We start from the raw sequence: 56552 nt of genomic DNA on the forward strand, positions 1-56552 counted from the left end.
GGCCCGCCCGCGCCCTGACCCGGCGCGGGCGGGCCGCTCGTTCTCCCCTGCCGGTGCTTGTCACCGTGCTGGCAATCCTGGGGGGGTGCGCCATCATCCTGCCCCTGGTGGGTATGGGGACCCGCGTCTCCTGGGGGCAGCTGCCTCAGCTGCTGGCGACGCCGTCGGCGCAGGCGGCCCTGTGGCTGTCGATACGCACATGCCTGGTCTCCACGGCGATCTGCGTGGTGCTGGGCGTGCCACTGGCGCTGCTGCTGGCCCGCAGCTGGCCGGGCGTGAGGCTCGCACGGATCCTCGCGGTGCTGCCGATGACGATGCCGCCGGTGGTGGCCGGCATCGCGCTGCTGTCTACGCTGGGAAACCGTGGCCTGCTGGGGGCCCACCTGCGGCAGTGGGGCCTTCCCATCGCCTTCTCCACCACTGCGGTGGTCATCGCCCAGGTGTTCGTCTCCATGCCGTTCCTGGTGGTGACCCTGGAGGCGGCACTGCGCAGCCGCGACACTCATGCCGAGACCACTGCTCGAACGTTAGGGGCGGGGCCCTGGCGAGTCCTGACCCAGATCACACTGCCGCTGGCGGCGCCCGCTCTGGCTCGCGGCACGGCCCTGGCCCTGGGCCGCAGCCTGGGCGAGTTCGGGGCCACCATCGCCTTCGCGGGCTCCAAGGAGGGAGTCACCCGCACGATGCCGTTGGCCATCTACCTGGAGCGGGAGAAGGACACGGCCACGTCACTGGCCCTGGCCGCGGTGCTCATCGGGCTGTCCTTCGTCATTGTCGGGGCGACCAACGTCGACTGGTCCCGTCTGGCGGCACTGGTGCACCGAGTCCCCGAGGGAGGGGCCGATGAGGTTCCCCCTCCCACGCCCACCAGTGAACGCTCCCCCTCAGCTGGGCCCGACGGCGTCATCTCGGCCCCCACCGGCACGCACCCCACCCCACCGGCCGGGGACTCCCCGCACGGCCAGGACCTGCGAGTCACCTTCGAGCTGGCCGAGCGCGACGTCGTCGTCGACCTGGAGGTGGAGGCCGGGCGCACGGTGGCGCTCGTCGGTCCCAACGGCTCGGGCAAGTCGACGGTCTGCTCCGTCGTGGCCGGTCTGCTGGATGCCGAGGACGGCCGGGTGGTCCTGGGCGGGCGGGTCCTGGACGGCGCAGGGAGGTTCGTCCGCGCCGGGCACCGTCAGGTGGCACTGCTCAGCCAGGAGCCGGGCGTCTTCACCCATATGTCGGTCCTGGGCAACGTGGTCTTCGCGCTGCGCTGCCAAGGGGCGAGTCGGGGCGAAGCGGTGAGGCGGGCACGCGTCGAGCTGACCGCCGTCGGTGCCGCGCACCTGGCCTCCCGCTCAGGGGGTGCGCTCTCGGGCGGGCAGGCGGCCCGCGTGGCCCTGGCCCGAGCGCTGGCAACGGGACCACGTCTGCTCGTCCTCGACGAACCGATGTCGGCCCTGGACGTCACCGCCCGTCAGGAGATGCGCCGCCTGGTGTCGCGCCGATGCGCCGAGGAGGGGCTGACGCTGCTGCTGGTGACCCATGACGTCCTGGACCTGACGGCGCTGGCCGAGGACGTCGTCGTCCTGGAGCGGGGGCGCGTGGTGGAGCAGGGGCCGACGGCGCGGGTCCTGTCCGCGCCGCGCTCGGACTTCGTCGCCCGTCTGACGGGGACGGCCGCGCTCACGGGCGTCGTCGACGGCGAGGCCGAGGCTCCGGGGTTGCGGCTGCCGTCGGGGCGGGTCATTCACGGCCGCCCCTATGAGGGGCCGACCGAGGACGGGACCCCTGCACGGAGCGGCCAGGGCCGACAGGAGGACCAGAGCGAGGTTCTCCGCCCCGGAGCGCCGGGGATTGCGCTGGTGCCGCCCGACGCCGTCGCCCTCTACCGCGAGGCACCGCACGGCAGCCCCCGCAACGTCCTGACCGGCCGGGTGACGGGGCTGGAGCGCTCGGGGGCGCTGGTGAGTGTGCGCCTGGAGCTGGAGGAGGGACAGCGGCTGTCGGCGGCGGTCACCGCCGGGGCCGTGGCCGAGCTCGGCATCACCGAGGGTCGGGAGATCTGCTGCGTCATCAAGGCGGTTCAGGTACGTATCGTGGCCCGCCGGGGCTGAACGCCCGCCACGTGTCCGAGGAGAGAATGAGGAGGAGGACATGAGTGCAGTGAACGGGAACGACGGAGACTCGATCATTGCCGAGGAGCGTCTGCGGCCGCTGAGCCGGGATGAGCTGGAGCGTTACCACCGCAATGCCCTGGTTCCGCAGGTGGGGGTCGTGGGGCAGCAGCGCATCCGCGCGTCCCGGGTCCTGCTCGTCGGTGCCGGCGGCCTCGGAGCCCCGGCGGCCCTGTACCTGGCGGCCGCCGGGGTGGGCACGATCGGGCTCATCGACGACGACGACGTCGATGTCACCAACCTCCAGCGCCAGGTCATCCATATCACAGCCGCCGTGGGGCGTCCCAAGGTGGATTCGGCGGCCGAGGCGATCAGGGCGCTCAACCCCGACGTCGAGGTCGTCACCCACCGGACTCGTCTGACGGCCGACAACGCTCTGGGTCTGCTGCGCGGCTGGGACGTGGTCATCGACGGGACGGACAACTTCCCCACGCGGTATCTCGTCAACGACGCCGCCGTCCTGCTGGGGCTGCCGCTCGTGCACGGGGCGGTGCTCGGGTTCAACGGGCAGGTGGGGGTCTTCGACGCCCGTCGGGGTCCGTGCTACCGGTGCCTGCACCCCACTCCACCGCCCGCGGGCTCGGTGCCCTCCTGCGCCGAGGCCGGAGTGCTGGGAGTGCTGCCGGGAATTATCGGAACGATGCAGGCGGCCGAGGCGCTCAAGCTCATCATCGGTGGTGCCGAGCCGCTGCTGGGGAGGCTGGCACTGCTGGACGTCTGGGGTGGGAGGCTGCGAGAGATCCCCGTGGCGAAGAACCCGGCCTGCCCGGTGTGCGGGGAGAACCCGACTATCACTGCGCTGGTGACGGAGGCCGATTCCTGCACGATCCCCCAAACTCCTGGCGCCGACGCGCAGCCGCATGCGCGAACCGCAGAGGACGACTCCCACCGGCAATCTGAAGGGTCCAGGCCTGATTCCAGTGCGTCCCCACGGATTCAAGGGACCGGAGAGGCCCCAACAGCAGAGTCGGCAGCGGATACCGTCTCTGCTGCCGAGCTGAGACAGCTCCTGGCAGGCGCCGAGCCCCCGGCACTGCTGGACGTGCGCGAGGAGATCGAGGTGACGCTCGAGCCGATGGAAGGGGCGCTGCACATTCCGCTGCGTGAGGTAGTGGCGCGCATGGACGAGCTGGACGTCGCGCGCACGACCGTGGTCGTGTGCGCCGCCGGGATCCGCTCAGCCCGGGCCATCGAGGCACTGCGGGCGGCCGGCTACACCGGCCGACTCGTCAATCTCGACGGCGGCGTGAAGGCGTGGGCGGCCGGCTGACGGGGGCCGTGGCGCGGGGCATCGCGACTGGGATGCGGGAATGGTGTTTCGGTTAAGTGAGGTTTGCTCGCATCTTGCTAGGTGGGCTGGTGTGGATTGAGGTGTGGTGGACGGCCTCGGGTGGTGGGCGGAGGGGGACGGCTCAGGACGTGGTGGGTCGGGTAGTTGGGGCGTGTCGCGGTGGTGGAGGCGATTCCAGGGGACGGCCAAGTGCCTGGTTCGCCATGGACGACCACTGGGGTGCATGACTGCGGAGGTCGCTGGTGCGGTCCGCGAGCCCTTGGGTGCGTCTGCGAGCCTCCGGGTGCCCCGGGGCTGGCGGGTTCTAGTGGCCTTGGGCTTCCTCGGCGTCGTCAGTGAGGTAGGAGACGAGGCGGACGAGGTCGTAGGGGGTGGAGGTCTCGGTGGTGGTGATGGTGCCGTCGATGGTGCGCCACTGGGTCTCGCCGGCGGGGCGGAATCGGGTGGTCCAGGTGGTGGTCAGGGTGGTGGTGACGTCTTTTGCGGTGTGCTTGTAGTGGTGGGTGACGGTCTGGTGGGGGTAGGGGGCTCCGGGGTCGGTAGTGGTTGTGGTGGTGCCGTCGCCCCAGTTCCAGGTGTAGGAGGTGGGGGTGAACTCGACGTCGATGGTGGTGCCCAGGATGGTGGTCGTCTGGTAGCGGGTGGCGGGGTTGGTGTAGACGATGAAGGCCTTGGAGATGATGACCTTGGGGCCGGGTGGTTGGCGGGTGATGCCTGAGCCGGAGGCGATGAGGGTGGCGGCCTGGCGGGTGGTGATCGTGATCACCCGCGGGCCACCGCCGCCGGCGGCGGGTGCATCTTCCTGGGGCCGGGAGGGGTGAAGGATCTTGTCGGCTATGCAGTCCATGTCCGGGATCTGGCCACCATTACTGACGCAGTCCTGGTGGGGCTGCTCATCCCACATCGACGGATCCGACGCCGACACAGCCGGACGAGGTGGTGAGGCAGGCGAACCAGAGCCTGAATCAGGCAATTCTATCGTCTCGCTGGCTTCTCCGGTTATCTCCGACCGACCTCCAGAGTTTTTTCCATCGATACCCGGAGTCGATGAGCGAGGTTCACTTCTAGCCGAGACAGAAGGAATTGACACAAAAAAGGCAATCGCCATAGCCGCAAGAAGGCGCTTCATCTCGGAATTACCTCTCCTTCACCAATCATCCAACGACCATTCACGTACCGAACCCCGAGCTTAAGTTCTCGATCTTCATCAGGACCAGAGACAGAAGGGTCACTACCTGGATAACACCAGATCATTTGCCCATAGTTAATATGAACATGAATGAGATTGTAGTTATACCCTTCGAGCTTGTCGTAGTAGCGGATATTTGTGATGTCTTGCTCCCACTTGTTGGCCCAACCGCCACCCGCGTGAAGTTCTGCCGCCTGGTCGATGACTGATTTGCAGAAGACGCAGCCGTCTTCGCTCATAGCGGCGAGCTCGGTGGTGTTGCCGGTCATGAAGGCGTAGCGGTAGAGGTCGAGGAAGTAGTAGACGCTGCCGGTGGCACCTCGTGCGGACTCCTCGTCCATGTGCGCAGGTTTGGCGGGTGCGGGTTCGGCCAGGGCGGCGTCGCGCTGGGCCCGCAGCTCGGGTGTCAGGGCGGCTTCTCGGGAGGCGGTCGCCGAGGCGTTGGCGTCGGCGATGCCCTGCTCGGCCCGGGCGACGGCCGCTGAGGCGCTGGCACTGGTGCTTGCGCCGGCCTCGGCCCTGACATCCTTCAGCGAGCAGGCAGCCACCCCCAGGGCCAGCACGCACGCCATCGCCAACCCCGCCGCCCACTGGCGTCCGAGGCGCGGCCCGGGGCAAGTGACACGTAACGCCTGTGCTGGTCTGCTCGGGCGTTCCGGTCCTCCTGTCGGGGCGGTCCGCTCCTTGGACTCGTCGACACGGCTGCGGCTCGGTCGGGCCTGAGGGCCTTGCGGTGCCAGACGCCACTGCGCCGACATGGGTCCCCGGTTGCGACCGGGTGCTGAGCCTTGCGCGCCCGCGAGCGCAGGGGATTCTGGATGAGCTCGCGCAGTGTCAGATGGTGCGGTGGCATCTCAGGGTGCTGGTGCGAGGCTGTGCGGCGAGTGAGCGAGCTCCAGCTCGTCTGCAATCCATGAGTACAAGGGGCTGGTGTCGTAGAAGGATGTGGACCCCCAGTGGTGCACCTCGTCGTCGACGAGCTCGTCGGGCGCACGAAGAATGTGCACATCGGTCTCTCGGCGGACAAGATCGACATAGCGGGCTAAGGTCCAATTGGCCTCCATGGCCGCCTGTCTCCGGCTCAGGACGGCTGACGTGCTCGGGGTGGTCTTCGTTACCCATGGCACATGGAGCAGTACTGTCCTACTCGTGAGGTCGAGGCGTTCCAGAAGACTGCGAAAACGCAGCAGGGCCGGTCGCCACAGGTGCAGGTGCTCTGCCGTCCCCAGCTCAAGGAGCCTGGCTGGAAGCTCTTTGTATAGGCCAGCCGTCAGAGCTTCCGGCGAACGCGTCAGAAACGTCCCGGGGGCTGTTTCCAGGATGCCGAGACGTTCGTCGCTCAGGTCCCACAGCAGAAGATCAGTGTGTGCGGCGGCGGTCAGCTGCGCCTCCAGATTGCCCACCATGTCAGACAGGAAGGAGCGGCGGGCGAATGACGATCTCAGCAAGGACAGATCGAGGTCACCGACGTTTGCGGAACGTCCTGCGCTGATGAGTGACTGACGGGCGATATGGCTTTCTACTTTCCAGCCCCGGTTCTCCAGCTCGTTCGCCGCGTTCCTGGCCACGCAGGAACCGTAGACCGTGATTTGTCCTGTCGAGGTTCGGTCAGGGGTGACTGTGGCCACGGGCTGCCTCCAAGCTGCTGTCATGGGCGAGGCCTGGGAAGGAGGCCGTCTTTACTCGTTTTCTCATAACGGTAGTTGCGCAGGTGAACCGGACAAACGACAGTCGTCATGATCGCGGTGCATGCAATCAGACTGTGATGTTCCAGGCCTGCTGTGACGAGGTTGAAATCCCTTGTAATCGTTGCGATACCAGGGAATATCTGGGCTCGGTCACATGATGGCCTCAGCTGCCGCTGGCGTCCGCTCAGGGTTGATGCGCAGTTCGGCGCATTCATTGGGTTAAGTGATAAAGGGTGATCGTCGCCATACCTGAAGGCCTGCTGCGGAGGGGTAACAAGGGGAAATTGAGGGGTGGGAACTGCCTAGACTTAACGGCAAGCGCGCTCAACCGCCATACGCGCAACCAACGACAATGCCATTGGTTCTTGTGTCATTCATACAAAAGCTGACGGCTCCGATCCCGAGGACGATCCAGATGAAACGCGTAATCACCTACGGCTCCTTCGACCTGCTCCACTACGGGCATATCGAGTTGCTGCGCCGAGCCAAGGCGATGGGTGACTATCTCATTGTTGCTCTATCCACTGATGAGTTCAGTGCCTCCAAGGGGAAGCAGGCCTACTTCTCCTATGAGCAGCGCAAGGTGATGCTTGAGGCTGTTCGGTACGTGGACCTGGTGGTCCCCGAGCGGACATGGGGGCAGAAGAGTCAGGACATCGACGAGTACGGCATTGATGTCTTCGTCATCGGTGACGACTGGGTCGACACCTTCGATGAGCAGCTCGAAGGGCGCTGTGAGATCGTCTATCTGCCGCGAACCCCGGAGATCGACGCCTCTCGGATGAAGGAGTGCTGTGACACCGAGGAGGCTCGGGTGCTGTGAGTCTGAGCCGCCTCAGATGCGACGATTGTGCCCTGGGCCGAAGTAGACGTCGTCGAGCGTGGCGGTCATCAGGGATCGCTCACGCAGGATGTCGATGATCTGGCCGTAGAGGTGGGTAACGGTGGGGAAGTTCGCGTGACCGATGACGATGTGTTGCGCGAGCAGCCACTTCTGCGCCTCGCCGAGAAGAACGTCCTCTGTCAGTAACCCCGAGTCGCCGAACGAGCCGTACCACATCGTGGAGGTTGTGTACCCCATTTTCGCACAGGCCGAGTCGGTGAACGAGTTGCGGTTGCCGTAGGGGGGCCGGATGAAGGGCGCCCCGGTGATGCCGTAGGTGTTGCGCAGCAGGTTCTCGCACTGAGTGAGCTCATCGATGATTGCTCCCTCTGACAGTGTCGTCAGATCCGGGTGCGTCCAGGTGTGGTTGGCCAGCTGAACCTGCCCGGATTCCACCAGGGGCGCCAACTTGGCCTGGTTGTCCGTCCAGCTCGGGTAGGTGCCGGTGACGAAGAAGGTCAGTCGGACTCCCGAGTCCTTGGCGAAGTCCAGGTAGGCGTCCACGACTGAGGAGTCGACGCCGTCATCGACCGTGATGGCCACGACGTTGCCGACGCTCTCCGGTAGAGCGGTGATGACTGGCTCCGCCGGAGTGGGGGCGGGCAACGAGGGCGGCCCATCCTGCAGGTGGAGCGGGCTGAGCGACGGCGTGGGAGAAGGGGTCTGTGAGGAGGGTGCGGATGCCGAAGGCGAGGCCTGCGTCGAAGGCGGCGCTGATGGGCTGGGGCCGGATGCTGAGCTCGCTGCGGTGCAGGCACTGAGGCATCCGGTCGTTCCGGCGGCAAGGGCAAGCAGGAAATCGCGTCGTTGCATGGGAAGGACTTTCTTGAGCACGAGAGAGCGTCAAGCAACCTGTGTACAGAACATCATGTAGGGAAGAGGGAGGTAGCTCCGAGTGGGGTGGCTGACGGGGTTTGAACCCGCGACCTCCTGGACCACAACCAGGCGCTCTGCCGACTGAGCTACAGCCACCATGTACGGCGAAGCCGCAACGAATCGGTACTGTATCCGTTCATCTCCTCGCGCACCAAACTGAACTCGGTGCACTGCGTCACGTCACAGAAGCCCCGGGTCTTGTCATCTGGTCGGTTCGGCCATGACGCGTTCGGCTGCTTCCTTGCACTCCTGGGAGCTCGGTCCCTCGCCGCTGGGAAACAGGACGGCACGGTAGTAGCGCAGCTCGTCGATCGACTCCAGGATGTCTGCCAGCGCACGGTGCCCACCGGCCTTCTTCGGAGCCTGGAAGAAAGTCCTGGGATACCAGCGCTTCGCCAGCTCCTTGAGTGAGGAGACGTCCACGATCCGGTAGTGAAGATGCTCGATGAGCTCCGGCATGTCGCGAGCCAGGAACGCCTTGTCCGTGCCTACCGAGTTCCCGGCGAGCTGGGCGGTGCGGGGCTCGGGCACAAGGGAGGTCACATAGTCCAGGACCGTCCTGCGAGCCGCTTCCATGGTCAGGCCATCCTTCAGGTCGGTGAGAAGACCTGAGGAGGTGTGCATGGTGCGTACATAGTCGTCCATCTGCTCCAGCGCAGCGGATGGAGGCTTGATGAGCACATCGATTCCTTCGGCCAGGGGCGCGAGCTCGTAGTCGGTGACGACGACGGCGACCTCGATCAGCGCGTCAGCGCTCAGGTCCAAGCCCGTCATCTCACAGTCGATCCACACCAGCGGGTCTGAGGTTGTCATCTGCTTGCTCACGGGCCCCACTCTAGTCGCCTCTGAGGTCCTTCAGGTCATGAGCCCTGTCCTGAAGGCGGCGCGATTCACGGTGAACTCCTGGCAGAGCTACCCGGTTGGCGTCAATATCGCGATAAGGTCTCTTTGAAGCCTGACAGCCCTTGAGCGACTCGGAGACCTCATGTCCCAAAGCCCCGCCCCCCGCCACCTCGGAAGCTCCTACATCATGGAGTCCCGGATCGGCGCCGGCGCCCAGGGCGAGGTCTGGCGCGGCCGGCGGGCTGACGCTCGTGAGGTACTGGCCTTCAAGGTGCTGCGTGCCGATCTGGTGGAGAATCCCGACGTCGTCGAGCGCTTCATCAAGGAGCGCTCGACGCTGATGCGAGTGCGCAGCCCCTACGTCGTCGCCATTCGTGACGTGGTCATCGAGGGCTCCACCTTCGCGATCGTCATGGACTACGTCAATGGCGGGGACCTGCGTGATCTCCTGCGGGCTCGCGGGTCGCTGCCCCCTGCACAGGTGGCGTCCCTGGGCACACGTATCGCGCAGGGACTATCCACGGTTCACCGGGCCGGGGTCATTCACCGGGACATCAAGCCCGCCAATGTCCTGCTCAGCTCACGTCCGAGCAGAGGCGGCGATCCGGCTGAGACGGTTGCTACCGGTGTCGCTCCAGGAGGGAGCGTGCCGGAGGCTGTCGTCCCTCGACTGGCGGACTTCGGTGTGGCGCGCATCTGTGACACCTTCTCCGCCTCCCACCTCACCGGGGCGATCGGTACCCCGCTGTACATGGCTCCGGAGATTCTGTCGATGCAGGCTCCGACCTCTGCCGCGGACATCTACTCACTGGGCATCATGCTCTACGAGATGAGCTGCGGGACGACGCCGTTCGTGGGGGAACCCGCCCAGCTGCTCAGCCAGCACGCCCGACGTGACGCAGGCCGACCGGGTGGTATACCTGACGCGCTGTGGGAGCTCATCGCCTCGATGACGTCCAAGCAGCCCGACATGCGTCCCTCCATCGATTTCGTCGCACAGCGCCTGGACGTTATGCAGTCTGCGCTCGCGGGGCTGCCTGCGGCTCCAAGACTTGTGGCGCCGCCCCAGTCAACGGCCTCAATGGTCCCTTACGACTGGGACGCGCCGTCGTCGACGGATCCGGCGACAGCGCCGACGATGCTTTCTGGCTCGAACTCCTCCACGGTTCCAGGGCCCGCGGCACCGAGTATGCAGGCCGGGCAGTACGTCAGTGCTCCGAGCCACATTTCGGCCGCTGGGGGCGCTTCGGGGGATGGCGGCGTCGTTGCTCCCGCGACAGTGAACGCTCCTGCCATGCCCGGAGGCAACGGGGTCTCGCCGGCGGCCTTCTATCCTCAGCCGGGTTTTCAAAGCGCGGACCGTGTGTCGGACGGAGCTGCTGCTGGTACGCCTAGGCGATGGTGGCGTCGTCATGGGGTGGTGGCGGTCGTGGTCGTCACCGTTCTTGCGGTAGTTGGAGCCACTTGGTGGTACTTCTTCTCCGGGCCACACGTTGACAGCACCTGGCCAGCGGCGCTGCCCGACGGCGACCGCGTTCAAGAGGACCAGCGCTACACCGATGTTGACGACCCCTACCTCTCCGCGGACAGAAGCATGCTCCTGTACACCGATGCGGGTAAGGTGCACCTGTTCGACCTGACGCGCAAGGGCACCAGTAAGGTGTGGAGCGGGGAGTGTGACGAGGCTCGGTTCTGGGCGGGCCCATCCTTGCTCTGCATCAGCACGACCGGTCAATCCACTCTGGTCAACGACAGCGGTAAGACCTCCAACGCTCCATTCTCTGAGGGCTCCACCTTCCTGGGGGCGACAACCGACATAGCGGTGGTTTCCTCCGGCAAGGGAACGCTCACTGGAGGCCCCCTGATCGCCTATGACGCCTCGGGCAAGGAGAAGTGGCGCGTGGGCGGGCACTATGAGAAAGGGCGAGTTCGTAACGGATTCGTCCTCGCCTATGAGAGCAAGTCCAAGCAGGTCCAGGTGCTGTCCGCGAAGGATGGAGCGGTCCTGATGTCTGAAACTGGCAAGGAACCGGACTTCGCCAGTGACTCTCTCTTCCCTGGTGGGGTCAATATCGAGTCCGGACCGGAGGCGTTCTCCCGTGTCACCTCCTCAGGAGCCACGATCTACAAGGCGGATGGCAGTGAAGCAGGCACCGTCACAGGACACTTCTCTGAGAAGCGCCGGTGGGCCGCATCCATTCCCTTGGACTCCTCGGCGTTGAAGGAGGCCTACACCTCGTTGGCAAAGACATCGTCCTCGACCACCCCGGTCATCGGCCCCAACGGCACAACCAATGTCGCGATCGACACAAGTGCGTGCACGGCCAAGGTCGAGGGCAGGAAGCTCTCGCTTCCAGAGTCTGCGAAGGGTGAGGATTGTGTCATCAGGCCCATCGGCGGTTTGAGGGATGGGCAGCTCCTCATACAGGTCGGTAAACCGGGCTACCTGGCTGATGAGACCGTTGCCTTGGTTGTCGCAGTCTCCCCGGAGTCCGGCAAGGTCGGATGGAAGACTCAAGGAGTCTACGTCGCAACAGTGGCACCGTTGGACGGGGACAGCGGCGCCCGCTTGATGCTCGGGCAGGGAACCACTTATCAGTACGACCTCGTGGTCTCGAGTATAACCAGCAGATAAGAGATCGCGTCAGTAGATTCCGGGCGGTGAGTAGCGGTGCTACTGCTGGTTGGGGACGTACTTCTCCGGTGGGGACTACGTCTTCCTACAGGCCACGAGGGCCTGACCGTCATCGTCCGCAGGAGAGGTACGTCCTGGGGGCGTGCGGCCCAGCCGTCATAGCACTGGCATGGCGCAGGGGTGTTCGACGCCGTCGGGGGCGGTCTGCGCGTTCGGGAGCGGGAATCCGGTACCCGAACACGTGGAGCGCCCCCGGCCGAGCCCGACGAGATGCAGCGTGCGCGTCAGTGTGGCTGAAGGAGGTCAGCGCCGTCCTCGACGGGCCAGGGCGATGTAGCAGGCCACCATGCAGGCCAGGCCGATGGCCGAGAGCAGACCGTAGTTCGTCAGCCACTGCGTGGTCTCGTGCTTCCACAGTGCGTCATCTCGGTTGGGCATGATGGCGAGCATCTCCAAGGTGGAGGCAGCCATCGCGTACCCCCACCGGGATGGCATGAACCACGCCAGCTGCTCGAAGACTGCGCGTCCCGAGATCGGAATGATGCCGCCGGACAGGACGAGCTGAGCCATGATTGAGACGACTAGGACCGGCATGACCTGCTCCGAGGAGGACACCATCGCCGAGACCGCCAGTCCCAGGAGGCCGGAGACGAAGGCAACTGCCCAGCAGCAGAAGGCCAGCTCCAGTCCAGGCCACCCACTCAGGATGACCGCATCGTCAGGGCCCTTGTTGAGCATCAGGGCGATTCCCATCATCAGTGCGGTCTGAACGGTGGTGATGAGAGCCAGGATGGTCGCCTTTGAGACGAGGTAGGCACCGGATCTCAGACCGACTGCCTTCTCACGCAGGAAGACGTCCCGTTCCCCGATGAGGTCGCGAATGGTGGCCGACATTCCGGAGAAGGCCGCTCCAGTGATAAGGATGACCAGCAGCTGCATGGCCTGACTGGAGTACTTGACGATGGTGGGACCGGGATTACCCGGTGTTGGCTCTGGGTAGCTGGGTACCGCGAAGCCGTCACTTCCCTCAATCGCCTTGGTGAGCAGTCCCATGATGATGGGGAGCAGCAGCATGAATGCGAGGTAGGAGGGGTCTGCCGCGACGATCCTGAGCTGGCGTCGGACCAGGGTCGAGACCTGCCGGAGTACCGACTGCTGCTTAGGCGGCTTCTCCTGCGTCGCCGGTCCGGCGGCCGCTGCTGGAGCGCCGCCGCGGCGAGTGGAGGGCACCGTGGACTCCATGTACTGACGCAGCTCCGCGGTGTGGTTGCGGATGAGGGCGTAGACATCGGCGTAGCCGTCCACAGCGGGCGGATCCGGCAGTGTGCCCTTAGGGGTATTGAGCAGGAGTCGCCCCTGGGAGGCGATCTCATTGAGCCTCTGGCGGAAGTAGGGAAGTACCTCGCGAGGTGAGCCGTAGTAGACGGGCTTTCCCCCAGCGGCGAGGATGAGGACCTTGTCCGCTCGGTCGATATGGTTCTCATTGTGGGTGACGACGACGACGGTGCGGCCACTGTCCCCGGGACGAGTCCCATGGGCCAAGGATGCCAGCAGGTCCATGACGTCACGGTCCAGCTGAGGGTCCAGTCCGGAGGTGGGCTCGTCGAGGAACAGCAGGCTGGGGCGGGTGAGCAGCTCGATGGCGGTGGAGACCCGCTTGCGCTGACCACCGGAGAGCTTCTTGATGCGCTTGTCTACGTGCGCACTCAGGTCCAGGTCCTCCAGGACCTCGGCAATACGCTGTTGCCGTTCGGCCTTGGTCACGTCCTTGGCGAAACGCAGCTCAGCGGCGTACTCCAGGGTCTTGCGGACGGTCAGCGCGGAGTGGATGACGTCGCTCTGAGGGACGACTCCGATCTTGTTGCGCATCACCGGGTAGTGCTCATACACATCCAGCCCGTTGAAGAGTACCTGCCCCTCCTGTGCCTTCTGCTCACCGGTGAGAGCCTTGAGCAGCGTCGACTTGCCGGCTCCTGAGGGGCCGACGACGGCCAGCAGCTCGTTGCCCGGAAGCGAGAAGGAGATGCCGTCGAGCAGAGTCATGCTGCCATTGTTGACGCGGAAGGTCAGGTCCTTGCCGACCAGCTCGCCACCGGCGCCACCAGCGACCTGGACCTCGCACAGTCCGTCGGGCCTGAGGGAGATGAAGGTCGAGCCCAGTCCCAGGAGCACGGGCTGAGTCACCTGCACCTGCGAGACCCGCTGACCGTCGACGTACACACCATTGGTGGATCCCAGGTCGGTGACGACCATGCCGTTGCCCGAGAGGTCGATGCGGGCATGGTGCTTGGAGATGAGCGGGTCATCCAGGACCAGGGCGTTGTCGGGGGCTCGCCCGATCGTGCCCGAGGAGGTGATGCGGAAGGACTTGAGCGTATGCCGTGAGGCGGGGAAGGCATCCGAGTTCGCCGAGCTCGATGACGGTGATCCCTGAGGACTTCCGGAAGCAACGTAGGTGGCGGCTGACGATGCTGATCCCATGGCCGGCGGCATGGGACGGGCCTGTGATGGCACGGCTGTGGTCGGAGGCAGACCGGAGGGAGGCTGGGGGAGGGGACCGGACTGTGGCGCTGAGGCCGCGCTCGGTTGGGACGCGGTGAAAGGAGCGCTCGGTGCCGACCGGACAGGGGGGCGCATCGGCTGCGGCTGAGCTGGGGCCCCGGTGTATGAGGCGGCACCGGAGACGACCGGGGTGAGTCCCAGCGCCGGTCCCGAGGCGTCGCCCAGCTGAATCCGTGTGCCCTGGGTGACGAGTGCCTCACGGGTGACGGATCCGTTGACGAGCATGCCGTTGCGCCCCTGACAGCTCACCGTCCACCCGGCTGGAGTCGGGGTTATCAGCAGATGTGTCCGAGACACGAGAGGGTGGACGATCTGTACATCGCTGTCTGGTGCCCGCCCCACGGTGAAAGGAGCCGTGAATGTATGAGGCTCGAGTGAGGCCTGGGCGGAAAGGGAACGCACGATGAGTGCGGGAGTGGGCAAGGCGCAGTCCTTCCGGGTGTTGCGGTGGAGCTTCGGTCACGATACTGGTGTTTCGTCGCCATCGCTAAGAGTAAGCACTCCCCGGTGTGATGTTCCGTACATGTGTGGATGGGTAAGTGCAGGGGGGCAGAACCGCCTCGGCGTGTCTCCCCGGCCGGTCACAGGATGGTTGCAGTGCGGTTACGTTCACGTTGCCGCCTTGGCGGCAATCGCTTCAGGAGTCGGCTTCAGTCGCCTTGCGCAATCATCCGCGCGCCCGGTTCGATGCGGCGTCGTAATCGTGGTGTGACTGCCTCGTGATTGACCATCGGTGTCGAAGATGACGGTGAGCCGGCCCTCCTCGGGGCCTGGAGCCGCCGGGCTGATGGCGTAGTCTGGTCAAGCGCTTACGCACGCCTCCGTAGCTCAATGGATAGAGCATCGGCCTTCTAATCCGCAGGTTGCCGGTTCGAGTCCGGCCGGGGGCACTGGGCAACGAGTTCGAAAGGGTTGGGATTCCAAGGATGACCGACCGCTCGGGTCGACGCCTCGCAGGACATGACGCTGCTGCTGTCCCGACGCCGGAGCTCCTTCCCGACTTGGAAACCACGGCGAGCGGTGATGTTGAGATGCATCTGAAGGGATCTGCGGTCCTCCTCCTTCGAGGGTCGGGCCCGCGGCTCTGATCGCCGCATCGAGGGATGGACGATTCTCATCGTGGCTGTGACACCTGTGGTGCGAACCGACGAGATCAGTCGTCGACTCTGCACCTCTGTGCTCATAGTGTTGGCACATGCCCGTTCCTGCCCCCTCGCGCCACTCCGAGGACGATGCTCCCGTCTCCTCGCTGAGTCGCGCTCAGCTTCTCGATGTCCTCACTGACCTGGTGCGGGACCTCGAGCGCCTTGATCTGGCCCTGAGTGCCGACGGTATTGAGGCTGCGCGCACACTGCGTGACGGCCTCATCGGACAGGTACGTGATCAGGTGATCCCCCGCCTCCAGGACGCTGATATCCCATCCATCGTGGTGATCGGCGGTTCCACAGGTGCTGGAAAGTCGACGCTTGTCAACTCCGTACTCGGCCAAGAGGTCTCGGATGCCGGGGTGCTGCGGCCCACCACCCGGACACCGGTCCTGGTGGCCAACCCCGAGGACATGGAGTCGCTCAGCGAGCACCCTCTGACGGAGGTCTGCCGTCAGGAGGTCTCTTCTGCCATCCCGCCGGGCCTGGCTCTCATAGATGCCTCGGACCTGGACTCCGTTCACGAGGCCAACCGGTCGCTGGCGGGCAGGCTGCTGGAGGCTGCCGATCTGTGGCTCTTCGTCACCACTGCGGCACGCTACGGCGATCAGACGCCCTGGACGACCCTGGAAGAGGCCGCACGACGTGAGACCCCCATCGGCGTGGTTCTCAACCGGGTACCGGCGAAGATCCTGGCGGAGGTACGCCGGGATCTCATCACTCGGCTGCAAGGACTGGGGCTGTCCGAGGCGCCCTTCTTCGTCATCCCTGATGCCGGACCGCACGAGGGACTGCTCTCGGGTGACGGAGTGACCGAGCTACGTGACTGGTTGCGGCTCCTCGCCGGGCGTCATCGTGCGGCCGGCTTGGTTCGCCGTACCGGACGAGGCGTGTGGAGCACGCTGCGTACGGACCTGGAGCGCCTGGCCGATGACGTCGATGCTCAGGAGGCTGTGGCGCAAGGGTTGGAGAAGGAGTCTCAGGGCCTGAGAGACGCGGCGATCGAGGCGTTGAGCGCCGACATCAAGGCCGGTGCAGCAGGCCAAGGCGCCACCGCTACCCGTTGGATCACCCTGGCCTCCTCCGGTGGTCCGCTGGCCTCACTGGCTCAGGGGAGCAGACTTCGCAGAGGTTTCCTGGGGCGGGCCGACAAGGCTCGTGCCGAAGGACTGTCTCAGTTGGCCAACGATGCCCGTGAGGCACTTGCCAACCAGCTTCAGGCCGCGATCGTCGCCCTTCGTGCCAAGGCTGAGCGGGCCTGGGCCGAGGTGGGTGCCGGTGAGCGTGCGCACAGGATCCTGGGGCAGGGTGACGAGGCGGTGGCGACCATTGACGCCTGGGTCGGTTACCTCGAGGCCAATATCCAGGGCCCGCAGGATATTCGTAGACTGAGCCCTACCGGCGTCATCGACCTCCTTATCTCCGCGGCCGCTGGTGTCGACGGAGCCGTCTCGGCCGCCAGGCGCCTGGGACTGGAGGCGCAGACCGTCCAGGCCAGTACCCTTCTGGTGGAGGCGGTCACGGAGGCGCTGACCGCCACAGTCCCCAAGGGGGCGGCGATCTCGCTCGCTCCTGCCCCTGGGTTCGCCGCCGCGCTGCGCCTGCGCTCGGGCGAGCTCAAGCCCTTCACCCGCCCCGGAGCCACAGCATGAGCCAGTCCGACACTTCCTCCACCTCCTCCGTGCCCACCGTGCAGACGGACTTCGAGGTGCTCGACGCTGAGCATCTCGACGCCCGTCTGACGGCGGTTCGCGACGCCCTGCGTATGTGCCCGACCGAGGTGCCGGCCTCGCTGTCGATCCCCGCCCACAAGGCGCTTGACGCCGTGGCGCAGCGCCTGGCGCTGGGAGTGGATCACACCGTCGTGGCCCTGTTCGGCGGAACCGGTTCGGGCAAGTCGTCCCTGTTCAACGCCTTGACCCAGCTCAACTTCGCGGACGTTGGTGCGCGTCGGCCGACGACGTCGCGGGCTGCCGCCTGCTCCTGGGGTGACGACGCGGGTCCGCTCCTGGACTTTCTCGGAGTCTCCTCGGAGCGACGGATTCGGAGGGAGTCGATTCTTGATGCTGGAGACCAGGGGAATATGTCCGGTCTGGTCCTTCTTGATGTCCCGGACTACGACTCAGTGACGACAGAGCACTCGTTGCAGGTGGACCGGCTCGTCCCATTGGCTGACATCCTCGTGTGGGTCGTCGACCCTCAGAAGTACGCCGACGCAGCCCTCCACGACGGTTACCTGCGTGGGCTGGGCGCCCGCCAGGAGGACATGCTCGTCCTGGTCAACCAGGTGGACACGCTCCCGGAGAGCGGGCTGGCGAGCCTGCTCGACGACGTCGGTTCCCTTCTCAAGGATGATGGCCTCAGCATGGTTCAGGTGCTACCGGTGTCGGCGGTGCGAGGCGATAATCTCGACGTCGTGCGCAGTCTGCTGCGCCAGCGCGTCGCACGGGAGTCCAACGCGGCTCGTACCGCCTCGGCCGAGCTTGATGCGATCATGCGTCGTCTGCGTCCCACGGTGGCCAAGAACAAGGTGGAGCTCAATGCGGATCTGACCGAGGACGCAACCAAGGTACTGCTGCACGCCTCTGGTGCCCAGGCGGTGGAGGACTCGGTGCGAGCCGGTCTGTCCAAGATCCTGCCCAGGGCGCTGGCCCGCCCTGAGCCCCCCTCGCGTACCGCAGTGGCCTCGGCCCATTCCACGTGGGTTCACCGCACCTCGCAAGGGCTGCCGCCGGCCTGGGCGCGAAGCATGGAGTCGTCCGTCGTCCCGTCTGAGACCCTGGCGGGACAGACCGCTGAGGCTGTTGGTTCCGTTCCGCTCCCGGGACATCGCCAGCCGGTGATCGACCTCATGTGGTGGGGCGGCCTGCTCCTGATGATCGGTGGGGTGTCGTGGCTGGTCGCCTCCGTGGTTCGGGAAGGGGTCGGGGTGCTTCGCCACAGCATCGAGGTCGTTCCCGTGTGCCTCGTTGTCCTCGGCCTGATTGCGGTACTACTGGCTACGGTACGTCGGCGCACCAGGGCGCGCCGTGAGGCTGAGCGCTATGGGCAGCAGGTGCGTGCCCGCCTGGAGTCCGTGGTCGAGCGAGGGCTGAGTACACCTGCTGCCAGAGTTCTGGAGAAGCACCGGGCGCTGCAGACCGCGCTGGGTCTGTAGGCCCATTGCTCCGCGGTCTCCCAGTGGCCACAGCCGGTGGTCCTGCGCTTCCTGATACTCGTGTGGGGACTCAGCGAGGTGCCCGCTGGGCATCTGCGGGTGGTGACGAGCACGGTTGTGGCGAAGGGGCGGCAGAGCGCCGCCCGTCTACGACCAAGGAGCTCTCTCATGACTCGTCAACTCGACCTCACCGTTCAGGGCGTTGTCGGAACGCATCCGGTCCTATCCCGTGTGGGGGACAAAGCCCGTCCCTACTGTCGTTTTCGTGTCGCCGTCACACCGACCTACCGCACCGAACAGGGGTGGAACAACGCAGACACCATCTGGTTCACTGCCAAGGCGTGGGGACAGCTCGCCGCCAACCTGAGTCACTCGCTGCGCAAAGGGGACGCCGTCCTGCTCACTGGACGGTTCTCCCAGGAGTCCTGGGAGAATGACGGTAGAAGGCACGAGACCAACGTCATCACGCTACAGGCCGCAGGCCATGACCTGACCAGGGGGGAGTCCCGCTTCGCGAGAGTCAGAGCCGCGGAGTCCGCGCCGTCCGCGTCCTCGGGAGCCAGCGCTGGTGAGACCGAGCTCGAGTCCGGGCCTGACTACCACGTCTCATCAGATCACTGGGACACTGCGGTGACGACCGGCAGCGCTGTGGCATCGGCCTCCCAGAACACCGAGATGTTTGAAAGGCCGCCCGAGTCGCGTGGGACGCCGTCGGAGATCCCCGAGTCCCTGGTCGTGGGGCCGGCGTCCCCGCAAGCCGAGGAGCCGTGGCCCGCGTATGAGCTCGCAGACGATCTCACCGAACAGTCGGCAGAGATTAGCTGACGTCGGAATGCGAGTGGAGGAGATAGTCGAGGTCTGCGGGGTGGGCGACCTCGAGCACCTCGATGAGGACGCGAGTCACCAGTTCAGCGGTCTCCTCGCCGGCCGGCAGCAGCCGGGTGAAGACATGGCCGGTCTCCTGCCATCCGATGGTCTCCAGGATCCTGCATTCAGTGGGGCCGAGCAGGACTCTGCCCCGCGCATCAAGCTCGGGCAGGGATACCTCGATCCCGTCGGAGCGACCGACGAGGACGATTCCCGGAAGGTCGGGTGAAGCAACCGGGGGAGTGGTCAGCGCCAGCCGTGACAGCAGCCGCGACCAACGTCTCTTATGGGTCAGTTCCTCGACCTTCACCACGGGGGCTGGGGTGGTCAGCAGCAGAGTGGCACCGGATGAGGCGTTGGCCGCTTCGGTACCGGATTCCGGCAGCTCTCCCTGCTGCACGGCCGGTCTCGGTGCCGGCATGCACTCCTGTTCCAGGAACCGGGGCAGCGTTCGGGTGAAGCCCGCCCAGGACCCCAGATCGACGTGGTCCTCGAAGGACCGCGCCAGCTCGTGGGACAAGGAGATCTCACTCATGCGTGCAAGCCTAGGTGCACTGCCCTCCGGCCGTTGGAACGTCGGTTCCCATGAACACTCCGATTACAGGAGCATCACACCTTGTCGTTGCCAGGACAAGCCACATCGATGGTGGGCGTGTCACGGCAGGAAATTGGCGTGTCGGCGCATACGGTGGCCGTAACGCGATAAACCCGGACGCCGTGCCCGGGGAAGTAGCAGGGGGAGTAACGAGCAGATGATCCGCTTCGACCATGTCTCGAAGGTCTACGACCGAGGGGCGCGTCCGGCGCTTGACGACGTCGACATCAAGGTCAATCGCGACGAGTTCGTGTTCCTCGTGGGTGCCTCGGGGTCGGGCAAATCGACCTTCTTGCGCCTGGTTATACGGGAGGAACGTCCCACCAAGGGACGTATCCACGTTCTAGGACGTGATCTGTCGCAGATCTCCTCCTGGAAAGTGCCGCAGCTGCGCCAGGAGATCGGTTTCGTCTTCCAGGACTTCCGACTCCTGGACAACAAGAACGTGCTGGAGAACGTCGCTCTGGCATCCCAGGTCATCGGTAAGCCCCGTCACTACATCCTCTCCGCCGTGCCGGAGGCCCTTGACCTGGTGGGGCTGGCCGGCAAGGAGAAGCGCCTCCCGCATGAGCTCTCCGGGGGTGAGCAGCAGCGTGTGGCGATCGCCCGTGCCATGGTGAACCGTCCCAAGCTTCTCCTGGCCGACGAGCCCACCGGGAACCTGGACCCCTCAACCTCGGTGGGGATCATGCGTCTGCTCGACCGCATCAACCGACAGGGAACCACGGTGGTCATGGCCACCCATGACGATGAGATCGTTGACCAGATGCGTAAACGCGTCATCGAGCTCAAGGGCGGTGAGGTCGTGCGCGACCAGGACCGCGGTGTCTACGGCTCGGACCGCTGAAGGAGAAGAACTGTGAGACTGCGTTTCATCCTCTCGGAGACGGCCAAGGGCATGTCCCGCAATCTGGCGATGACAGTGTCCGTCGTTCTCGTCGCCTTCGTCTCCCTGCTCTTCGTGGGTGCATCGTCGCTGCTGCAGAGCCAGATCTCGACCATGAAGGGTGACTGGTACGACAAGGTTGAGGTCTCGGTCTACATGTGCCCGAAGGCATCGGCCTCGTCGAACTGCGCCAACGGCGAGGCCACCGCGGCTCAGATCAGCGAGGTCGAGAGGCTCATCACCAGTGGAGCCCCCTCCGGCTACGTCAAGTCCTATGAGATGGAGACCAAGGCCCAGGCCTACAAGAACTTCATGAAGGCCTACGCCAAGTCCGCCGTGGGACGAAACGCCACCGAGGACATGATGCCGGTCTCCTTCCGAATCAAGCTCAAGGACGCTGAGAACTACAAGCTGGTGGCCGAGCAGTTCGAGGGGCACAGTGGCGTCGAGCGTGTGGTCGATCAGCGATCCACCCTGGAGCCCCTTTTCCTCGTGATGAACCGGGCCTCCTGGATCACAGGCGGGTTGGCGACCATCATGGCGGTGGTTGCGGTTCTGCTCATCTCCACGACCATCAGGCTGTCAGCCATGTCTCGATCCAGGCAGACGGGGATCATGCGCCTGGTGGGGGCCTCGAACCTCTTCATCCAGCTGCCCTTCATTCTTGAAGGGGTGATTGCAGCACTCACCGGAGCCGTGCTGGCCGTGGCCGCCCTGTGGGTGGGGGTGCGCTATGTCGTGGAGGACTGGCTCGCCTCCTCGATCTCCTTCACAAGTGCCTTCATCAGTACCAGGGACGTCCTGTTCCTATCGCCCTGGCTGATCCTGGCGGCCATCTCCCTGGCCGCGATCTCCTCCGCATTCTCCCTGTCCAAGTACACGAGGATCTGATCTCACATGCTGTCCCGTCTGTTCCTCCGTCGCTCACGCCGTCGCGCTGCGGTTTGCGCGTTGGCGGCCGCCAGCCTCGCCTTCTTCTACTCCGGTGACATCTCCCTGGCCGATGAACGTGATGATGCTGTTGCCAACCAGAACGAGGCGCAGCGTAAGCAGCAGGAGGTCGTCTCCTCCCTCGAGGGGGTCAGCGCAGACCTGGGGCAGGCCTACATCTCACTGCAGAACGCTCAGACGTCCCTGACCGCTGCGGAGACTGAGCTGACCAGCGCTGAGACGACTCTGGCTGAGAAGGAGAGGGAGAAGCAGATTGCCAGTGACCGTCTGACCACGGCGCAGAACAGCCTCGACACGGTGAAACAGGAGTCGGAGGCCTCGAAGAAGACTGCTTCGGAGACCTCCGACTCCGTGGCGGAGATCGTGGTGTCCACCTACCAGGGTGACAACTCGGTCACCTCCTGGAGCTATGTCCTTGCCTCGCAGGACGTCGAGGATCTCAACCAACGTGCCTCCGCCGTTGAGATCGGCTCCGGGGTCCAGGAGGCGGTGCTCTCCGCCGCCGAGGTCGAGCGAGCCCAGAACGCCAACCGTGAGGCCAGGCAGAATGCCGCCACCACGCGGGTGGGCACGCTCAAGTCCGAGGCGGACACCGCTGAGGAGAATGCCAAGACCGCTCGTGACACGGCTCAGACCAAGCGGGACGATGTCGCCAGGCTGGCAGCTGAGAAGCAGGCCGCCGCTTCAGCACTGGAGAGCCGCAAGAGCGACTTGCAGACCCAGCTCGACCAGGCCAACGCCGATGCGGCGGCCGCAGCGGCTCGTGTTGCGGAGATCGATGCCGCTAACCGAGCCGCGGCCAGTGCCGGCTCCATGCCGTCGGTTCCCTCCAGCTCGATTGCCTCGGACTCTCTAGGAGACGGCTACATCGGCCATCCGATCACTGGTCCGCTCGAGGTGACATCACCTTTCGGCTACCGCGTTCATCCAGTCACGGGGACCGGAACCGGACACCAGGGAGTCGACTTCGCCGCGAGTGAGGGGACGCCGCAGTACGCCTCTGTCTCCGGAGTGGCCACCTACTGGAACTCCGAGTCCTGCGGCATCGGCATCGACATCAACGGCGGCATCATCGACGGGCACTCCTACGTCATCACCCTGTGCCACCTCTCGGGGCGGGCCATCGCCGACGGCCAGTACGTCAACCGTGGCGACGTCGTGGGCTCGACTGGCTCAACCGGCTACGCAACCGGGGCGCACGTCCACTTCCAGGTGGCCCAGGACGGGGTGTACATCGACCCGATGTCACTGCCCGGCTTCTAGCCGGAGGGCTCTTGACGGACCCCGTAGACTCCTGATCCTGCGCGGGCGCGCTCACATCCCGTACTCGTGAAAGGACAGGCCGATGACTCCTGCCGCAAAGTCTGCTCGGGCTCCTAAGCCCACTGCCGGGCAGAAGGCCAAGGCCGCCTCCGACGCCCACAAGACGGTGGCCCGTAATCGCAAAGCGACCCACGACTACTTCATCGAGGACCGCTATGAGGCTGGACTGGTCCTGACCGGTACTGAGGTCAAGGCTCTGCGCATGGGACGAGCCTCGCTCACCGAGGCCTGGATCGAGATCGACCGTTATGGTGAGGCCTGGCTCCAGGGTGCTCACATTCCCGAGTACCTGCAAGGGACGTGGAACAACCACTCGCCGCGGCGCAAGCGCAAGCTGCTCCTGCACCGCAGTGAGCTCGAGCGCCTCGAGGGCAGGGTACGGGCCAAGGGATACACGGTGGTCCCGCTGGAGCTGTACTTCATCGGTGGGCGTGCCAAGCTGGAGATCGCCCTGGCTCGAGGGAAGCAGGACTGGGACAAGCGCCAGGCACTGCGTGAGGCCCAGGACAAGCGGGAAGCGGCTCGCGCCATGGCGGCTGCCAACCGGCGTCGGGACTCACAGGGAGTGCGATCGCGTCGTTCCTGAGACGTTGGGTGTTTGGTGCATGGAGCCGTTGCATCCAGCTGTGATGCAGTGAGCGGTGTCATCCTGTCATCGATGCTATTGCACTGCTAGAATCGTCTGGCTTCGTTGAGAGCACGTTCCGGGCTTCCTTCGGGAGGCCGGTGACAAGTTCATAGGGGATGATCGGTTTCGACGACGGTCGTAGGTTCAGGAGAAGCGGGTCGAGGATGCGCAGTCATCTCGTCAACGCTCTGCGCGAATCAATAGGTGCCGATAACACTCGCACCGACTTCGCCCTCGCCGCCTGAGCGAGCCACGAAGTCCGTCAGCCCGGGGATCGCTTCCGCCCCGGTTCCTGGCGTCATCTAGGAAGCCACTGCTGTGAGTCCGTGTCGGTAGGGCTCTCAGGACTTTCTATCGACTGAGCCCGTCGGTGTCCTTGCTCGCGTGAGACACCGGGGCCGAGAAAATCGCTAGCGAGCTGCACCCGGAGAAGTCCTGTTGTGCGCCCGTCGGACGGGGGTTCGATTCCCCCCATCTCCACGACTCCTCTGAAGGGGCCCGCTGAACCTCAGGGTTCAGCGGGCCCCTTCGTTGAGCAGGCCTGTTCCGGGCTCCGAGCGGTTCCCGTTGGTACCGTGCTGACCCATGTGCTGCGCTGTGAGGGGGCCACGGTCTTGCGTCGAGCAAGCGGGTTCAGGCGAGGACTGCTAGGAGTGGGGCGTAGTGCCGGGTGGTGGCCTGGCGGTAGGCCTGGACGTCTCCGGCCCGGGCCGCCTGGAGCATGGCCCGGTGAGCTCGGGCGGTTGTCAGCATGTCCTCGGGCCTGGGAGCGCCCAGGAGGGGGACGGTCAGGGTGTGGATGGCCCAGAAGGCCTCGGTCAGGTGCAGGAAGAGGTGGTTGTCCAAGGGCTCGAGCAGCCGCATGTGGAAACGGCGGTCCTGCTCGGTGAAGAGCTCTCCCTTTTGTGCGTGAAGGTCCATCTGTGCGACGATCTGATCGAGCTCGGTGTCTTGTCGGTTCTTCCAGGCGTGGGTGACGGGGCCGGCCAGGGCGTTGTCGAGGGTGATGCGGACCTCGACGATGTCGCGCAGTCCGCGGTGGTCGTCTCCGGGGTTGAGCAGGCCTCTGAAGACGAGGGACTCGACCATGGGGCGCATGGAGACCTTGCCGACGAACATGCCGTGTCCGTGGCGGACCTCGACGATGTCGAGGGCGACCAGGGTGCGCACGGCCTCGCGCACGGAGGAGCGGGACACGCCCAGGTCGGCGCACAGCTGCGACTCCGTCGGCAACGCATCACCCACCTGAAGGCCAGCTCTCAGGATGAAGTCCTTGATCGCGGTCATCGTGGTCTCGGCCTGAGTGGCCGGGGATGTCATCAAGGTGGAGTAGGTGCCGTGGGGAATCACTGCCTCCTTCGCGCCAACTATGATGCTTGTCTCATTATTTGCTGGGTCGCCTGCTCTGCCCGGCTTGGGTGCTCTGCTCACGATACTGCTCTTCTCGGTGTCGGCCACGGTTCTTGCCCTGTCAATCATTGTGATCACTGCGTTGTGAATCCGCTCGTCGAACAGTCCCGCCCCTTGGGCGGACTGCGATGATCGAGCGGTTGACCTGCGAGGTTGTGAGTGGTCTGGACGTCCCCACCTCTGCTACAGTCATCCTACCAACGTCAGACATAAGACGTCAGACTTCAGGAGAGAATCAATGGCGATCACAACTCCGGCTGGCTCCAGCCGCCGGGACTTCATCAGGCTGACCGGCACCCTCGGAATGGCTGCTGGTCTGGCTGTCAGCCTGGCGGCCTGTGGTGGTAAGGCCAAGACTGCGGGCGGCGCAAAGGGTAGTGCCATGGCCACCGATCAGGAGGTCACCCACAAGGACGGTGTTATCACCGCTGGCATTTCCTACGAGCTGGGGACCAACGGCTACGACCCCATGACGACGTCGTCGGCCCTTACGGTAGCCGCCAACTGGCACACTCTGGAGGGGCTCACCGAGCTCCACCCGGCTACCCGGGAGGTCTACGCGGCTCTGGGGGCCGACATGCCCAAGAAGGTGGATGACACCACCTACGAGGTCGCGCTGCGCAAGGATGCGAAGTTCTCCGACGGTTCGGCGGTGACTGCCGATGATGTCGTCTTCTCCTTCACGCGGGTGCTCGACCCGGCGAACAAGTCGCTGTACTCCCAGTTCCTGCCCTTCATTGACAAGGTTGAGGCCAAGGACGCGGGTACGGTGACGATCAAGCTCAAGTACGCCTTCTCGTTGGTGGCCGAGCGTCTGAGTGTCGTCAAGATCGTCCCCAAGGCGATCGTTGAGGCTGACGCCAAGGCCTTCGACATGAGCCCCACCGGGTCCGGCCCCTTCAAGATGACTGATAACGGCGCTGCCAGCCAGAAGGTCGTCTTCGAGCGCAACGACAACTACAACGGCCCTCGTCCGGCGTTGGCCAAGTCCATGACCTGGCAGGTCCTGCCCGACGACACCACCCGCACCAACGCGATGAGCTCCAGCTCCGTGCAGGCGATCGACGCCGTCCCCGCGGCCAACCTCTCCACCCTCAAGGAGCCGGTCAAGGTGGCGGCGCAGCAGGGTTTCGGGCTGCTCTTCGCCATGTTCAACAACACCACCTTCTCCAATGTCAAGGCGCGCCAGGCTGTGCTCTACGCGCTGGACTACGCCAAGATCTGTGACACCAGCATGGCCGGCCTGGCGACGCCTGCGACCTGCTTCGTCCAGGAAGGGCACCCCGCCTACAAGAAGGCCAAGACGGTCTACTCCATGGACGCGGCCAAGGCCAAGTCGCTGCTGGCGGAGGCCGGCATCACGACCATCAACGTGCTGTGCACGGACCACGGCTGGTTCTCGGCGGTCAGGCCTGTGATCCGTGAGAACCTCGAGGCCCTGGGGGTGACAGTCAACTACGACGAGAAGAAGTCCGCGGACACCTACTCCTTCATCGACTCCTCTCAAGGAGCGTGGGACGTGCTCATCGCTCCTGGAGACCCCTCGGTCTTCGGCAATGACGCGGACCTGCTCATGCGCTGGTGGTACGGCGGCGACGTGTGGACTGAGACTCGTATGCACTGGAAGGGCTCGGAGAGCCAGGTCGCGATCCAGGCGCTGCTGGATGAGGCCGTCAAGCTCGAGGGTGACAAGCAGGTCGCCAAGTGGCAGGAGGCTTTCGACAAGCTGTCTGAGGATGTTCCGCTGTACCCGATCTTCCACCGCAAGACTCCGACGGCCTACGACTCGACGACGTTGGAGAACTTCAAGCCGATCTCGCTGACTGGTCTGTCCTTCGTGGGGACGGGATCGTCCAAGTCCTGAGGTCTGTGCCCGGGCGGCACGGCAAGCCGGTGCTGGTTGGCCGTGCCGCCCGAGCCGTTTTCAGGTCTCCGGGACCTCTGGGGTCGGGAAGCGACAGACTTGCTATCTGACGTCAGACATCAGACAATTGGAGTGGCGGTGATCCTTCCCAGCCGCCAAGCCACCCAGCCGCCCTCCTCGGCGGCAGGACGCTAACGCAAAGGAGCATTTCAGTGTCCAACCTCATCCGCCTGATCGGACGGCGCCTGGTCGCGCTGCCGGTCATGGTGCTGGGCGTGACGCTGCTCGTCTTCATCGTCATGTCGTTCTCCTCGGCTGACCCGGCGCGTCTGGCGCTGGGCGAGTCGGCAACGCCAGACGCCCTCGAGCAGTACCGAGTCGTCCACCACCTCAACGATCCTCTTCTCAAGCGGTTCTGGGACTACCTTCTGGGGCTGGTCCACGGTGACCTCGGCACCTCCTTCACCGGAGTCAGGATCTCCGACATGGTGGCCGACGCCTTCCCGATCACTCTCCAGCTGACCTTCATCGGAATCTTCGTGGCCGTCATCTTCGCCACGATCCTGGGGATCATCGCAGCCTTGTACCGCGACAAGTGGCAGGACCAGGTCATCCGCGTCATCTCCATCGCCTGCCTGGCGACCCCGTCCTTCTGGCTCGCCCTGCTGCTCATCCAGTGGTTCTCCGACATTCCAGGGGGAACGGGGGCCTTCCCCGCGCTGGTATCCGAGTGGGTTCCCTTCAGCGAGGATCCAGGAACGTATCTCAATCAGATCTTCCTGCCGGCACTGGCCATCGCGGTTCCCAACACCGGATCCCTCACACGTGTGGTGCGTACAGCCATGGTTGAGGAGCTCGACCGCGACTACGTGCGCACCGCTATCGGTGGCGGTATTCCCAAGAACATCGTGGTGGCCCGTAACGTGCTGCGCAATGCGCTCATCACCCCGCTGACCGTGCTGGGCCTGCGCATCGGCTACGCCATGGGCGGTGCCGTCGTCATCGAGATGATCTTCAACATCAAGGGGATGGGACAGCTCATCTTCCAGGGCATCACTCGTAACGACGTCAACATCGTCCAGGGAGTCTCCATCACGGTGGCGCTGGCCTTCATCCTCATCAACATCGTCGTTGACATGCTCTACGTCCTCGTCAACCCACGAATCAGGAGCATCTGATGCTGCACCGTTCCACACTGGATAAGGCCTCGCGGCCCGGGTTGCGCTTCCAGGGCTGGAAGGCGCTGCCCCTCGGCTCCAAGATCGCCATCATCGTGCTGGGCCTCATCGCCCTGATCGCCGTCCTGGCCCCTGTCGTCGCCCCCTACTCACCCGGTGCCACCGGGCTGGCGGAGGCCAAGACCACCTCCTACATCGAGGGTGTCGGCGAGGTCACCGCCACCGATCCCGTGGTGGCTCCCTCAATGTCTCACCTGTTCGGTACCGACGGCACTGGCCGTGACATCTTCTCCCGCGCCGTCTACGGCGCCAGGGTCTCGCTGGTCGTGGGGCTGACCGCCACCGGCCTGGCGCTCCTGGTGGCCTCCGTACTCGGTGCCGTCGCCGCCACCTCCCGCAAGTGGGTCGCTGAGACCCTCATGCGCGTGCTCGACGTCGTCATGTCCTTCCCCGGTATCGCTCTGGCGGCCGTACTCGTCTCGGCGATGTCGACCCGCCTGCCGATGCTGCCGGTCATCATCATCTCCATCGCCATCCTCTACATCCCCCAGCTCACCCGCGTGGTGCGCGCCAACATCATCTCCCAGTTCGGGGAGGACTACGTGGCGGCCTCCAAGGTGATGGGGGCTCCGGTGCCCTGGATTCTTCTCAAGCACGTGGCCCGCAACTGCATCGCCCCGATCATGGTCTTCGCGACCGTCTTGGTGGCCGATGCGATCGTCTTCGAGGCCTCGCTGTCCTTCATCGGTGCGGGTATCAAGTCCGTCAACACCCCGACCTGGGGCAACATGCTCTCCGAGGGCAAGGAGCTGCTCCTGTCGGGCCACTGGTGGCCAACCTTCTTCCCCGGCCTGCTCATCCTCATCACCACCTTGTGCCTCAACGTCCTGTCCGAGGGGCTGACCGATGCGATGGCCTCGCCGCGCATCAAGGCCAAGCCCGACGTCCAGGCCGATGAGGAGGCCATGGAGACTCAGGAGACCCTGGACGCCTGGGATGACGCCGCCGAGGCGGTGACCTCCAACGCGACTGTCGCCGACGGGGATGACGCCGCGAACGGACTGAGCTCGCTGACCGGCGTCGTCGCTCCGGCGGCCGAGGATGTGCCCCTGTCCGAGCGACTCGCCTCCCTGCGGGTGGCCGAGCTCGCCCGTCGCGACCGACTCGTCTACAAGGACACAGAAGAGGACCCCGTCCTGGAGGTCAAGAACCTCTCGATCGCCTTCCCCGAGCAGCACGGCGAGGTCGACATCGTCGACGGCGTCTCCTTCTCGGTGCGTCCTGGCGAGACCATGGGTCTAGTGGGGGAGTCAGGTTGCGGTAAGTCCATCAGCTCGATGGCCGTCATGGGGCTGCTGCCGCCGTCGGCCCGGCTCTCCGGCGAGATCCTGTTCAAGGGGCGCAACATCCTGGAGATGACCCCCACCGAGCACAACGCCCTGCGCGGCCACGAGATGAGCATGGTCTACCAGGACGCTCTGTCGTCACTGAACCCCTCCATGCTCATCCGCACCCAGATGGCTCAGCTGACCTCGCGCGGCGGTACTCGCAGCGCCGAGGAGCTCCTTGAGCTGGTGGGGCTCGACCCCAAGCGCACACTGCGCAGCTACCCGCACGAGCTCTCCGGCGGTCAGCGCCAGCGCGTTCTCATCGCCATGGCACTGACCCGGGACCCCTCACTGGTCCTGGCCGACGAGCCGACGACGGCGCTGGACGTGACCGTCCAGAAGCAGGTCATCGACCTGCTCAACGAGCTGCGTGAAAAGCTCGGCTTCGCCATGGTCTTCGTCTCCCACGACCTGGCGCTGGTGGCTAAGCTGGCTCACCGCATCACCGTCATGTACGCGGGCCAGGTGGTCGAGCAGGCCCCCACCAGTGAGCTGCTGTCCAACCCCGTTCACGAGTACACCCGGGGTCTGCTGGGGGCCGTGCTCTCCATCGAGGCCGGTTCCAAGCGGCTCCACCAGGTGCGTGGCGTGGTCCCCTCACCCAGCGAGTTCGTCAAGGGAGACCGGTTCGCTCCGCGATCGGCTCACCCGACGGTCGGTCTGGACACTCGGCCCGTGCTCAAGCCCGTGCCGGGCACGACGGAACACAGCTACGCCATCACCCCCGAGCTCGAGGCTCTGCTCGCGAAGGAGAAGCACTGATGCCGTCCAACACCTCTGCATCGACCTCATGGAGTGAGGACCAGCCGGTCGTTGAGCTCAAGGAGGTCAACGTCATCCACAAGTCCCGCACCGGGGGCCTGTTCCACCCGGACACGGTCCACGCGGTCAACAACGTCTCACTGTCCGTCAAACGCGGGGAGACGCTGGGGCTCGTGGGGGAGTCGGGCTGCGGCAAGTCCACGACCGCTCGGGTCATGGTGGGGCTGCAGGCGATCACCTCGGGCGAGGTCATCTTCAAAGGACGTCCCCTGGGGCGCTCCGCCTCCGACCGTCGCGAGCTGGGACGCAGCATCTCGGTGGTCTTCCAGGACCCGGCGACGGCTCTCAACCCACGCATGATCGTGCACGACACGCTCATCGATCCGCTCAACGTCCACGGGATCGGTTCGCCCAAGGAGCGCGAGGCACGCGTGCGCGACCTGCTCCACCTGGTTGGTCTGCCGCCCAGTGCTCTCAATGTGCTGCCCCGGCAGATCTCCGGCGGTCAGCGCCAGCGCGTCGCCATCGCCCGCGCCCTCGCACTGGACCCGGACATCATCGTGGCCGACGAGCCGACCTCCGCCCTGGACGTCTCCGTGCGTGCCCAGGTGCTCAACCTCCTCCAGGACCTCAAGGCGTCACTGGGCCTGGGGCTGGTGTTCATCAGTCACGACATCAACACGGTGCGCTACGTCTCGGACCGGATCGCCGTCATGTACTTCGGTAAGATCCTCGAGCTCAACACCACCGAGGAGATCTTCAACAACCCTCAGGAGGAGTACACGCGCACTCTTCTGGCGGCAGTACCTTCGCTGCTCGACGCCTGAGCAGACAGCCCCGGCCACTGCCGGTGGCGCCAGCCTGTGAGGGGCGGACCCACGTGGGTCCGCCCCTCACGCGTCCACCAGTCCTGTTTGAACGACCTTGTCATTGTCGATATCGCCGGTATCGGAGTGGAGAAGCCGATTTGATGATTGCGAGGAAATGAATCATTAATCTCGTGTGAACTCGGTGCTGGTGAGCATTGACTTCCAGGTCACATGTCGAGTAGATTACTCATGTCGGTTCAGCGAGGAACCGACCGCGGCTTCTATGGTCGCCAACAAAGATGTTGATTGCGGAGGAGGGTCCTATGTATGTCACGGCGCCATGGCGCGTGACCACGGCCGCGCGGCGTCAGTCTGTCGTGCGTGAGGGTCGGGGCCCCTCTGTCATTTGCCTCTGACGGCTGGTAGAGAGCCGTAATCCGTTTAAGAGGCGGGCGAGGTCGCAGTGTGTGGCCTTCCAGGTCTCTGTGACTGCTCTCGATCCTGGAGCGACGAGAGCCTGACGGCGTGCTTGGTCCGCTGAGGCGAAGTACGCCTGCTGCCAGACGCATTCTTGATGAGCCCGTCTCACTGTGATGAGTATGAGCGGGTGTGAATGGCAGTCGAATGATCCGTTGACAGAGACCTCTGTGTCTTTTTCGAGATAGGTGAAGCGCTCATGGAATCAGTGTGCGCAACGATGCGCCTTGAGGAAGAAGTCCTCAGGAGTGAAAGAGGGAGTATCTCCTTCGAGTTCAGGTCACGATCGGACGGAAACCTGTTCGCATTACGAGGGGCCGATGGAGCCCGTCTCGACATGCGCATCGTGGGATCGTCGCTCGTGTACGAGGCTGCGGTTCCAGACGCGTGGAACAAGCTGGAGGCCGAGGACGTCCGGTCTCTCGACGACGGGCGCTGGCACAGCGCCGCCGTCACTGTCAGCCCCTCCGGCACTCGCCTGTACCTGGACGGCTACCAGGTCTTCTGCGGTACCACCACGGCCTTCCTCAAGGATCTCCCTGGTTTGACGCAAGCAGTCCTGGGACAGGGCGACAGTCCGGAGGTCGCCGCGTTCAGAGTGCACCCCGAGGTGCTGACCTCACGCGAGGTCCTGGCGCTGTCACAGCGTGCCGAGCCACTGGTCGAGTTTGCCGCGAACCGTCTGAGCCCCTACGACGTCGCCCGTTTCGCTGACGCTCGGCATGGTTCCCTCTGGCTGCGCTTCCGGGTACGGGGCCGTATGCAGCAAGGAGCCCTCCTTGCAGCCGGCGGACTCGGACGCGAGCAGCTCGCCGTGACGGTCGGGCCGGAGGGGATCACCTATGCCGGTGTGAGCAGGGCGGGCGTGCGCCGAGAGGTCAAGGCCTCCGGCGCATGGAGTGACGGCGGCTGGCACGAGGTCGTGATCACCGTGGGGCACGGTGCGGTCGATCTCTACGTCGATGGGTTCCGTGAGCAGCACGCTCCCGGTGAATTCTTCCTCGGCCAGGTCGAGGGGCTCGACGAGGTCGTCGTCGGTCAGGACTGCGACGGCGTGCGCCTGTCCGGCGAGGTTCAGCGAGCGGGGATCTACGACTACGCCCTCAGCGACGCGCAGATCAAGCGTCTGTGCGAGGCCGAGCCGATCGAGACCGACGCCCTGTTCGACCGGGGATACCGAGGCTCGGCGTCCTACCGGATCCCGTCTCTCCTCACGCTGGCCTCCGGCACCATCCTGGCCGGGGCCGACCAGCGCGTCTCCAACGCCAACGACTCTCCCAACGACATCAACTTCGTCGTACGTCGCTCCCTCGACGGCGGACAGAGCTGGGAACCGGCACACACCGTCATCGACTGCCCGGGCAGTGGAGAGGACGCCTCGTCGGTGATCGACTCCTGCATGGTCCAGGACCCGCACACGGGGAGGATTCACGTCCTCATTGATCACTTCCCCGGTGGGATCGGGCAGCCCAACTGCTGGGCGTCCACCGGATTCGACGAACAGGGACGAAGGCTCTTGCGGGACCTCGGCGATGAGCGCTACGTCGTTGAGGAGGACGGTGCGGTCACGACGATCGATGGGCAGGCAACTGCGTTCCGGGTCGAGGCCGACGGCACCGTTCTCCGAGACGGCCACCCAGCCGGCAACATCGAGCTCGCCCCCGGGGCGGACCCGGATGAGAGCCTTCTGGCCATCCCGACCAGCTACCTGCAGATCGCCCACTCCGACGACGACGGCGTCACGTGGAGCAAGCCGCGAGACCTCAACCCCCAGCTGAAGCAGCCGTGGATGAGGTTCCTGGGCACCTGCCCGGGCAACGGCATCGCCCTGCGGCACGGCCCTCATGCCGGACGTCTTGTGGTGCCTCTCTACTTCAACAATGACAGAAACTGGCTGGCCATGTGCGCCACCGTCGCCTACTCCGACGACCACGGGGAGACCTGGCGGCTCAGTCACGGTCCCAACGAGGGCAGAGAGACCTCCGACGGCCAGCTCGACCCACAGACATTCGTTGATGAGACCTGGTCTCTGCACGAGGCGACTGTCGTCGAGCGGCAGGATGGGACGCTCCTGCTGTTCATGCGCAACCAGCACCCTCATGGTCGTGTCGCGGTCAGCGAGTCCCACGACGCAGGACAGACCTGGGGGACTGTCCGCTTCGATGAGGACCTTCCCGAGATCTGGTGCCAGCCCAACGCGATCCGCCTGCCCTCGCCCGAGGACGAGGACCGCATCGTCTTCGCCAACGCCTCGCTCATGCTCCCGTTCCGGGGCTGCGGCGTCATCCGGCTCAGCCTCGACGGTGGACGTACCTGGAAGCGCTCGCGGACCTTCAACCCCGGTCACTACGTCTACCAGTGCATGTGCGTCCTGCCCGACGGGAGGATCGGGCTGCTCTGGGAGAACGAGTGCCAGGGACTCTACTTCTCACGCCTCCCCCTGAGCTGGTTCGACGCCGACATCGAATCCATCGAGCCGCACACCATCGCGGATCAGGGCAGAGGCTTATGAGGCCAGCTCCTCGATCCGTCCTACACCGCTCATCCATGCCCCCTTCATCGTCCGTTCAAAGGAGAACCGTTATGACCCCGTCCATCCCCGTCCCGTCTCACCCATCACTCACCTTCAACCGCCGCAGCTTCATGATTCTGGGAGGCGTCGGAATCTGCGGGGCGCTCGCCGCGTGCGGCGGTCAGAGCTCCTCGGAGGAAGAGGAGACAGGGCCGCTGCGCGGCACCGTCACCATGTGGTCATCCTTCACCCAGGGACCACGTGCCGACTGGATGAAGAAGATGGCTGAGGAGTTCCACACCAAGAATCCCGATGTCACCGTCAAGATCGAGCAGTTCTCCTGGTCCGAGTTCAACACCAAGTGGACCACCGGGCTGACCTCTGGACAGGTGCCGGACATCTCCACTGCTCTGCCCAACAACGTCGTGGAGATGATCAACTCCGAGGCCCTGGTCCCACTCGACAAGGTGATCGACTCCATCGGCCGCGACCGGTTCCCCAAGCCGGCGCTGGCCGAGGGGCAGTCGGACGGAAAGTCCTACTCCGTGCCCATCTACTCCCACGCTCAGGTGATGTGGTACCGCACGGACGTGCTGCAGTCCAAGGGGCTGTCGGTGCCGACGACCTGGGATGAGCTGGCCACTGCGGCCAAGGCGGTTGGAAGGTCTGATGATCTCTACGGGTTGTCCGTTCCCTTGGGAACAGGGGACATGCTGGGGGCCCGCTACCTCAACTTCTACGTTCGTTCCGCAGGCCAAAGACTGCTCAAGGACGACGGTACGGCCAATCTCACCTCCGAGACTGCCCTGAACGGCATCAAGTACTGGACTGACCTCTACAAGTCGGTCTCCCCGGAGGGGGCCTTGGATTACGCCGTTCTCGATCAGGCAACGCTCTTCTACCAGGGAAAGACCGCTTTCGACTTCAACTCCGGATTCCATATCTCCGGGGTGACTACCAACCGCCCCGACCTGGTCGACTCCATCGCCGCGGCGCCACTTCCCAGGATGAAGGCCTCCGATCCGGTCAACTACCCGGCCGAGGTGTCGAACGTGCCTCTGGTGGTGTGGGAGGCCTCCAAGGTCAAGAAGGAGGCCAAGGCCTTCCTGGAGTTCCTGTTCACCAAGGACGATTACATCGAGTTCCTCCACTCGGTCCCCGGTGGCATGCTCCCCGTCCTCAGTGACATCTCACAGGACTCCAGCTACCTGAGCAACGAGACGATCCAGAAGTACTCCGACTCGATCAAGGTGATCCAGGACCAGGTCGGCGTCGGCAGCGCCATCGGTATGGAGAAGGGGCCGCTCGTCCAGGCCGGAGTACTCACCAGCCAGGGACTGATCGAGAAGATGTATCACTCGATCATCATCGATGGGACCGATGTCGAGACCGCCGCCAAGGACTGCGAGAAGAAGCTCAACGAGGCGTTCAAGTCGGCAGGGGCCAGTATCAAGTGAGTCGGAGAGCTGGTGGGGGCGTGACGTCGTCCCCGCCACCCAGTCCGAAAGGTGAACTCATGACACATGTCAAAAGAATGAACTGGACCGGTGTCTGCTTCGTGGCGCCGTCGATAGTCGTTGTTCTTGCTCTTCTGATATACCCGGTCTTCTCAAGCATCTGGTACTCCTTCACAGACAAGAACCTCTTACGCACCAACTACCATGTGGTGGGGATCTCCAACTACACGGACCTGCTCGGCTCCTCGAGCTTCTGGAACGCATTCGGGGTGTCGATCAAGTGGACCGCGGCCTCGCTCGTCGGTCAGCTCGCGGTGGGAATGGTGCTGGCTCTAGCCCTGGATCGGGTCCCGCGCGGATCGGGACTGTTCCGCACGCTTCTCATCGTGCCCTGGGCGTTCCCGGCCATCATCACCGCCTTCGCCTGGAAGTGGATCCTCAATGATGTCTACGGGTTCGTCCCCAATCTTCTGACGTCTCTCGGTCTGACCGATAAGAACACGGCGCTGCTGGGGAACCCCGCGACGACCTTCTGGATCGCGCTGCTCATCAATATCTGGTTCGGCGCACCAATGTTCATGGTGAACATCCTCTCTGCTCTGAAGACTATTCCTCAGGAGCAGTACGAGGCCGCCATGGTGGATGGCGCCTCCGGGTGGCAGAGATTCAGGTTCATCACCTTGACGCATATCCGAGAGGTCATCGGGCTGCTGGTCATCCTGCGCACCATCTGGGTCTTCAACAACTTCGACATGCTCTTCCTCCTCACAGGCGGTGGCCCAGGGGAGAGGACGACGACGCTACCGATCTTCGCCTATCAGGAGGGCTGGAACCTGCGCCAGCTCGGTGTCGCCTCCACGGTGACGATCCTGCTGCTCATCTTCCTGCTGGTTCTGGCCTTCGGTGCTTTCAGGATGCTCAATCGCTGGGAAAAGGAAAGGGGCTGAATCATGCGACGTGCTGGTCGTAGTCCGTGGGGTACGGTGTGCGTGTACCTTGTTCTCATTGTTGCCGCCTTCGTCGCGGTGTTCCCGCTCGTGTGGGTTGTCTCCTCTTCCTTCAAGACCTCTCATGAGCTTGCGCAGAGCCCACTGCAGCTGTTCTCAACCTCGCCGACGCTCGAGCACTATCGCAAGGTGATCGAGGAGATAGGGTTCCTGGTGAACCTGAAGAACTCGCTGCTGATCGCAGGCTGCTCGACGGTCATCGCCGTGGTGGTCTCCATGCTCGGCGCGTACGGGATCGTCCGATTCTTCCCACGGGTCGGGAAGCAGCTGACCAAGATCCTCATTGGGACCTATATGTTCCCGCCGATTCTGCTTGCCATCCCGTACACCATCACCATGGTCAAGCTCGGCCTCATGAACAGCTATATCGGGTTGATCATCGCCTATCTCTCGTTCTCGATCCCCTATGCGATCTGGATGCTCATCGGCTTCTTCCAGACGGTTCCTATTGGGGTGGAGGAGGCGGCGGCTGTCGACGGGGCGAGCCGTTTCAGGGTGTTCTGGCAGATCTCGGTCCCCATCATCCTCCCCGGGATCGTGGCAACCGCCGTCTACACCTTCATCAATACTTTCAACGAGTTCCTCTACGCGCTCCTGTTCATCACCGAGTCGGACAGGATGCCCGTCGCAGTCGGCCTCTACTCTCTCCAGGGGTCGGAGGTTCTCGACTGGGGAGCCATGATAGCTGCTTCTTCATGGTCATTCAGAAGCACATCTCGGGAGGGCTCTCGGAGGGCTCGGTCAAGTAGCCCCTCCGTTGCCCGCCCTCAGTCCCGCCTCCTGTCGCCCCGGTGCCTGCGACGCAAGTGATCGCGCGTGCGCATGCACCGGGGTGGCGCTAAGCGGGAACATCTGCAAGAATACCTCATGACGTCAGATGTCAGACGTCATATAACCTTTCAATGAAGAGAGACATCACATGGACAACCGTTTCACCGGCGTCATCCCGCCGGTCGTCACCCCATTCACCGCCGAGGGCGAGATCGATCTCGACAGCCTGGACAAGGTCGTTGAGCACCTCGTCGTCGGGGGTGTCAACGGCCTGTTCGCCCTGGGGTCCTCCGGAGAGGTCGCCTACCTCACCGACTCCCAGCGCGACGCCGTCATCGAACGCGTCGTCAAGAAGGCCGCGGGCAGGGTACCGGTGCTCGCCGGAGCCATCGACACCACGGCCCACCGTGTCATCGACCAGGCCCGCCGCGCCGTCGCCCTTGGAGCCGATGCGGTCGTGGCGACCTGTCCCTTCTACGCGCTCAATGACGCCGAGGAGATCAAGGCTCACTTCCGCGCCATCGCCGCGGCCATCGACGTTCCGGTCTTCGCCTACGACGTCCCCGTGCGTCTTGGTGGAGCGAAGCTCGGCCGCGACCTGCTCGTCGAGCTGGGCAAGGAGGGCGTCATCGCCGGCGTCAAGGACTCCTCCGGCAACGACGTCGCCTTCCGCAGGCTCGTCGCGGCCAACGAGGCGGCGGGGCACCCGCTCGCCCTCCTGACCGGTCACGAGTGCGTCGTCGACGGCATGCTCCTGCTGGGGGCGGACGGACTCGTCCCCGGTTACGGCAACGTGGACCCGGTTCGCTACACCGAGTTGTGGAAGGCCTCCCGCGAGGGCAAGTGGGACGAGGTACGTCGTATCCAGGACGAGATCTGCGCCGGATTCGAGATCGTCTTCGTTCCCCAGGGACGTTCGGCCGACGCCACCGGCATCGGCGCCTTCAAGACCGCCATGGAGGCGATCGGGATCATCGCCACCAATGAGATGGCCTTCCCGGTCAAGGCGCTTCAGGGCGACACCAAGGACGCAGTCCTGGAGATCGTCAAGGCTCAGGGCCTCGTCTGATATCCCGCCGGTCGCGTACCCGACGGCCTCGATGTCGAGCGAGTCGGGTGCGCGGCCGGCAGTCGCATCGGTGGCTGCTTGCGGGCCGTGCTTCGCCTGGCCCCGGAACAGCCATCGCCTTGATCCCGAACCATCTTTTCCTTAAGGCGGCGCCCCGTGCCGCGCACCAACCTGGAGAGCGTCATGAGCCAGGATGTCCTCCCATCCGCCCCCATCAACCCCTCACCGTCCGGCGAGGCCCCGCTCGTCGTCGGACTCGACCTCGGCGGCACCAAGATGGCCGCCGCCCTGGTGGACATCGACGGGACCCTGCAGGGGCCGGTGGCCTCCTGCCCGACCCCGGCCCACGACGGCCCAGCCGCCATGCTCGAGGCCATCAGTGCCCTGGTGCAGAAGGTGGTTACGGCAGGTACCCATCGGGCCCCGGGTGCAGCCGTGTCGATCGTGGCGGTCGGCATCGGTACCGCCGGCGTCGTTGACGTCGAGCACGGGACGATCCTGTCCGCCACCGACGCCATCACCGGGTGGGCCGGCACGAGGGTCGCCGCCGGCGTGCGGGAGCGGCTCGCGACCGCGGGGCTGGGTGCGCTGCCGGTCCACGTCGAGAACGACGTCGACGCCTACGCCGCTGGTGAGGCATGGCTCGGCGCCGGTGCCGGCGCCGAGGTCGTCCTCATGGTGGCGGTGGGTACCGGAGTCGGCGGTGCCCTCGTTATCGAGGGGCGAACCCGTAGGGGTGCCCATCACGTGGCCGGCGAGATCGGTCACGTGCCTGTCCCCGGCGCGCAGGGCGAACCCTGCACATGCGGCAGGCCGGGGCACCTCGAGGGCGTGACCGCCGGCCCGCAGATCCACCGCCGCTACCTGGCCAAGGGGGGAGAGCCCGAGGTTCCCGACGCTCGCGAGGTGGAGAGACGCGCGGCCGCGGGGGACCGTATCGCTCAGGAGGTCTACCGCGACTCGGCGGCCTGTCTGGGCAGGGCGCTGGCGGGACTGGTCACCGTCATCGATCCCGACGTCGTCGTCGTCTCCGGTGGCCTGGCCCGAGCGGGCGACCTGTGGTGGGAGCCTCTGCAGCGGACCTTCGCCGCAGAGATCATCGACCCCCTGGCCTCCATCAAGATCATTCCCGCCACCTTGGGGACCACCGCGCCGATCGTCGGCGCGGCTCGCGGCGCCCTCGCCCTGGCCTGCAACAACGACAACCACCGCCCCTAGCCACCAGCTTCTGCACCATTCAGACAGGACACACCTATGACCGAGCAGTCACCATCACAGTCTTCAACGGACGTACAGACCGCCTCCACGGGGCTCCATCCCGTTCTGGAGCGCATGAGAGGAGGGCTCATCGCCTCAGCCCAGGCCTACCCGGGCGAGCCGATGCGCGACCCCCGCACCATGGACGAGGTGGCACAGGCCTGCGTCGCCGGCGGCGCCGTCGGTATCCGCGCACAGGGACTGGCGGATCTGGCCCTCATCTGCCAGCACGTCGACGTCCCCGTCATCGGCCTGTGGAAGGACGGTCACGACGGCGTCTTCATCACCCCGACACTCACTCACGCCATTACCGTGGCCGCCACCGGGAGCCAGATCGTGGCGCTGGACGGTACCCGCCGCCCCCGTCCCGACAAACTGAGCCTGGCTCAGACCGTCGAGGGTCTCCGTCAGGCCCGTCCGGAGGTCCTCATCATGGCCGACTGCGGGTCCCTGGATGACGCCAGGGCCGCTCAGGATGCCGGGGTCGACATCCTGGGGACCACCCTGGCCGGCTACACCGGGGAGCGTCCCAAGACCGACGGCCCCGACCTCGAGCTCGTCGACCAGGTCGCCGGTATCGCGGAGGTCCCACTCGTCGTCGAAGGGCGGGTTCACACCCCCGCGCAGGCAGCTGCCGTTATGGAGCACGGAGCCTTCGCCGTCGTCGTCGGTACCGCGATCACCCACCCGACCACTATTACGTCGTGGTTCGTGAACGCCCTCCCCGGTGCCCTGTGGAAAGGCTGAGTGGAAGGGCTGTCCAAAACGGCGCCGTTCCGCGGCTTGCTCTGCGTGTGACGGGTGTGACTGCTGGGGTGCAAATGTGCGAATTGTTACTCGCCATCCAGCGCGACACTCCGGTCTGACCTGACAAACCCAAGGTTTTATGCGTAGCGTTGCCAGAAGTGGCACCACACAAGGGTGTCCGTCCACGATCGAGAGGGAAGACATGTCCGTCAACCGCACCGAGCTCATCGCCGCCATCGCCGAGAAGGCCGGCCTGACCAAGACCGACGCCGACGCCTTCCTGGGAGCCTTCCAGGATGTCCTCGTTGAGAACGTCGCCAAGGGTGAGGCCGTGAAGATCACCGGTCTCATGGGTATCGAGCGCGTCGAGCGTGCCGCACGCACTGGCCGTAACCCCCGCACCGGCGAGGAGATCCAGATCCCCGCCGGCTACGGCGTCAAGGTCACCGTCGGTTCCTCGCTCAAGAAGGCTGTCGCCGAGTGATACGTGGGGCCGTGCCCCTGACATCCTGATTCCGGTCCGTTGCCGCCCCGTCGAGGTGTGGCAGCGGACCGGAATCATGTGCGTGTCCCATTTCTGTTTACCGCGGGACCGGCGCAGGTCATTGTGAGGCCGTGGCTGTGTCCCTGATGATGCTCAGGGGCCTGAAGGAGTAGGTCAGTACCTCCGATCTCCTCCTGTCGGCGGAGGGTTGAATAAGTAGGCGCTTTTACAGTAGAAGCATGTCTGCGTCCACGCCTGCAGCGAGTCAGCCTGATCGCCCCGACACGGTCGCCGCACTGGCCGGGGTGCCACCCGGCTCCGCCTCCGTGCCAGCACTTCGGCTGGTGGGGCTGGTCAAGACCTTCGACCGCAAGATCGCGGTGGATCAGCTGAGTCTCGATATCCCGGTCTCCAGCTTCTATGGCATCGTCGGCCCCAACGGGGCGGGTAAGACGACCAGTCTGTCGATGGCCACCGGTCTGCTGCGTCCCGACGCCGGGCAGGTGCTGGTCCATGGCGTCGACGTGTGGGCTGAGCCCAGGCGGGCCAAGGCCCTCCTGGGGGTGCTGCCCGATGGGCTGCGGACCTTCGACCGTCTCAACGGTTTGGAGCTCGTCACCTACTCCGGCCTTCTGCGTGGTCTTGAGCGCGATGTCGTCGTGCCTCGGGCAACAGAGCTGGTCAAGGTCCTGGGACTGTGGGACGCCGGCACAACCCTGGTGGCCGACTACTCAGCGGGAATGCGTAAGAAGATCCACCTGGCCTGCGCCATGGTGCACTCACCCTCCATCCTGGTCCTGGACGAGCCCTTCGAGGCCGTCGACCCGATCTCGGCGCAGACGATCCAGGCGATCCTGCGAGACTACGCCGCCGCCGGCGGGACCGTGGTCATCTCCAGTCATGTCATGACCACCGTGCAGCGCCTGTGCGACCACGTAGCCATCATCAACGCCGGTCGGGTCGTCGCAGCGGGGACGACGGAGAAGGTCGCGGTCGGCGGGGACCTCGAGCAGCGCTTCACCGAGCTGGTGGGGGCCCAGGTGCGAACGGAGGGGCTGTCATGGTTGCGACCCTCGTCAAGCTGAAGTGGCGCCTGACCCTCAACGCCGTGACCAAGAGCACATGGGCTGTCGTCGGCACCGTGATCGGGGTCCTCTACGGGCTGGGAGTGCTCGGCATGGTGCTGGCCGGCGCCGTCGGTCTCGGGCTGAGAACGGATACCCAGGTCATCGCGCTGCTCATGGGCGTCCTCGGGGCGCTGCTGGTAGCCGGTTGGGCCGTGGTGCCGCTGCTCGTCACCGGGGTCGACTCCACCCTGGACCCCCGAGCCATGGCCGCCTGGACCGCTCCGTCGCGAGGACTGGCCATCGGGTTGCTGGCCGCCGGCGCACTTGGTGTCCCCGGCTGCCTGACGGCTGTCATCTGCCTCGTTCCGGCCCTCACCTGGCTGGTAGCGGGCCAGATTCTGGCGGCGCTCCTGGCATTGCTGTGCGCACCGGCCGCCCTGGCCACCTGCATCATCCTCTCCCGTATCGTGGTGACGGCTGTGGGAGTCTCCTCCTCCCGTCGAGGGCGTGAGACGACAGCGATCATCGCCTTCCTGTCCTTTTTAGTGGCCACTCAGCTGCCGAACCTGATCCCCAGGATCATCGGGGACGACATTGCCGGCTTTCTCGAGCGACTCAAGACCATTGCTCAGGTCATGGGGCTGACTCCCTTCGGGTGGGGCTTCACCGCCCCCGGTCTCATCGCCACCGGCTCAGCGCTGCCGGCACTGATGCTGATGATCGGCGCCTGGATCGTCCCGGTGGCCCTGTTCCCCGTGTGGCAACGCGTCGTCGGCAGAGTGATGACCTCGCCGGGGACGGCGCAGACTCGCACCCGCGCCTACTCCTCGCGCGGCAGACGCATCGGGGACGGGCACGCCGACCCACGTGGGGAGGGCCAGATTGATGTGCTCCCATGGGCTCACAGACTCGGTTCCGTACTGCCGCGTCCGGCGGCCGCCGTGGCCGCTCGCTGCCTGCGCTACTGGCGTACCGATCCCCGGTACCTGGTCCAGCTCCTGTCTATCCTCCTCGTGCCCGTCATCCTCGTCCTGGTTCCCGCCCTCAACTCCAGCCGATTCGTCATCATCGTCAACGGTCAACGGCTAGGAGGCAGCCTCGCCCTCGGACACGCCCCGGTGCTCCTGCTGTGCATGGCGCCGGCGCTGGCGATGTTCATGGGATGGGTGATCCACGACGACCTCGGCCTGGACTCCACCGCCCTGTGGAGCCACATCAGTGCCGGTACCAGCGGAGCGCACGACCGACTGGGGCGGGTTGCCGGAGCGGCTCTGTGGCAGGTGCCCCTGCTGATCGCCGTCGAGGTGACCATGGGGGCGTGGACCGGGTACTGGGCGGCGCTGCCCGCCGTCTCCGGTGCCTGTCTGGCCCTCTACGGCTGCGCGCTGGGATGGTCCTGTCTCACCAACGTCCTGCTGCCCTATGAGACGCTTGCGCCCGGAGACAGCCCTATGCGCTCGCGGACATCGGGAACCGCTCTTCTCGCCTCCATCGTCCAGGCGGTGGCGATGCTCCTTCTCCTCGCCGTCTGCTCGCCTGTACTCGGGGCGGCGGCCTACGGCGTCGTCCAGGGCTCGCCGATGTGGGGATGGGCGGCGCTCGTCCTGGGGGGCGCGTGGTGCTCTCTGGCGCTCTGGGGCGGCGTCGTTGTCGGTGGTCGTCTGCTCGACCGGCGCGGTCCCCAGGTTCTTGCGACGATCCGCTCCTGGCCGGGGCACGCCCAGCCAGTGTGATTGCTGTGGTCACATCGTCGTAGAGTGATCGATTCTGATAAATCGGGGTAGGATTGCTGTAAAGTCGCTCAAGAATGTGGCGGCTCACAGAGGTCAGTAGACTCAGAACACCCAGTCGATATGTCAGAGAGGACATCACCGTGCAGCTTGTCATTCTGGACTCCGCTCAGGCGCTCGCACAGCGGGCGGCCGATGAGATAGAGGCGCTGCTCAAGGACAAGCCGGCAGCCGTGCTGGGGACCGCCACCGGGTCCTCACCCCTGCCCCTGTATGACGAGCTCGCCACGCGCTGCGCCGCCGGCCGCATCAGCTTCGCCGAGGTCACCGGCTTCATGCTCGACGAGTACGTAGGCCTGCCCGCAGGGCACCCGGAGCGCTACGCCACCTTCATGGAGACCAATCTGCGTTCCCGCGTCGACATGCGCCCCGGTGCCCTCCGCGGTCCGGACGCGCTGAGCGAGGACCTTGAGGCCGCCTGCCGCGACTACGAGGCGCAGATGGCGGCAGCCGGCTACTGCGACCTGCAGATCCTCGGCATCGGATCCGACGGGCACATCGGATTCAACGAGCCCGGCGGCGACCTCGACTCGCGCACGCACGTCGGCGAGCTCCACGAGCAGACCCGCCGCGACAACGCCCGCTTCTTCGACGGCGACGTCGACGCGGTACCCACCCAGTGCATCACCCAGGGGCTGGCCACCATCATGGAGGCCCGCAAGCTCGTCCTCATCGCAACCGGGGAGGGCAAGGCCGAAGCCATCGCCCAGCTCGTGGAGGGCGAGGTGAGCCCCGAATGGCCGGCAACCGTCATGCAGCGCCATGACGACGCCCTGGTGCTGGTCGATCCCGCGGCTGCCAGTAGGCTCGCCTCGAGACCCTGACGGAGGCGTCGCGCCTCTCAGGGAGAGCCTCCCCACAGAGCCAGGGTGGGGTGGGCGACTGCCGGTGCGTACCGTGCGACCTAGACTGGACGGCATGACAGACGTCCTCGCCAGCGCTGATCCAGGATCGCCCGGAGCCCCGACCGACCCGGCCGCCGAGCCCACGCAGGGTGTTGGTACGGCCGTCCTGGAGCGCGAGGAGCTCCAGTCGACCGACGACGGCGACGCGGACCGCTTCGCCCACTACGTCCGCAAGGACAAGATCGCCGCTGCAGCCGTCACCGGGCGTCCCGTCGTCGCCCTGTGCGGCAAGGTGTGGACACCCGGGCGCGACCCGTCGAAGTACCCGGTGTGCCCCACCTGCAAGTCCATCTACGAGGAGATGCGCAGCGGCGACGACTCCGGGAGCAGCAAGGGCCCCCGTTTCCCCCGCCTCCCCTTCGGGCGAGGAAGTCGGTGAACGCCGCCCGCGGCGGCCAGGCGACCCACGCAGTCCCGACGCGAGCCTCGACGTCGGCGGCCCAGAACCTCTCCCCGGCCTACCCGCGCCGCGCGGCCTGGGGAACGGCCGGGTCGCTGCGCGCCTGGCAGGCCGCGGCCCTGCGACAGTACCTGGAGAGGATGCCCCAGGACTTCCTGGCCGTGGCCACGCCCGGAGCGGGAAAGACGACCTTCGCGCTGCGGGTGGCCACCGAGCTGCTCAGCTCCGGTGATGTCCACAAGGTGACCATCGTCTGCCCCACCGAGCACCTCAAGTACCAGTGGGCCGAGGCCGCCGCCCGTGTCGGCATCCACATCGACCCCTCCTACTCCAACTCCCAGGGGGCGCTCGGATCGCGCTTCGACGGCGTCGCCCTGACCTATGCGCAGGTGGCCGCCAACGCCAACCTGCACCGAGCCCGCACCGACCAGGCCCGTACTCTCGTCATCCTCGACGAGATCCACCACGGCGGGGACGCCCTGAGTTGGGGGGACGCGATCCGCGAGGCCTTCACCCCGGCGCGCCGGAGGCTGGCCCTGACCGGAACGCCCTTCCGCTCCGACACCTCCCCGATCCCGTTCGTGCGGTACAAGGAGGATGCTTCCGGCTCGAAGCGATCCCAGGCGGACTACTCCTACGGCTACTCCGACGCACTGCGCGACGGCGTCGTGCGCCCGGTGATGTTCATGTCGTACTCGGGGCAGATGCGATGGCGCACCAAGGCCGGCGATGAGGTCGCGGCCCGCCTGGGGGAGCCGTTGACCAAGGACCTGGAGGCCCAGGCCTGGCGCACCGCGCTCGACCCGGCGGGGGAGTGGATCCCTGCGGTCCTGGCCGCCGCCGACCAGCGCCTGACCGAGGTGCGCCGCCAGGTGCCCGACGCAGGAGCCCTCGTCATCGCCTCCGACCAGGCCAAGGCCCGTGCCTACGCCAAGCAGCTGCGCGCCATCACCGGCGAGGCCCCCACGGTTGTCCTCTCCGACGACAACGGCGCCTCCAGCCGCATCGAGGCCTTCTCCGCCTCCACCGACCGCTGGCTCGTGGCCGTGCGCATGGTCTCCGAAGGGGTCGACGTCCCCCGGCTCGCCGTGGGTGTCTACGCGACCTCTACCTCCACCCCGCTGTTCTTCGCTCAGGCAGTGGGGCGGTTCGTGCGTTCGCGGGCCCGAGGGGAGACCGCCTCGGTGTTTCTCCCCTCGGTGACGCCTCTGCTGGTCCTGGCCGGCGAGATGGAGGTGGCCCGTGACCACGTCCTGAGCCGTCCCGACTCGGCGAGGCAGGAAGATGCTCTCTTCAGCCCTGAGGACCGACTGCTCGCCGAGGCCAACAAGACCGAGAATGCCTCGGCCGAGCTGCTGCCCGGCTTCGAGGCCATGGACAGCCGGGCCGAGTTCGACCGCGTGCTCTTCGACGGCGGCGAGTTCGGGACCGGTGCCATGGTTGGCAGCATCGAGGAGCAGGAGTACCTGGGGCTGCCGGGTCTGTTGGAGCCCGAGCAGGTGACCGCCCTGCTGCGTCAGCGTCAGGACAAGCAGATCGCCTCCCAGAAGAAGCAGGCCGCCGCCGAGGCGCAGAGGCGGAAGAACTCAGGCATCGACGACGCCCGGCGCCGGGCAGCGGCCCGCAAGGAGCTCTCCCAGCTGGTGGCCGCCTGGGCGCGCCGCTCCAGCCAGCCGCACGGCGTCGTCCACAACGAGCTCCGGCGCGTGTGCGGAGGCCCGGAGGTGGCGGCCGCCTCCACCGAGGAGATCGAGAAGCGCATCCAGACCCTGCGGCGCTGGTTCGTCGGCAAGCGCTGACCCACCTGGACGGTCAGGTGCGGATGCGGATCCGCTCTGACGTCCTCCTGGGACGTCTCAGCGCCGGATGGCGCCTTGACCGTTGAGGTCGACGTGGCGGGTCTGTAGTGCAGACTCCCCGTCGCTCAGGCGCCAGGCGTCATAGGGCAGCTCGGCGCGGGCGGACCGGTGCCGCTCCGCCGCCGCACTCAAGGCCTCTTTGCCGCGGTGCTTCTCGACGATCCGGCCCTCGTCGACCAGGAGTACCTGGAGCGGCCTCGCACCGGCCTCATCCAGTGCTGCCAGGCCCTGGTCCTGGGAGCTGCTGGAGACCACCAGCTCCTCGGCGGCCGTGCCCTTGGCAGTCAGTGTGCGGCCGGCCCACTTGCGGCCGCCCACGGTGGACTTGCCACCCGAGGAGAACTTGGCGACCTCCTCCATGCTTCCGTCGGCTCCCTCACGCTCCACCAGCTTGTAGACGAGCGCCGCGGTCGGGCGCCCTGAGCCGGTGACGAGCTTGGTACCCACACCGTAGGAGTCCACGGGGGCCGCCCCCAGCGCAGCGATGGCATGCTCGTCGAGGTCGTTGGTCACCGTGATCCTCGTCGACGTCGCACCCAGGGAGTCGAGCTGGGCACGCACCTTAAAGGCCTCGGCCACCAGGTCACCGGAGTCCAGTCGCACCGCCCCGAGCTCCCCACCTGCGGCCCGCGCTGCCTCGACGGCCCGCTCCACGCCGGTGGTTATATCGTAGGTGTCCACGAGGATGGTGGTGCTCGGCCCGAGGCTGGCCACCTGCGCGGCGAAGGCATCCTCCTCGGTGTCGTGCAGGAGGGTGAAGGAGTGCGCTGAGGTCCCCACCGTGGGAATCCCGTAGAGGAGTCCCGCCTCCAGGTTGCTGGTCCCCACAAAACCGCCGACGACCGAGGACCGGGCCGCGGCGACGGCCGCCAGCTCATGGGCGCGGCGCGCACCGAAGTCCACGCAAGGCCGCCCGTGGGCAGCGATCGTCATGCGGGAGGCGGCTGCGGCGACGGCGCAGTCGTAGTTGTAGATCGACAGTGCCAGGGTCTCCAGGATGCACGCCTCGGCGAAGGTGCCCTCGACCGTCAGCAGCGGGGATCCGGCGAAGTAGCACTCGCCCTCGGCGTAGCCGCGGATCGTGCCGGTGAAGCGGTAGCTGCGCAGGAAGTCCAGGGTCTCGTCGTCGACGACCCCAGTACGGTGCAGGAAGTCGATCTGTGTGGGCGTGAAGGTGAAGGCCTCAATGGCGTCCAGCAGCCGACCGGTGCCGGCAACAACCCCGAAGCGGCGCGATCCGGGAAGTCTGCGCCCGAAGAGCTCGAAGACGCTGCGCCTTGAGGCGGTGCCCGAGGCTAACGCTCCCTGGAGCATGGTGAGCTCGTACATGTCGGTCAGCAGCGAGGTCGAGGCCGCCGACACGTCCATGGAGGCAACCGGTGAGGCGGCGGGGGATTCGGCAGTGGGCACGTAGTCGTTCACGGGAACAACCTATCGCGCCTTGCCGCAGCGGTGATCCATCACTGGCCTACTGCTGCCGGGACGCCGTTACCCTGGTGGCATGAGCGCCTCGTTGCCCGTTGCGGAACCGGAGATCCTGGAGGAGTCGCGCGCCCGCGCCCAGCGCCTGTGGTGCACGGTGGTGCACGACGACCCGATCAACACGATGAGCTATGTGACCTGGGTCTTCCACTCCTACTTCGGCTTCTCCCTGCCCGTGGCCGAGGCACGCATGATGCGGGTGCACACCACTGGCCGCGCCGTGGTCTCCCGAGGAGCCCGCGAGCGCATGGAGGTCGATGTCACCGCGATGCACGGTTACGGCCTGCGCGCCACGATCGAGCCCCTGGGTGACGACGGCGATGGATCCGCGAGCGATTCCGCAGGAGGAGAGTAATGCGAGCCTTCCGCCGGGTCTCCGAGGGACTGGCCTGCGGCCTCGATGACTGGGAACGAGAGCTCCTGGCCCGATTGGCCCTGGAGATTAGAGCCCTGCTCCAGTCGGATGACCCCGCCCTCAAGGACACGGGCGAATCCGCGATCTCGCAGCCCTACCGCAGCGATCCGGGGCGCCCGGGGGAGAGCGATCGGGACCGCGAGGTCTTGGCGGCCCTGGACGTCGATCTTGACCCTCCGGCCAATCACGTTCACGCCGGTCGGCCGACCACGGATCCCGTCGTCGGCATCCTGCTTCCGGAGGCCTCCGAGGATCCCGTCACCGCGATGGAGGTGAGCAGCCTGACCCGGGCGCGCCTACGTGACGACAAGTCAGACCGCCTGGCGCGGCTGGTCGCCGAGATGCGGGTGCCCTCGGGCCCTGAGGGAACGATCCTGGTGCCGTTCGGTCAGGAGGCCGACTGGCTCGGTGCGATCAACGACATCCGTCTCGTGCTGGCCCAGCGTTTGGGCATCGAGTCCGCTCAGGACGCCGGGCGTATCCACGACGTCGCCTTCCAGGAGGCTCCTGAGAGCGAGACTCCTCACGAGCAGTGGTACAGGGGCACGGCACTCGTCTACGACATGGTCACCTGGTGGCAGGAATCACTGGTATCCGCGCTGTTCGGGGGCACAGGGCCCGCATAGTCTCGCTGTGTGAATGATGCTCCGATCGGGATGTTCGACTCTGGGGTCGGTGGCCTCACCGTCGCCCGTTCTGTCCTCGACCAGCTGCCCCATGAGAGGGTGCTCTACATCGGGGACACCGCCAACGGTCCCTACGGCCCTCGAGACATCGCCGAGGTCCGCTCCCTGGCACTGAGCATCATGGACGAGCTCGTGGATCGCGGGGTCAAGCTGCTCGTCATCGCCTGCAACACTGCCTCTGCGGCCGTGCTGCACGATGCACGTGAGCGTTACACCCTGGGGCGGGGCGTCCCAGTCATCGAGGTGATCCACCCGGCCGCGCGCACGGCGGCCCGGGTGACCCGCAACGGCCGGGTGGGCCTGATCGCCACCCGGGGGACGGTCGACTCGCGCGCCTATGACGACGCGCTCCAGGCCGTCCCCGGCGTCGAGCTCTTCTCGCAGGCCTGCCCGCGCTTCGTCGAGCTCGCCGAACGAGGTGTGACCACCGGCCCCGAGGTACTCGACGTCGCCGAGGAGTACCTGGCTCCCATCAAGGCCGCCGGCGTGGACACCCTCATCCTGGGCTGCACCCACTACCCCCTCCTGGTCGGACCGATCTCCTACGTCATGGGGGAGGAGGTCGCTCTGGTGACCTCCTCAGACGAGACCGCCAAGGACGTCTACCGGGCGCTGGCCAGAAGGAACCTTCTGCGTGGACCCGAGGCCTGCGAACCGCGCCACGAGTTCCGCTCTACCGGCGATCCGGAAGCCTTCTCGGTGCTGGCCCGGCGCTTCCTCGGGCCCGAGGTCGCCGCCGTTGAGCGCGTGGCCTTCGCCTCCACCGCATCGGACTCCCCTGTGTCCCCCTCCGCCCTTTCCTCCCTCCCCTAAGGACCTGCATGAGACTCACGATTATCGGCTGCTCGGGATCCATGTCGGGGCCCCAGTCCTCGGCCTCCTCCTACCTGGTTCAGGCTGACGGAGTCGATGCCGACGGCGCGCTGCGCACCTACTCGATCGTGCTGGACCTCGGACCGGGGTCCATGGGACAGCTGCTGCGTCACCTCGATCCCGCTGAGCTGGACGCCATAGCGATCTCGCACTGCCACGCCGACCACATGGTCGACCTGGTGGGGATGCACGTCTACCGGCGCTGGCTGCCCACCGGAGCGTTGGGGCCGGTGGCCTGCCTGGGCCCCTCGGAACTGCTGGAGCGTCTGCAGGGGGTTGACGGCGTCCCGCCCAGCGAGCGCTACGCCACCGAGTTCGGTTTCGTCACCGCCGTGCCCGGCAGGTCCTACAGCGTGGGCCCCATGGTGATCGCACCCTTTGAGGCGCTCCACCCGGTGGAGGCCTACGGGTACCGGATCGAGGGGCCGAGCGAGGCCGACCCGTCTCTCCGGGTCAGCCTCGCTTTCACGGGGGACACGGACTCCTGCCAGGGTATGAGCGATATGGCTCAGGGCGTGGACCTCCTCCTGGCCGAGGCGGCCTTCGTCGAGGGCCGGGACACCGTGGGTGGAATGCATATGACCGGTCGCCGCGCCGGGGAGCTCGCCGCGCAGGCTGGTGCGGGACACCTGGTCCTCACCCATATCCAGCCCTGGACGGACCCGGCCGTGCCCCTCAAGGAGGCCGCAGAAGTCTACTCGGGTCCGTTGGAGGCGGCGACGGCGGACGCCGTCTGGGAGCTGTGAGCGCCAGCGGGAACGGTCATCCTTCCCGGCAACGGAGGATCTCCTTCACCCCGGCTCTTCCCGACGGGGCGGACTGTCCCTGGACCAGGGGCAGGAGGACGCGTTGGTGGCTGGTGGTGCCCTCGGACCTGGTGGCAGTGGTGCTCGTGGCACTGTTCGGCGCCGCCTCGACGCGCACGATGGGGCAGGTCGTCACGCCGCTGTGGCAGGCAGTCCTGGCTGTGGGCATCTCCTGGGGTGCCACCTGGTGCCTTCGACATCGCCACCCTGATCACCTCGAGATGGCCCTGCCCGAGGGGCTCATCATCGCAGGCCTGACCTGGGTGATATGGACCGCGCTGCACTACCTGACCGATCTGGCGGTCACTGGCGTCTTGGTCGCAGTCTCCTGGTCGCTCATGACCGGGACCTTCCTCATCGTGTTCCTGGCCGGGTGGCGGTGGCTCTACGGCTACGTGCGCGCCCACGACTCCCTGACCCCCAGGCCCGTGGCGCGCCGCCTCGCCGAGCAGGAGCAGGGAGGAGTTGAGCACCACGGAGCTCGCCGGGTGCCCGGTGAGTGAGACGTGAACGGCTAGCTACCGGCCCAGGAGCTCGGCTAGGACTGGTGCAAGGGCACGGAAGGCCCGGCCCCGGTGGGAGATGGCGTGCTTCTCCTCAGGCGTCATCTGGGCGGTGGTACGGCCTCGGGCATCGGACTCGTCCTCCTGGAGGGGGACGAAGATCGGGTCGTATCCGAACCCTCCCTCTCCCTGAGGAGAGTGAGCCAGGCGCCCCTCCATGGAGCGCTCGATGGCGGCGACCCGCTCCGGTGCACTGCCGGTGGCCGGCTGAACCAGGACCGCGGCGCAGGTGAAGCACGCTGTGCGATGCGGATCGGCGACGTCGGCCAGCTGACTCAGAAGCAGCTGGAGGTTGGCCTCATCGTCCCCATGTCGGCCGCTCCAGCGTGCCGAGAAGATCCCCGGCGCTCCGCCCAGCACGTCCACGCACAGACCCGAGTCGTCCGCGACTGCTGGCAGGCCAGTGGCCCAGGCCAGGGCGCGGGCCTTGAGACGGGCGTTGTCAGTGAAGGACAGACCGTCCTCCACTGGTTCGGGTACCTTGAGCGAGGCGGCCGAGATGATCGCGCCAGGATCCAGGTCTGGTACGAGCGGCTTCAGGATCTGCCGCAGCTCGGCCAGCTTGCCGGCGTTGTGGGTGGCCAGCACGAGACGGGCGCCATCAGGTACCTCGACTCGGTCCGTGAGCAGGGGAGCGCCGTCGGCGCCAGAGGGATCGTTCACGGATCAGGCCTCCGTCGACTGAGAGGAGGACACAGTGAAGGGCTCGTCGTCGGGGCCGGCCAGGGCTCGGCGCTGGAGCGCTGCCAGCCGGGTGTTGCCGGTGGCGGCCAGGTCGAGCAGTGATCCCAGCTCGGATCGGTCGAAGGGGGCATGCTCGGCGGTGCCCTGGACCTCGATGAACCGGCCGTCACCGGTCTGGACGACGTTCATGTCGGTCTGGGCGCGCACGTCCTCCTCATAGGGCAGGTCGAGGCAGGGAACACCGTCGATGATCCCCACCGAGATGGCCGACAGGGAGTCGGACAGCACCGGCTTGCCGGAGCGGGCCTTGATGAGACCTCGTTCAGTGCCCCAGGTGACGGCATCGGCCAGGGCCACGTAGGCGCCGGTGATCGCCGCGGTACGGGTGCCGCCGTCGGCTTGCAGGACGTCGCAGTCCAGGGCGATCGTGTTCTCACCCAGCGCGGACACGTCAATGATGCCGCGCAGGCTACGGCCGATGAGGCGGGAGATCTCATGGGTGCGGCCGCCGACCTTGCCGCGCACCGACTCGCGCCCTGAGCGCTCCGACCCGGCCCGAGGGAGCATGGCGTACTCGGCGGTCACCCAGCCTTCACCGCTGCCCTTGCGCCAGCGCGGGACGCCCTCGGTGAAGGAGGCGGCGCACAGGACACGGGTGCGCCCGAATGTCACCAGGACCGATCCCTCGGCGTGGTCGAGCCAGTGACGGGTCATGGTCACGGGGCGAAGCTCGTCGACGGCGCGACCGTCCTTGCGGGTGAACGAGGCAGTTGTCATGGGCTCAGGCTACCCGGCCACCACCCGGCTTCGGGGCTGTCTCAGCGCCGTGAGGTACCAGTGCCTGTAGTCCGAGGCTGTGGTCAGGCGGTAGCGTTCGCTGTGACGCCTGTTCCGGCCCGGAGCCGACAAAGACACCGAGGAGAACATCATGACCTACGTCAACATCACCGCGCTGACCTTCCCCGAGGGCGCCGAGGCCGAGATCGAGAAGCGCTTCGCCGCACGTAAGCGGGGCGTCGACACCTCACAGGGCTTCCAGAGCTTCGAGCTGCTGCGTCCGGTGGTTGGTGAGGACCGCTACTTCGTGGTGACTCGGTGGGAGACGCGTGAGGACTATGAACGCTGGCAGGCCGCGCGGCCGGCCGGTGGGCACGACGACGACAGGCGCCGGGGAATGCGCGTGGATGTCCTCGGCTTCGAGGTCGTTCAGCACGAGCAGTGACTCAGGTCGCCGGGGACGGGGCAGTGACGAAGACCGACTCCGGTACACCGAACCAGTCGTAGACGAGCTGGCAGGAGTGACAGGGGCCGACATCCTTGGCTGGGTCATGGATCCTGACCCGTGTGACAGTCTTCGGAAGACGCTCGACGCCGTGTTCGCCGGCGCTCTGCTTGAGCATCTTGTAGGCGGCGTCGACCTGGTAGGACCACTGCGCAAACGGCCCACCACCGCGGATCGCATGATCGAGCCAGGCCTCGTACCAGGATAGGAAGCTCGGGGCTACGCGGACAAAACCATCGTCGCAGGCCCGTGAGTCCAACCAGACGCTGCCGTCGTAGGGGCTCATACGCCACTCGGCGCCGCAACCGGCATCGGCGAGGTGGATGCCTCCGTCGTCTGCCGGGTAGATGTCCAGCCCGTAGCCGGGGCCGGCGCCCGAGCCTGCGATGGTGCCGAGGAACCAACGCATGTCCTCAGGAAGAGAGAGGCCCTGAGGCAGGCTCGGCGGTCCCAGCCTCATGCTGTGGTGTCTGCTACCCAGCCAGCCGGCTTCACTGCGTGGGTTGTCCGAGGTGGCGCGGATGAGGTTGAGGGTGTGCTGCAGATCGTCCCGGGTCAGTGCCGGGGCTGGCTCCAGGGGTGTGAGCACCGCCCACTCCCGGAGCATACGGTAGCCGCCGTCCTCCGGAGGGATCGCGTCCAGAACGCTGCGCCCTGCGGGCCAATCGGCGCCTGCGAGCTTGAGCTCGGTGATCGGCTCCGGTCCGATCGAGACGTAGCAGCCCAGTGCTACGGCCTCACCAGTACGAGTGGCGGGAATCAGAGGGCTGGAGAGCACCCGGTTGGTTAGGGCGCGAGGTCCGCCGAGTTGTTGGCGATAGGCCGTCACCTCCTCGATCGGCATATTCATGCTGCGATCGAGATGACCGGCGCTCACCCGGTAGCGTCTGCCTCCCACTGTGGCCTCGAACTGCTCGAACTCAGGGTCTTGGGAGCTGATCAGGTCCGGGCGGCCGATTCCGGCCAGAAGGGCGGGGCCGAAGGCACAGGCCCAGTTGCATCCGGCGGTGACAACCGACGCCAGCTGGCTTGAACCGTAGCCGCTGGCCGTCACCAGCGTCTGGGTATCGCCGAAGGCGCCCGACGTGATCTGGAGAAAGAGGAATGCGCCATATGGCTCGTGGTCTTGAATCGTATCGATGAAGCACTCAATAACGGGAAGGCCGTTGCCCAGTCGGACCGTCTGGACGCCGTCGATGGCCTCGGCCACGGCGCCTTGAAAGTGTCTGGCGATCGTCTGCGCCAGCACAGCATCGAAAGCGGGCGTATCCTGATTGAAGGAGTTCTCTTTCATCGATGCCTCGGATCAGGCTGGGGAAGCGGCAGAGTCAGAGTGGACAAGGATGACAAGCCTGGCTGTCGGAGCCCGCAGGCCCTGACCGTGCCGGGAAATGAGATCTGTACGCGAGAAGGGATTCGAACCCTCACGCCCGAAGGCACCAGGACCTAAACCTGGGGCGTCTACCAATTCCGCCACTCGCGCTGTGTTGCGTCCACTCTACCGGTTTGCACGCGGATGGCCGAACACGGCGGTCTCCCAGCGTGCTGTCGTCGACAGGGGTGGGCGCAGAGGATGTGAGAATAATGGCCTCAGGGCTCGTCAGTCCACACCGAGTGCGGCTCGCAGCCGCTTGACGTGCCCGGTGGCGCGGACGTTGTACTGGGCCAGTGTCACGGTTCCATCGGGCGCGACCACCACGGTTGAGCGGATGACGCCGGTGTAGACCTTTCCGTAGTTCTTCTTCTCACCCCACACGCCCCAAGCCTCCATGACGGCGTGGTCGGCGTCCGACAGCAGAGGGAAGGGCAGGCCGTGGCGGCTGGAGAACGTGGCTTGGGCGGTCACCGGATCGGGGGAGATGCCGACGACGGCGTAGCCGGCCGCCTTGAGTCCCTCCAAGGAGTCCCTGAAGTCGCATGCCTCCTTGGTGCAGCCCGGAGTGCTGGCCTTGGGATAGAAGTAGACGATGACGCCCCTGTCCGTGCTGGTGCGAAGGTCGTCGAGGGTCACGGTGTGATCGTCCTGATCGGGCAGGGCGAAATCCGGGGCGCGATCACCGGCAGCGAGCTGGGGCATAGGTCCTCCTCGGGTTCCTGGGCGGATATGCTCATCCTCGCATCGCGGCCGGTAGTTGCGGCAGTGGATTCGGCGACTTACTTTCGTGATCTGGCGAACGTTGACCACATCGGCTCTGCGATCCTGACCCGATGCTGCGCCCCTGCTCAGGCGACCTGGGAGAGCGGCTGCCGTGATGCCCTCTGCGCTGCTTCCAACCGCTCCAGCGCCCGCTCAAGGCGCGAGGGCGAGGTCGCTGCGCCCAGTGACGCGAGCTCGGCGCGTGCAGCGAAGAGCTCGCGTTCAGCCGCTTCGCGGGCTGTGGCCGCTGTGGTGGTGTGAATGTTGTGCGTCATACGTACTCCCTCAACTTCCTTCGACGTCGTCGGCCCAGTGGGGCCTTGCAGGACCGCGTGCGATAGCAGGTACATGCCTGCGAGTCGGCGTGCTGCGGATCAGGACTTCTCACGCCGCAGCTGGTTGGCGCAGCCGCTAACTGGGATCACGAGGCGGCAGTGTCTGGTGGAACGGTGACATTCCGAGGACTTCCCGGCCTTGCTGGAGGAGGTTGCCCCCCTGGACGCCGATGTTCACGTGCTGCTTACGCCTGCGGGGTCATCCCGAGCGGAGCACATGTCCCTCGTGGTACACCGCCAGGGACTTGAACCCTGAACCCGCTGATTAAGAGTCAGCTGCTCTGCCAATTGAGCTAGCGGTGCTCGGTCTCGGCGACCGTCGTCCCCGGCCTACTGGGCCGGAAGATCCGTACACCGCCAGGGACTTGAACCCTGAACCCGCTGATTAAGAGTCA

The 56552-nt window shown here is 65.9% G+C and carries 48 protein-coding genes, 5 tRNA genes and 1 other RNA gene (1 of these 54 running past the window's edge); 36 read left to right on the forward strand and 18 right to left on the reverse strand.

Features of this window, described 5'->3' with window-relative positions; genetic code table 11:
• Nucleotides 1-14: 14 nt before the first annotated feature.
• Both modB and moeB read left to right on the forward strand, forming a co-directional pair.
• The gene (modB, locus tag HMPREF9056_RS10505; RefSeq protein ID WP_087942262.1) at nucleotides 15-2102 is read left to right on the forward strand and encodes a molybdate ABC transporter permease subunit; all 2088 of its coding nucleotides are present in this window, start codon (nucleotides 15-17) and stop codon (nucleotides 2100-2102) included.
• A 40-nt stretch (nucleotides 2103-2142) separates the two neighbouring features.
• Complete coding sequence (gene moeB / locus HMPREF9056_RS10510) at nucleotides 2143-3432, forward strand: molybdopterin-synthase adenylyltransferase MoeB (RefSeq protein ID WP_009404955.1); 1290 nt, start codon at nucleotides 2143-2145, stop codon at nucleotides 3430-3432.
• 325 nt (nucleotides 3433-3757) lie between these two features.
• Here the strand turns inward: moeB and HMPREF9056_RS10515 are convergent, their stop codons facing one another.
• The 3 genes from HMPREF9056_RS10515 to HMPREF9056_RS10525 all read right to left on the reverse strand — a co-directional run bounded on the left by HMPREF9056_RS10515 (nucleotide 3758) and on the right by HMPREF9056_RS10525 (nucleotide 6294).
• Complete coding sequence (locus HMPREF9056_RS10515) at nucleotides 3758-4357, reverse strand: hypothetical protein (RefSeq protein ID WP_009404957.1); 600 nt, start codon at nucleotides 4355-4357, stop codon at nucleotides 3758-3760.
• Nucleotides 4358-4578: 221 nt separating this feature from the next.
• Nucleotides 4579-5214: a DUF6318 family protein gene (locus HMPREF9056_RS10520; RefSeq protein ID WP_009404958.1), complete on the reverse strand. Its 636-nt coding sequence runs from the start codon at nucleotides 5212-5214 to the stop codon at nucleotides 4579-4581.
• A 282-nt stretch (nucleotides 5215-5496) separates the two neighbouring features.
• Complete coding sequence (locus HMPREF9056_RS10525) at nucleotides 5497-6294, reverse strand: DUF6270 domain-containing protein (protein WP_050793059.1); 798 nt, start codon at nucleotides 6292-6294, stop codon at nucleotides 5497-5499.
• 451 nt (nucleotides 6295-6745) lie between these two features.
• Between HMPREF9056_RS10525 and tagD the strand changes: the two genes are divergently transcribed.
• Complete coding sequence (tagD, locus tag HMPREF9056_RS10530) at nucleotides 6746-7153, forward strand: glycerol-3-phosphate cytidylyltransferase (protein ID WP_034514454.1); 408 nt, start codon at nucleotides 6746-6748, stop codon at nucleotides 7151-7153.
• A gap of 12 nt (nucleotides 7154-7165) precedes the next feature.
• Here tagD and HMPREF9056_RS10535 read toward each other — a convergent pair whose 3' ends face one another.
• The 3 genes from HMPREF9056_RS10535 to orn all read right to left on the reverse strand — a co-directional run bounded on the left by HMPREF9056_RS10535 (nucleotide 7166) and on the right by orn (nucleotide 8902).
• On the reverse strand, nucleotides 7166-8026 hold the full coding sequence (locus tag HMPREF9056_RS10535) for a polysaccharide deacetylase family protein (RefSeq protein WP_034514473.1): 861 nt from the start codon (nucleotides 8024-8026) through the stop codon (nucleotides 7166-7168).
• Nucleotides 8027-8109: 83 nt separating this feature from the next.
• Nucleotides 8110-8185 (reverse strand) — tRNA-His (locus HMPREF9056_RS10540).
• Nucleotides 8186-8290: 105 nt separating this feature from the next.
• The gene (gene orn, locus HMPREF9056_RS10545; protein WP_009404962.1) at nucleotides 8291-8902 is read right to left on the reverse strand and encodes an oligoribonuclease; all 612 of its coding nucleotides are present in this window, start codon (nucleotides 8900-8902) and stop codon (nucleotides 8291-8293) included.
• 172 nt (nucleotides 8903-9074) lie between these two features.
• Here orn and HMPREF9056_RS10550 point away from each other — a divergent pair, with 172 nt between their 5' ends.
• Nucleotides 9075-11567, forward strand: coding sequence for a serine/threonine-protein kinase (locus HMPREF9056_RS10550; RefSeq protein WP_009404963.1), 2493 nt, complete (start codon nucleotides 9075-9077; stop codon nucleotides 11565-11567).
• 303 nt (nucleotides 11568-11870) lie between these two features.
• On the opposite strand, the gene HMPREF9056_RS10555 is transcribed toward HMPREF9056_RS10550, so the two are convergent.
• Entirely contained in the window at nucleotides 11871-14552 is a 2682-nt protein-coding gene (locus HMPREF9056_RS10555; RefSeq protein WP_034514455.1) for an ATP-binding cassette domain-containing protein, read from the reverse strand.
• A 394-nt stretch (nucleotides 14553-14946) separates the two neighbouring features.
• Here HMPREF9056_RS10555 and HMPREF9056_RS10560 point away from each other — a divergent pair.
• The 4 genes from HMPREF9056_RS10560 to HMPREF9056_RS10575 all read left to right on the forward strand — a co-directional run bounded on the left by HMPREF9056_RS10560 (nucleotide 14947) and on the right by HMPREF9056_RS10575 (nucleotide 19256).
• Nucleotides 14947-15019, forward strand: a tRNA-Arg gene (locus HMPREF9056_RS10560).
• A 305-nt stretch (nucleotides 15020-15324) separates the two neighbouring features.
• Entirely contained in the window at nucleotides 15325-16926 is a 1602-nt protein-coding gene (locus tag HMPREF9056_RS10565) for a GTPase domain-containing protein (RefSeq protein ID WP_009404967.1), read from the forward strand.
• The gene (locus tag HMPREF9056_RS10570; RefSeq protein WP_009404968.1) at nucleotides 16923-18431 is read left to right on the forward strand and encodes a GTPase; all 1509 of its coding nucleotides are present in this window, start codon (nucleotides 16923-16925) and stop codon (nucleotides 18429-18431) included. Before HMPREF9056_RS10565 ends, HMPREF9056_RS10570 begins: the two co-directional genes overlap by 4 nt.
• 168 nt (nucleotides 18432-18599) lie before the next feature.
• Nucleotides 18600-19256: a single-stranded DNA-binding protein gene (locus HMPREF9056_RS10575; protein WP_034514456.1), complete on the forward strand. Its 657-nt coding sequence runs from the start codon at nucleotides 18600-18602 to the stop codon at nucleotides 19254-19256.
• On the opposite strand, the gene HMPREF9056_RS10580 is transcribed toward HMPREF9056_RS10575, so the two are convergent.
• On the reverse strand, nucleotides 19249-19833 hold the full coding sequence (locus HMPREF9056_RS10580) for a hypothetical protein (RefSeq protein ID WP_009404970.1): 585 nt from the start codon (nucleotides 19831-19833) through the stop codon (nucleotides 19249-19251). The genes HMPREF9056_RS10575 and HMPREF9056_RS10580 overlap by 8 nt on opposite strands.
• Before the next feature lie 217 nt (nucleotides 19834-20050).
• Between HMPREF9056_RS10580 and ftsE the strand changes: the two genes are divergently transcribed.
• The 5 genes from ftsE to ssrA all read left to right on the forward strand — a co-directional run bounded on the left by ftsE (nucleotide 20051) and on the right by ssrA (nucleotide 24164).
• Entirely contained in the window at nucleotides 20051-20740 is a 690-nt protein-coding gene (ftsE, locus tag HMPREF9056_RS10585; RefSeq protein ID WP_009404971.1) for a cell division ATP-binding protein FtsE, read from the forward strand.
• A gap of 12 nt (nucleotides 20741-20752) precedes the next feature.
• Nucleotides 20753-21670 (forward strand): permease-like cell division protein FtsX, encoded by a 918-nt coding sequence (gene ftsX, locus HMPREF9056_RS10590; protein WP_009404972.1) that lies wholly within the window; start codon nucleotides 20753-20755, stop codon nucleotides 21668-21670.
• Between the two features lie 6 nt (nucleotides 21671-21676).
• A complete protein-coding gene (locus HMPREF9056_RS10595; protein WP_009404973.1) occupies nucleotides 21677-22993 on the forward strand; it encodes a M23 family metallopeptidase in 1317 nt (438 codons plus the stop codon).
• Nucleotides 22994-23075: 82 nt separating this feature from the next.
• Nucleotides 23076-23639: an SsrA-binding protein SmpB gene (gene smpB / locus HMPREF9056_RS10600; RefSeq protein WP_009404974.1), complete on the forward strand. Its 564-nt coding sequence runs from the start codon at nucleotides 23076-23078 to the stop codon at nucleotides 23637-23639.
• Between the two features lie 154 nt (nucleotides 23640-23793).
• Nucleotides 23794-24164: a transfer-messenger RNA gene (gene ssrA, locus HMPREF9056_RS13815) on the forward strand.
• 150 nt (nucleotides 24165-24314) lie between these two features.
• Here ssrA and HMPREF9056_RS10605 read toward each other — a convergent pair.
• The gene (locus HMPREF9056_RS10605; RefSeq protein WP_253270014.1) at nucleotides 24315-25001 is read right to left on the reverse strand and encodes a FadR/GntR family transcriptional regulator; all 687 of its coding nucleotides are present in this window, start codon (nucleotides 24999-25001) and stop codon (nucleotides 24315-24317) included.
• 328 nt (nucleotides 25002-25329) lie between these two features.
• Here HMPREF9056_RS10605 and HMPREF9056_RS10610 point away from each other — a divergent pair, with 328 nt between their 5' ends.
• From HMPREF9056_RS10610 to HMPREF9056_RS10690, 17 genes are all read left to right on the forward strand, one after another.
• The gene (locus tag HMPREF9056_RS10610) at nucleotides 25330-26955 is read left to right on the forward strand and encodes an ABC transporter substrate-binding protein (protein WP_009404977.1); all 1626 of its coding nucleotides are present in this window, start codon (nucleotides 25330-25332) and stop codon (nucleotides 26953-26955) included.
• A gap of 212 nt (nucleotides 26956-27167) precedes the next feature.
• Nucleotides 27168-28133 (forward strand): ABC transporter permease, encoded by a 966-nt coding sequence (locus tag HMPREF9056_RS10615; RefSeq protein ID WP_009404978.1) that lies wholly within the window; start codon nucleotides 27168-27170, stop codon nucleotides 28131-28133.
• Nucleotides 28133-30283: a dipeptide/oligopeptide/nickel ABC transporter permease/ATP-binding protein gene (locus tag HMPREF9056_RS10620; RefSeq protein ID WP_009404979.1), complete on the forward strand. Its 2151-nt coding sequence runs from the start codon at nucleotides 28133-28135 to the stop codon at nucleotides 30281-30283. The genes HMPREF9056_RS10615 and HMPREF9056_RS10620 overlap by 1 nt, the downstream gene beginning before the upstream one ends.
• The gene (locus HMPREF9056_RS10625) at nucleotides 30283-31110 is read left to right on the forward strand and encodes an ATP-binding cassette domain-containing protein (protein WP_009404980.1); all 828 of its coding nucleotides are present in this window, start codon (nucleotides 30283-30285) and stop codon (nucleotides 31108-31110) included. The genes HMPREF9056_RS10620 and HMPREF9056_RS10625 overlap by 1 nt, the downstream gene beginning before the upstream one ends.
• Nucleotides 31111-31768: 658 nt before the next feature.
• The gene (locus HMPREF9056_RS10630; protein ID WP_034514457.1) at nucleotides 31769-34081 is read left to right on the forward strand and encodes a sialidase family protein; all 2313 of its coding nucleotides are present in this window, start codon (nucleotides 31769-31771) and stop codon (nucleotides 34079-34081) included.
• Nucleotides 34082-34152: 71 nt separating this feature from the next.
• Nucleotides 34153-35538 carry an ABC transporter substrate-binding protein gene (locus HMPREF9056_RS10635; RefSeq protein WP_009404982.1) on the forward strand — a complete coding sequence of 462 codons (1386 nt, stop codon included), beginning with the start codon at nucleotides 34153-34155 and terminating at the stop codon, nucleotides 35536-35538.
• 59 nt (nucleotides 35539-35597) lie between these two features.
• Entirely contained in the window at nucleotides 35598-36485 is an 888-nt protein-coding gene (locus HMPREF9056_RS10640; protein ID WP_172635267.1) for a carbohydrate ABC transporter permease, read from the forward strand.
• Nucleotides 36486-36527: 42 nt separating this feature from the next.
• On the forward strand, nucleotides 36528-37355 hold the full coding sequence (locus HMPREF9056_RS10645; RefSeq protein WP_009404984.1) for a carbohydrate ABC transporter permease: 828 nt from the start codon (nucleotides 36528-36530) through the stop codon (nucleotides 37353-37355).
• A 109-nt stretch (nucleotides 37356-37464) separates the two neighbouring features.
• Nucleotides 37465-38385 carry a dihydrodipicolinate synthase family protein gene (locus HMPREF9056_RS10650; protein WP_009404985.1) on the forward strand — a complete coding sequence of 307 codons (921 nt, stop codon included), beginning with the start codon at nucleotides 37465-37467 and terminating at the stop codon, nucleotides 38383-38385.
• A 183-nt stretch (nucleotides 38386-38568) separates the two neighbouring features.
• Nucleotides 38569-39603 carry an ROK family protein gene (locus HMPREF9056_RS10655; RefSeq protein ID WP_009404986.1) on the forward strand — a complete coding sequence of 345 codons (1035 nt, stop codon included), beginning with the start codon at nucleotides 38569-38571 and terminating at the stop codon, nucleotides 39601-39603.
• Between the two features lie 36 nt (nucleotides 39604-39639).
• Nucleotides 39640-40389, forward strand: a complete 750-nt coding sequence (locus HMPREF9056_RS10660) for an N-acetylmannosamine-6-phosphate 2-epimerase (protein WP_009404988.1) — start codon at nucleotides 39640-39642, stop codon at nucleotides 40387-40389.
• 202 nt (nucleotides 40390-40591) lie between these two features.
• Complete coding sequence (locus tag HMPREF9056_RS10665) at nucleotides 40592-40873, forward strand: HU family DNA-binding protein (RefSeq protein WP_003783064.1); 282 nt, start codon at nucleotides 40592-40594, stop codon at nucleotides 40871-40873.
• Between the two features lie 239 nt (nucleotides 40874-41112).
• Nucleotides 41113-41958 (forward strand): ABC transporter ATP-binding protein, encoded by an 846-nt coding sequence (locus HMPREF9056_RS10670; protein WP_034514458.1) that lies wholly within the window; start codon nucleotides 41113-41115, stop codon nucleotides 41956-41958.
• Complete coding sequence (locus HMPREF9056_RS10675; protein ID WP_009404990.1) at nucleotides 41934-43673, forward strand: hypothetical protein; 1740 nt, start codon at nucleotides 41934-41936, stop codon at nucleotides 43671-43673. Before HMPREF9056_RS10670 ends, HMPREF9056_RS10675 begins: the two co-directional genes overlap by 25 nt.
• Nucleotides 43674-43813: 140 nt before the next feature.
• Complete coding sequence (gene nagB, locus HMPREF9056_RS10680; RefSeq protein WP_034514459.1) at nucleotides 43814-44554, forward strand: glucosamine-6-phosphate deaminase; 741 nt, start codon at nucleotides 43814-43816, stop codon at nucleotides 44552-44554.
• 94 nt (nucleotides 44555-44648) lie between these two features.
• The gene (locus tag HMPREF9056_RS10685; RefSeq protein WP_009404992.1) at nucleotides 44649-45014 is read left to right on the forward strand and encodes a DUF3039 domain-containing protein; all 366 of its coding nucleotides are present in this window, start codon (nucleotides 44649-44651) and stop codon (nucleotides 45012-45014) included.
• A complete protein-coding gene (locus HMPREF9056_RS10690) occupies nucleotides 45011-46834 on the forward strand; it encodes a DEAD/DEAH box helicase (RefSeq protein WP_009404993.1) in 1824 nt (607 codons plus the stop codon). The genes HMPREF9056_RS10685 and HMPREF9056_RS10690 overlap by 4 nt, the downstream gene beginning before the upstream one ends.
• 57 nt (nucleotides 46835-46891) lie before the next feature.
• Here HMPREF9056_RS10690 and HMPREF9056_RS10695 read toward each other — a convergent pair whose 3' ends face one another.
• A complete protein-coding gene (locus tag HMPREF9056_RS10695; protein ID WP_009404994.1) occupies nucleotides 46892-48262 on the reverse strand; it encodes a nicotinate phosphoribosyltransferase in 1371 nt (456 codons plus the stop codon).
• 133 nt (nucleotides 48263-48395) lie between these two features.
• Here HMPREF9056_RS10695 and clpS point away from each other — a divergent pair, with 133 nt between their 5' ends.
• From clpS to HMPREF9056_RS10720, 5 genes are read left to right on the forward strand one after another with little or no spacing between them, the layout of a single operon-like run.
• Entirely contained in the window at nucleotides 48396-48731 is a 336-nt protein-coding gene (clpS, locus tag HMPREF9056_RS10700; RefSeq protein ID WP_009404995.1) for an ATP-dependent Clp protease adapter ClpS, read from the forward strand.
• A complete protein-coding gene (locus HMPREF9056_RS10705; RefSeq protein WP_009404996.1) occupies nucleotides 48731-49417 on the forward strand; it encodes a DUF2017 family protein in 687 nt (228 codons plus the stop codon). Before clpS ends, HMPREF9056_RS10705 begins: the two co-directional genes overlap by 1 nt.
• Before the next feature lie 30 nt (nucleotides 49418-49447).
• The gene (murI, locus tag HMPREF9056_RS10710; protein ID WP_009404997.1) at nucleotides 49448-50290 is read left to right on the forward strand and encodes a glutamate racemase; all 843 of its coding nucleotides are present in this window, start codon (nucleotides 49448-49450) and stop codon (nucleotides 50288-50290) included.
• Nucleotides 50291-50298: 8 nt separating this feature from the next.
• The gene (locus tag HMPREF9056_RS10715) at nucleotides 50299-51096 is read left to right on the forward strand and encodes an MBL fold metallo-hydrolase (protein WP_009404998.1); all 798 of its coding nucleotides are present in this window, start codon (nucleotides 50299-50301) and stop codon (nucleotides 51094-51096) included.
• Nucleotides 51093-51659, forward strand: coding sequence for a DUF3054 domain-containing protein (locus tag HMPREF9056_RS10720; RefSeq protein ID WP_157185065.1), 567 nt, complete (start codon nucleotides 51093-51095; stop codon nucleotides 51657-51659). Before HMPREF9056_RS10715 ends, HMPREF9056_RS10720 begins: the two co-directional genes overlap by 4 nt.
• A gap of 15 nt (nucleotides 51660-51674) precedes the next feature.
• Here HMPREF9056_RS10720 and rdgB read toward each other — a convergent pair whose 3' ends face one another.
• Both rdgB and rph read right to left on the reverse strand, forming a co-directional pair.
• Nucleotides 51675-52382 carry an RdgB/HAM1 family non-canonical purine NTP pyrophosphatase gene (rdgB, locus tag HMPREF9056_RS10725; RefSeq protein ID WP_009405000.1) on the reverse strand — a complete coding sequence of 236 codons (708 nt, stop codon included), beginning with the start codon at nucleotides 52380-52382 and terminating at the stop codon, nucleotides 51675-51677.
• A gap of 3 nt (nucleotides 52383-52385) precedes the next feature.
• Nucleotides 52386-53180, reverse strand: coding sequence for a ribonuclease PH (gene rph / locus HMPREF9056_RS10730; protein WP_009405001.1), 795 nt, complete (start codon nucleotides 53178-53180; stop codon nucleotides 52386-52388).
• A gap of 151 nt (nucleotides 53181-53331) precedes the next feature.
• Here rph and HMPREF9056_RS10735 point away from each other — a divergent pair, with 151 nt between their 5' ends.
• Nucleotides 53332-53625, forward strand: coding sequence for an antibiotic biosynthesis monooxygenase (locus HMPREF9056_RS10735; protein WP_009405002.1), 294 nt, complete (start codon nucleotides 53332-53334; stop codon nucleotides 53623-53625).
• A 1-nt stretch (nucleotide 53626) separates the two neighbouring features.
• Here the strand turns inward: HMPREF9056_RS10735 and HMPREF9056_RS10740 are convergent, their stop codons facing one another.
• The 6 genes from HMPREF9056_RS10740 to HMPREF9056_RS10765 all read right to left on the reverse strand — a co-directional run.
• Entirely contained in the window at nucleotides 53627-54979 is a 1353-nt protein-coding gene (locus HMPREF9056_RS10740) for an SMI1/KNR4 family protein (RefSeq protein ID WP_009405004.1), read from the reverse strand.
• 107 nt (nucleotides 54980-55086) lie between these two features.
• A tRNA-Leu gene (locus HMPREF9056_RS10745) sits at nucleotides 55087-55168 on the reverse strand.
• 117 nt (nucleotides 55169-55285) lie between these two features.
• Nucleotides 55286-55762 carry a thioredoxin-dependent thiol peroxidase gene (gene bcp, locus HMPREF9056_RS10750; protein ID WP_009405006.1) on the reverse strand — a complete coding sequence of 159 codons (477 nt, stop codon included), beginning with the start codon at nucleotides 55760-55762 and terminating at the stop codon, nucleotides 55286-55288.
• A 146-nt stretch (nucleotides 55763-55908) separates the two neighbouring features.
• The gene (locus tag HMPREF9056_RS10755) at nucleotides 55909-56097 is read right to left on the reverse strand and encodes a hypothetical protein (RefSeq protein WP_034514460.1); all 189 of its coding nucleotides are present in this window, start codon (nucleotides 56095-56097) and stop codon (nucleotides 55909-55911) included.
• A 287-nt stretch (nucleotides 56098-56384) separates the two neighbouring features.
• A tRNA-Lys gene (locus HMPREF9056_RS10760) sits at nucleotides 56385-56460 on the reverse strand.
• Nucleotides 56461-56507: 47 nt separating this feature from the next.
• A tRNA-Lys gene (locus tag HMPREF9056_RS10765) sits at nucleotides 56508-56552 on the reverse strand (it continues 28 nt past the right edge of the window).

This window comes from Actinomyces sp. oral taxon 170 str. F0386 (assembly GCF_000195595.1).
Classification (GTDB): domain Bacteria; phylum Actinomycetota; class Actinomycetes; order Actinomycetales; family Actinomycetaceae; genus Actinomyces.

Excerpts from the sequence above, each read along its gene's own strand:
- moeB (WP_009404955.1), top strand. The coding sequence starts at position 2,143 with ATGAGTGCAGTGAACGGGAACGACGGAGACTCGATCATTGCCGAGGAG.
- HMPREF9056_RS10515 (WP_009404957.1), bottom strand. The coding sequence starts at position 4,357 with ATGTGGGATGAGCAGCCCCACCAGGACTGCGTCAGTAATGGTGGCCAG.
- HMPREF9056_RS10520 (WP_009404958.1), bottom strand. The coding sequence starts at position 5,214 with ATGGCGTGCGTGCTGGCCCTGGGGGTGGCTGCCTGCTCGCTGAAGGAT.
- HMPREF9056_RS10525 (WP_050793059.1), bottom strand. The coding sequence starts at position 6,294 with ATGACAGCAGCTTGGAGGCAGCCCGTGGCCACAGTCACCCCTGACCGA.
- tagD (WP_034514454.1), top strand. The coding sequence starts at position 6,746 with ATGAAACGCGTAATCACCTACGGCTCCTTCGACCTGCTCCACTACGGG.
- HMPREF9056_RS10535 (WP_034514473.1), bottom strand. The coding sequence starts at position 8,026 with ATGCAACGACGCGATTTCCTGCTTGCCCTTGCCGCCGGAACGACCGGA.
- orn (WP_009404962.1), bottom strand. The coding sequence starts at position 8,902 with ATGACAACCTCAGACCCGCTGGTGTGGATCGACTGTGAGATGACGGGC.
- HMPREF9056_RS10550 (WP_009404963.1), top strand. The coding sequence starts at position 9,075 with ATGTCCCAAAGCCCCGCCCCCCGCCACCTCGGAAGCTCCTACATCATG.
- HMPREF9056_RS10565 (WP_009404967.1), top strand. The coding sequence starts at position 15,325 with ATGCCCGTTCCTGCCCCCTCGCGCCACTCCGAGGACGATGCTCCCGTC.
- HMPREF9056_RS10570 (WP_009404968.1), top strand. The coding sequence starts at position 16,923 with ATGAGCCAGTCCGACACTTCCTCCACCTCCTCCGTGCCCACCGTGCAG.
- HMPREF9056_RS10575 (WP_034514456.1), top strand. The coding sequence starts at position 18,600 with ATGACTCGTCAACTCGACCTCACCGTTCAGGGCGTTGTCGGAACGCAT.
- HMPREF9056_RS10580 (WP_009404970.1), bottom strand. The coding sequence starts at position 19,833 with ATGAGTGAGATCTCCTTGTCCCACGAGCTGGCGCGGTCCTTCGAGGAC.
- ftsE (WP_009404971.1), top strand. The coding sequence starts at position 20,051 with ATGATCCGCTTCGACCATGTCTCGAAGGTCTACGACCGAGGGGCGCGT.
- HMPREF9056_RS10595 (WP_009404973.1), top strand. The coding sequence starts at position 21,677 with ATGCTGTCCCGTCTGTTCCTCCGTCGCTCACGCCGTCGCGCTGCGGTT.
- smpB (WP_009404974.1), top strand. The coding sequence starts at position 23,076 with ATGACTCCTGCCGCAAAGTCTGCTCGGGCTCCTAAGCCCACTGCCGGG.
- HMPREF9056_RS10605 (WP_253270014.1), bottom strand. The coding sequence starts at position 25,001 with ATGACATCCCCGGCCACTCAGGCCGAGACCACGATGACCGCGATCAAG.
- HMPREF9056_RS10610 (WP_009404977.1), top strand. The coding sequence starts at position 25,330 with ATGGCGATCACAACTCCGGCTGGCTCCAGCCGCCGGGACTTCATCAGG.
- HMPREF9056_RS10620 (WP_009404979.1), top strand. The coding sequence starts at position 28,133 with ATGCTGCACCGTTCCACACTGGATAAGGCCTCGCGGCCCGGGTTGCGC.
- HMPREF9056_RS10625 (WP_009404980.1), top strand. The coding sequence starts at position 30,283 with ATGCCGTCCAACACCTCTGCATCGACCTCATGGAGTGAGGACCAGCCG.
- HMPREF9056_RS10630 (WP_034514457.1), top strand. The coding sequence starts at position 31,769 with ATGGAATCAGTGTGCGCAACGATGCGCCTTGAGGAAGAAGTCCTCAGG.
- HMPREF9056_RS10635 (WP_009404982.1), top strand. The coding sequence starts at position 34,153 with ATGACCCCGTCCATCCCCGTCCCGTCTCACCCATCACTCACCTTCAAC.
- HMPREF9056_RS10640 (WP_172635267.1), top strand. The coding sequence starts at position 35,598 with ATGACACATGTCAAAAGAATGAACTGGACCGGTGTCTGCTTCGTGGCG.
- HMPREF9056_RS10650 (WP_009404985.1), top strand. The coding sequence starts at position 37,465 with ATGGACAACCGTTTCACCGGCGTCATCCCGCCGGTCGTCACCCCATTC.
- HMPREF9056_RS10655 (WP_009404986.1), top strand. The coding sequence starts at position 38,569 with ATGAGCCAGGATGTCCTCCCATCCGCCCCCATCAACCCCTCACCGTCC.
- HMPREF9056_RS10660 (WP_009404988.1), top strand. The coding sequence starts at position 39,640 with ATGACCGAGCAGTCACCATCACAGTCTTCAACGGACGTACAGACCGCC.
- HMPREF9056_RS10665 (WP_003783064.1), top strand. The coding sequence starts at position 40,592 with ATGTCCGTCAACCGCACCGAGCTCATCGCCGCCATCGCCGAGAAGGCC.
- HMPREF9056_RS10670 (WP_034514458.1), top strand. The coding sequence starts at position 41,113 with ATGTCTGCGTCCACGCCTGCAGCGAGTCAGCCTGATCGCCCCGACACG.
- HMPREF9056_RS10675 (WP_009404990.1), top strand. The coding sequence starts at position 41,934 with ATGGTTGCGACCCTCGTCAAGCTGAAGTGGCGCCTGACCCTCAACGCC.
- HMPREF9056_RS10685 (WP_009404992.1), top strand. The coding sequence starts at position 44,649 with ATGACAGACGTCCTCGCCAGCGCTGATCCAGGATCGCCCGGAGCCCCG.
- HMPREF9056_RS10695 (WP_009404994.1), bottom strand. The coding sequence starts at position 48,262 with ATGGACGTGTCGGCGGCCTCGACCTCGCTGCTGACCGACATGTACGAG.
- clpS (WP_009404995.1), top strand. The coding sequence starts at position 48,396 with ATGAGCGCCTCGTTGCCCGTTGCGGAACCGGAGATCCTGGAGGAGTCG.
- HMPREF9056_RS10705 (WP_009404996.1), top strand. The coding sequence starts at position 48,731 with ATGCGAGCCTTCCGCCGGGTCTCCGAGGGACTGGCCTGCGGCCTCGAT.
- murI (WP_009404997.1), top strand. The coding sequence starts at position 49,448 with ATGTTCGACTCTGGGGTCGGTGGCCTCACCGTCGCCCGTTCTGTCCTC.
- HMPREF9056_RS10715 (WP_009404998.1), top strand. The coding sequence starts at position 50,299 with ATGAGACTCACGATTATCGGCTGCTCGGGATCCATGTCGGGGCCCCAG.
- rph (WP_009405001.1), bottom strand. The coding sequence starts at position 53,180 with ATGACAACTGCCTCGTTCACCCGCAAGGACGGTCGCGCCGTCGACGAG.
- HMPREF9056_RS10735 (WP_009405002.1), top strand. The coding sequence starts at position 53,332 with ATGACCTACGTCAACATCACCGCGCTGACCTTCCCCGAGGGCGCCGAG.
- HMPREF9056_RS10740 (WP_009405004.1), bottom strand. The coding sequence starts at position 54,979 with ATGAAAGAGAACTCCTTCAATCAGGATACGCCCGCTTTCGATGCTGTG.
- bcp (WP_009405006.1), bottom strand. The coding sequence starts at position 55,762 with ATGCCCCAGCTCGCTGCCGGTGATCGCGCCCCGGATTTCGCCCTGCCC.
- HMPREF9056_RS10755 (WP_034514460.1), bottom strand. The coding sequence starts at position 56,097 with ATGACGCACAACATTCACACCACCACAGCGGCCACAGCCCGCGAAGCG.